This window comes from Rheinheimera sp. UJ51 (assembly GCF_020819615.1).
In the GTDB taxonomy this organism is placed as follows: Bacteria; Pseudomonadota; Gammaproteobacteria; order Enterobacterales; family Alteromonadaceae; genus Alishewanella; species Alishewanella maricola.
Genome location: NZ_JAJHOG010000013.1, coordinates 57,672 through 110,119, shown reverse-complemented (window position 1 = coordinate 110,119; position 52,448 = coordinate 57,672). Strand labels below are relative to the sequence as shown.

The 52,448-nt window shown below is 42.3% G+C and carries 36 protein-coding genes and 1 pseudogene (1 of these 37 only partly in view); 25 read left to right on the top strand and 12 right to left on the bottom strand.

Annotated features, from left to right (window positions below; all coding sequences use genetic code 11):
- A pseudogene (locus tag LMJ53_RS14465) lies at nucleotides 1-231 on the bottom strand (IS21 family transposase); the annotation flags it as partial.
- A 446-nt stretch (nucleotides 232-677) separates the two neighbouring features.
- A complete protein-coding gene (locus LMJ53_RS14460) occupies nucleotides 678-1,907 on the bottom strand; it encodes a tyrosine-type recombinase/integrase (RefSeq protein WP_229587826.1) in 1,230 nt (409 codons plus the stop codon).
- 359 nt (nucleotides 1,908-2,266) lie between these two features.
- On the opposite strand from LMJ53_RS14460, the gene LMJ53_RS14455 reads away from it, so the two are divergent.
- The 14 genes from LMJ53_RS14455 (at nucleotide 2,267) to LMJ53_RS14390 (ending at nucleotide 24,966) form a co-directional block, all read left to right on the top strand.
- Nucleotides 2,267-3,880, top strand: a complete 1,614-nt coding sequence (locus LMJ53_RS14455; protein WP_229587824.1) for an AAA family ATPase — start codon at nucleotides 2,267-2,269, stop codon at nucleotides 3,878-3,880.
- 5 nt (nucleotides 3,881-3,885) lie between these two features.
- Nucleotides 3,886-7,347, top strand: coding sequence for an AAA domain-containing protein (locus LMJ53_RS14450; protein ID WP_229587822.1), 3,462 nt, complete (start codon nucleotides 3,886-3,888; stop codon nucleotides 7,345-7,347).
- A gap of 5 nt (nucleotides 7,348-7,352) precedes the next feature.
- Entirely contained in the window at nucleotides 7,353-9,038 is a 1,686-nt protein-coding gene (locus LMJ53_RS14445) for a hypothetical protein (protein WP_229587820.1), read from the top strand.
- The gene (locus LMJ53_RS14440; RefSeq protein WP_229587818.1) at nucleotides 9,038-11,284 is read left to right on the top strand and encodes a hypothetical protein; all 2,247 of its coding nucleotides are present in this window, start codon (nucleotides 9,038-9,040) and stop codon (nucleotides 11,282-11,284) included. The genes LMJ53_RS14445 and LMJ53_RS14440 overlap by 1 nt, the downstream gene beginning before the upstream one ends.
- Nucleotides 11,277-11,486, top strand: coding sequence for a DUF2997 domain-containing protein (locus tag LMJ53_RS14435; protein ID WP_229587816.1), 210 nt, complete (start codon nucleotides 11,277-11,279; stop codon nucleotides 11,484-11,486). The genes LMJ53_RS14440 and LMJ53_RS14435 overlap by 8 nt, the downstream gene beginning before the upstream one ends.
- Nucleotides 11,486-11,992 carry a hypothetical protein gene (locus tag LMJ53_RS14430; RefSeq protein ID WP_229587815.1) on the top strand — a complete coding sequence of 169 codons (507 nt, stop codon included), beginning with the start codon at nucleotides 11,486-11,488 and terminating at the stop codon, nucleotides 11,990-11,992. Before LMJ53_RS14435 ends, LMJ53_RS14430 begins: the two co-directional genes overlap by 1 nt.
- A 6-nt stretch (nucleotides 11,993-11,998) precedes the next feature.
- Nucleotides 11,999-12,604: a 4Fe-4S single cluster domain-containing protein gene (locus tag LMJ53_RS14425; RefSeq protein ID WP_229587813.1), complete on the top strand. Its 606-nt coding sequence runs from the start codon at nucleotides 11,999-12,001 to the stop codon at nucleotides 12,602-12,604.
- Between the two features lie 468 nt (nucleotides 12,605-13,072).
- The gene (locus tag LMJ53_RS14420) at nucleotides 13,073-13,342 is read left to right on the top strand and encodes a hypothetical protein (RefSeq protein ID WP_229587811.1); all 270 of its coding nucleotides are present in this window, start codon (nucleotides 13,073-13,075) and stop codon (nucleotides 13,340-13,342) included.
- Nucleotides 13,343-13,769: 427 nt separating this feature from the next.
- Nucleotides 13,770-13,958, top strand: a complete 189-nt coding sequence (locus tag LMJ53_RS14415) for a hypothetical protein (RefSeq protein WP_229587809.1) — start codon at nucleotides 13,770-13,772, stop codon at nucleotides 13,956-13,958.
- A gap of 280 nt (nucleotides 13,959-14,238) precedes the next feature.
- Entirely contained in the window at nucleotides 14,239-17,826 is a 3,588-nt protein-coding gene (locus LMJ53_RS14410; RefSeq protein ID WP_229587807.1) for an AAA family ATPase, read from the top strand.
- 114 nt (nucleotides 17,827-17,940) lie between these two features.
- On the top strand, nucleotides 17,941-19,062 hold the full coding sequence (locus tag LMJ53_RS14405) for an ADP-ribosylglycohydrolase family protein (protein WP_229587805.1): 1,122 nt from the start codon (nucleotides 17,941-17,943) through the stop codon (nucleotides 19,060-19,062).
- A gap of 57 nt (nucleotides 19,063-19,119) precedes the next feature.
- The gene (locus tag LMJ53_RS14400) at nucleotides 19,120-20,802 is read left to right on the top strand and encodes a Calx-beta domain-containing protein (protein WP_229587804.1); all 1,683 of its coding nucleotides are present in this window, start codon (nucleotides 19,120-19,122) and stop codon (nucleotides 20,800-20,802) included.
- 115 nt (nucleotides 20,803-20,917) lie between these two features.
- Nucleotides 20,918-21,271, top strand: coding sequence for a hypothetical protein (locus LMJ53_RS14395; protein WP_229587802.1), 354 nt, complete (start codon nucleotides 20,918-20,920; stop codon nucleotides 21,269-21,271).
- A gap of 104 nt (nucleotides 21,272-21,375) precedes the next feature.
- The gene (locus LMJ53_RS14390) at nucleotides 21,376-24,966 is read left to right on the top strand and encodes an AAA family ATPase (RefSeq protein ID WP_229587800.1); all 3,591 of its coding nucleotides are present in this window, start codon (nucleotides 21,376-21,378) and stop codon (nucleotides 24,964-24,966) included.
- A gap of 247 nt (nucleotides 24,967-25,213) precedes the next feature.
- Here the strand turns inward: LMJ53_RS14390 and LMJ53_RS14385 are convergent, their stop codons facing one another.
- Together LMJ53_RS14385 and LMJ53_RS14380 are read right to left on the bottom strand one after the other, a co-directional pair.
- Nucleotides 25,214-25,390 carry a hypothetical protein gene (locus tag LMJ53_RS14385; RefSeq protein WP_229587798.1) on the bottom strand — a complete coding sequence of 59 codons (177 nt, stop codon included), beginning with the start codon at nucleotides 25,388-25,390 and terminating at the stop codon, nucleotides 25,214-25,216.
- 167 nt (nucleotides 25,391-25,557) lie between these two features.
- Nucleotides 25,558-25,764 carry a hypothetical protein gene (locus LMJ53_RS14380; RefSeq protein ID WP_229587796.1) on the bottom strand — a complete coding sequence of 69 codons (207 nt, stop codon included), beginning with the start codon at nucleotides 25,762-25,764 and terminating at the stop codon, nucleotides 25,558-25,560.
- A 170-nt stretch (nucleotides 25,765-25,934) separates the two neighbouring features.
- On the opposite strand from LMJ53_RS14380, the gene LMJ53_RS17160 reads away from it, so the two are divergent.
- A complete protein-coding gene (locus LMJ53_RS17160; protein WP_420778860.1) occupies nucleotides 25,935-26,126 on the top strand; it encodes a HipA N-terminal domain-containing protein in 192 nt (63 codons plus the stop codon).
- A 38-nt stretch (nucleotides 26,127-26,164) separates the two neighbouring features.
- Here the strand turns inward: LMJ53_RS17160 and LMJ53_RS14375 are convergent, their stop codons facing one another.
- The 6 genes from LMJ53_RS14375 to LMJ53_RS14350 form a co-directional block, all read right to left on the bottom strand.
- Nucleotides 26,165-27,028 carry a nucleotidyl transferase AbiEii/AbiGii toxin family protein gene (locus tag LMJ53_RS14375; RefSeq protein WP_324295615.1) on the bottom strand — a complete coding sequence of 288 codons (864 nt, stop codon included), beginning with the start codon at nucleotides 27,026-27,028 and terminating at the stop codon, nucleotides 26,165-26,167.
- 55 nt (nucleotides 27,029-27,083) lie between these two features.
- The gene (locus LMJ53_RS14370; protein ID WP_229587794.1) at nucleotides 27,084-27,854 is read right to left on the bottom strand and encodes a type IV toxin-antitoxin system AbiEi family antitoxin domain-containing protein; all 771 of its coding nucleotides are present in this window, start codon (nucleotides 27,852-27,854) and stop codon (nucleotides 27,084-27,086) included.
- Nucleotides 27,855-28,165: 311 nt separating this feature from the next.
- Entirely contained in the window at nucleotides 28,166-29,719 is a 1,554-nt protein-coding gene (locus tag LMJ53_RS14365; RefSeq protein WP_229587792.1) for a Fic family protein, read from the bottom strand.
- Nucleotides 29,720-30,304: 585 nt separating this feature from the next.
- A complete protein-coding gene (locus LMJ53_RS14360; protein WP_229587790.1) occupies nucleotides 30,305-32,689 on the bottom strand; it encodes a TonB-dependent receptor in 2,385 nt (794 codons plus the stop codon).
- Between the two features lie 297 nt (nucleotides 32,690-32,986).
- A complete protein-coding gene (locus tag LMJ53_RS14355; protein ID WP_229587788.1) occupies nucleotides 32,987-34,708 on the bottom strand; it encodes a solute:sodium symporter family transporter in 1,722 nt (573 codons plus the stop codon).
- A 7-nt stretch (nucleotides 34,709-34,715) separates the two neighbouring features.
- Nucleotides 34,716-36,812: an alpha-xylosidase gene (locus tag LMJ53_RS14350; protein WP_229587786.1), complete on the bottom strand. Its 2,097-nt coding sequence runs from the start codon at nucleotides 36,810-36,812 to the stop codon at nucleotides 34,716-34,718.
- 312 nt (nucleotides 36,813-37,124) lie between these two features.
- Here LMJ53_RS14350 and LMJ53_RS14345 point away from each other — a divergent pair, with 312 nt between their 5' ends.
- From LMJ53_RS14345 to LMJ53_RS14315, 7 genes are all read left to right on the top strand, one after another.
- A complete protein-coding gene (locus tag LMJ53_RS14345; protein ID WP_229587784.1) occupies nucleotides 37,125-37,874 on the top strand; it encodes a GntR family transcriptional regulator in 750 nt (249 codons plus the stop codon).
- A gap of 194 nt (nucleotides 37,875-38,068) precedes the next feature.
- Complete coding sequence (locus LMJ53_RS14340; RefSeq protein WP_229587783.1) at nucleotides 38,069-39,028, top strand: aldo/keto reductase; 960 nt, start codon at nucleotides 38,069-38,071, stop codon at nucleotides 39,026-39,028.
- Between the two features lie 10 nt (nucleotides 39,029-39,038).
- Nucleotides 39,039-40,028, top strand: coding sequence for a TauD/TfdA family dioxygenase (locus LMJ53_RS14335; RefSeq protein ID WP_229587781.1), 990 nt, complete (start codon nucleotides 39,039-39,041; stop codon nucleotides 40,026-40,028).
- A 47-nt stretch (nucleotides 40,029-40,075) separates the two neighbouring features.
- Entirely contained in the window at nucleotides 40,076-41,038 is a 963-nt protein-coding gene (locus LMJ53_RS14330) for a YeiH family protein (protein ID WP_324295614.1), read from the top strand.
- Between the two features lie 14 nt (nucleotides 41,039-41,052).
- Nucleotides 41,053-42,582 (top strand): glycerol-3-phosphate dehydrogenase, encoded by a 1,530-nt coding sequence (gene glpD, locus LMJ53_RS14325; RefSeq protein ID WP_229587777.1) that lies wholly within the window; start codon nucleotides 41,053-41,055, stop codon nucleotides 42,580-42,582.
- Complete coding sequence (gene glpK, locus LMJ53_RS14320; protein ID WP_229587775.1) at nucleotides 42,579-44,084, top strand: glycerol kinase GlpK; 1,506 nt, start codon at nucleotides 42,579-42,581, stop codon at nucleotides 44,082-44,084. Before glpD ends, glpK begins: the two co-directional genes overlap by 4 nt.
- 413 nt (nucleotides 44,085-44,497) lie before the next feature.
- Nucleotides 44,498-45,508, top strand: a complete 1,011-nt coding sequence (locus tag LMJ53_RS14315; protein ID WP_229587773.1) for a Gfo/Idh/MocA family protein — start codon at nucleotides 44,498-44,500, stop codon at nucleotides 45,506-45,508.
- Between the two features lie 74 nt (nucleotides 45,509-45,582).
- Here LMJ53_RS14315 and LMJ53_RS14310 read toward each other — a convergent pair whose 3' ends face one another.
- On the bottom strand, nucleotides 45,583-45,729 hold the full coding sequence (locus tag LMJ53_RS14310) for a hypothetical protein (protein ID WP_229587771.1): 147 nt from the start codon (nucleotides 45,727-45,729) through the stop codon (nucleotides 45,583-45,585).
- Between the two features lie 225 nt (nucleotides 45,730-45,954).
- Between LMJ53_RS14310 and LMJ53_RS14305 the strand changes: the two genes are divergently transcribed.
- The gene (locus tag LMJ53_RS14305; protein ID WP_229587770.1) at nucleotides 45,955-46,758 is read left to right on the top strand and encodes a DUF5694 domain-containing protein; all 804 of its coding nucleotides are present in this window, start codon (nucleotides 45,955-45,957) and stop codon (nucleotides 46,756-46,758) included.
- 486 nt (nucleotides 46,759-47,244) lie between these two features.
- On the opposite strand, the gene LMJ53_RS14300 is transcribed toward LMJ53_RS14305, so the two are convergent.
- The gene (locus LMJ53_RS14300; RefSeq protein WP_229587768.1) at nucleotides 47,245-47,613 is read right to left on the bottom strand and encodes a hypothetical protein; all 369 of its coding nucleotides are present in this window, start codon (nucleotides 47,611-47,613) and stop codon (nucleotides 47,245-47,247) included.
- 578 nt (nucleotides 47,614-48,191) lie between these two features.
- Here LMJ53_RS14300 and LMJ53_RS14295 point away from each other — a divergent pair.
- Nucleotides 48,192-50,981, top strand: coding sequence for a TonB-dependent receptor (locus LMJ53_RS14295; RefSeq protein WP_229587766.1), 2,790 nt, complete (start codon nucleotides 48,192-48,194; stop codon nucleotides 50,979-50,981).
- A gap of 66 nt (nucleotides 50,982-51,047) precedes the next feature.
- Nucleotides 51,048-52,448 carry the 5' portion of a metallophosphoesterase gene (locus LMJ53_RS14290; protein ID WP_229587765.1) on the top strand. It continues 651 nt past the right edge of the window, so the window shows 1,401 of its 2,052 coding nt (coding positions 1-1,401); the start codon lies at nucleotides 51,048-51,050; its stop codon lies off the right edge, out of view.

Here is a 52,448-nt window from a genome sequence, read left to right as displayed (position 1 = left end):
ATCACGGCCGGGGAATAACTGTTTGTCTAGGCTATCAAGCGGATAATCGGCAGCCAGCGGCCAGCTCAGGCCTAAATTGTTAAAGCGGATAACCAAATCACTGATGGTTGCCCGGCCAATATTCAATGCTTGGGAGATTTGCCTGTCGCTTAACTTAGCCTCGAATTTGAGGCGAAATATATCCAGATAAGTGTGCATATCTGTCCTTACCATTTTCTTTTTACGTGTCATGACTACTCCGGCGAACAGTTAAAAAACTGTTATGCCAAAGTCCGTAAAACGAAGGAAGAACAAACTGGCCGGACGTTACCGAAACAGGTGGCCGGATGAGGCCGAAATCAGTGGCCGGATGATACCGAAATGGGTGGCCGACTCATGCCGAAATCGCTGGCCGGATCATCCCGAAATACGCAATTTTCAAGTTTCACTGATTTAACAACGGTATTAACGCTAAGTAGGGAAGTAGATTACTCATACGAAATCACCTTCACAAAAAGATTTGTGTATGAAATGATATAAGTAAATTTTAAACGAAGATGCTTAAAAACGTTTGATAACGATTGATTGCGACATGTTTAATTTCAATTGTTAATTTGTACTTCCAAGACTGCATGGCTCATTATACTGAGTGTTATGAACGAGCCTTTATGTTTAATTGTTACTAGCAACCAAATTTTTTAATCTTCGTGCAAGTAGATCATTGTGGTACCAACGTCGCTGTGTCCTAACCGTTGCATAGTCGCCTTCAGGTTTTGCCCTGAGTATTTAATAAAATAAGTTGCGTGAGCGTGTCGTAACCAGTGGGCTGATGCTTTTTCCAGATAACTTGCTTCTCGTAATAACTGACCTTTTAAACTGATATTTGATATCGCCTCAGCTGCAGTTAGCTTTGCCCTACAAGCCAAATCGAAAGACTCACGAAGTATTTGATCGATACGACGGCCTGAAATGGCCTTGTTAATATTTTTCGACGGAATAAGCTTCATTGGGTCGTTGTACAATGGAGTAGGTGAGTTGGCCCCAACGGCTAGGCGAAACTCTTTTATAACAGAAATGACCTCTTCAAAAAGCTCTATGCTGCGCGGTTTGTCGCCTTTACCGACAATGTTAAGGAACCATCGGTCATCGCGAATTGTGATATCTGCGTAAGAGTGCTTGGCCGCTTCAGTTAATCTTAACCCCGTTGCCATGAACAGCTGGATTATGTATCGAGCCCTAAGAAAACGAAATACTTCACGCTCAGTAACCGCTTGTTTTTGCGCGTTATATAGGGTGTCTATTGTAAAATCGACTAGCTGATCTGATAGGGTGCGTTCAGTGACCGATTTTTTAGTCACACTGGACTTGTTTCGAGTTCGTGGAGACATCGCTGGATTAGCATTTAGGTGGCCGGCCACAACGAGAAAGGTATACATCGACTCAATGATACGTTTTGCTAGATCTTGGCTAGTTTTACTTAAACCGGTAACCAACTCAGGTTCATCTTGAATATCGATTGACTTTGTAGCTAAAGGCGCATGCACGGTGCGTATCTCAAATGGGCGCCAGCGAGAATTGAGCGTTACGCCGTCTGGTAAATACTTTCGCTGCTTGCCAGAACACCAGTTTGGGGGTGGTGATTGGATAAAATCCAAGTAGGACAACCAATCTGCGCGATTAACCGCTGAAATGGGTTTTTGTTTTTCATGGATCAACCAAAGTGCAAAGCGTTCGATTTCCTTAAGATAGCTAGCGAGCGTATTAGGTTGCTCCTGAAACTGCTGAAGGTATTCGATAATGACATGCCAATCGCCGTCGGATTCGAGCATTGACATCGAATCAGAACGATTAAAACCCGGCTCAAAGGCTGGTGGTTTGCTGATATAAACAGGTTTTTTATCGTGGATTGAGAGTAAAGGTTTAATCATGCCAGGCTAATCCTTAGGAGAATTATGCCAAGTATACAATTTTTAATTGCTACACATAATAAGAATAATGAGAAATTATTTAACCCCTTTTTAAGAAGCATGACTTTGGGATAACTCTTCGAGAAAATACAAAACGTTGATTGATTTTTCTCATTTAAAATTATCAGCATGTTAATTATACAATAGTTTTTTGAGGGTAAATCAGATTAGAGGCAGCAAAAAAGCTTTGTCTAATGAAATTTATGAGTTGAGTTGAGTGAAAGAGCGCCACCGATGCATCTAGTATCAACTGAAAATCGAAAAAATGTTCGTCAAACAATTATTAATCCGATAATATTTCATTTAAACATATACTCAGGATGAGTGAACATTTAGTGTCTTTTTTAAATAATTTCCAACTTAATATTCAAGCCTCTGCTGCCCTCGTTCAAATTATTAGCCATGAAACATTAAGAATTCACGCTTATTGTATTGATGTGGCAGAAACCTTGCAGAAAGACCTTCTTATATGGAGCAGCTCATTAGGTCTTAGAAAATATGAATTCGAAACAGGAGATTGGTTAGAGATCGATGACATTGGCCAACCACAAGAAGTGCTTGAATGGCTATTAGACACAAACAATCATGAAGAGGAATTCATCTTACTGTTGGAAGACTTCCATCACTATCTTCATGAGCACACATTAATTAGCCGTTTACGTAGCTTTGCCGTTGGCGTTGCCAGTCAAAAAATAAATGGTATTTGCGTCGTTATATCTCAGCCTGTTGCCTTACTGCCGCCCGAATTAGAAAAAGAAATTCAGGTAATGCATATGCCACTACCAGATTCTGATGATCTGAAAAAGCTTATGGAGCAAGCTCGCCAACGTTACGACATACATGAGCGTGACTTCCAAGAGTCGCCCGCGTTAATTGATGCCGCATTAGGTCTCTCCACCAGCGAAGCACAATTAGCGTTTGCCAAAGCAGCATGTCAGTTCAAACGTCTAACCGACACTGAAATTCCTTTTATCGTCAAAGAAAAAGAACAAGTCATCCGTAAAAATGGACATTTAGAGTATTTCCATCCCAAAGCGACACTTGACGATGTTGGTGGTCTAGACAATCTCAAATCGTGGTTAGAACGTCGGAAGCAATCTTTTGGGGCAAATGCGCGTGAGTTTGGCCTGGAAACGCCAAGAGGCGTATTACTATTAGGTATACCCGGGACCGGTAAAAGCCTTGCGGCAAAAGCCGTTGCAAATGCGTGGCAGCTTCCATTACTCAGGCTCGACATGGGCAAGATTTATGGTGGTATTGTCGGTCAATCTGAAGCAAACATCCGCTCTGCGTTGCAAACAGCGGAAGCTTTAGCTCCCAGCATTCTATGGGTGGACGAAATAGAAAAAGGCTTGTCTGGCATGCAAAGCTCTGGTGCTACAGATGGCGGCACAACCTCAAGGGTGCTTGGTACATTTTTAACCTGGCTGCAAGAAAAAGAAAAACCTGTCTTTGTTGTCGCAACCGCAAATCATATTGCCCAGCTACCACCGGAATTGCTGCGTAAAGGCCGTGTAGACGAAATATTTTTTGTTGATTTACCCACTCATCAAGATCGCAAAGATATCATTGCTATTCATCTTAAGCACCGTCAACGACTAGACGATTTTTTGCCAGAGGAGCTCGATGAATTGGCATCAGTCAGCAAAGGGTTTACCGGTGCTGAGTTGGAGGAAGCGGTTAAAGAAGGAATGTTTTTGGCATTTGATGCAGGGCATCAATTAACAAAAAACGATATTCTCGAGGCTATTCAAGCAACATCACCTCTGTCTCAAACCATGCATGAAATGATCAACGATACACGCGAATGGGCTAAAGGTAGAGCGGTAAGTGCGTCATCTCAACTTCCAGAGCTATTAACAGCACAAACCAAGGCTAAACCTCGCCTCAGACAAGAAGGTGAAAATCCTTTTATAAAAAATAAACAGGGATAGTTGTAATGGAAAACCCCTTTTTTGCGGCGCTCGAAAAGTCTGAAATTCAAACGTCATCGTTAGCAACACAAACCAACAGAGTTTTGATGCCATTCGTTCATTACCTGGAGAATAGCATCAATGCACTGAAAGAAAAGCAAGTAAGTTGCCACTGGCTGCCAGTGGCTAAAATACGCTATCAACTTAAGCCAGATAAGCGCATTTGGCAGGTATATCCCGAGTCAGAAATAGACATTATAGCAGACCAGGCGGGATGGTTTGAAATTGTTAGCGTTGATGGTAAAGCACCTGACGCAGAGTTTGAACCGGATAAAAAGGCACCTATTTTTTTTGGTAAAGGAAAAAGCTATCGCGAATTTCTAATCTCCCAAGACGAGGTCCGTTTATCACCTGACTATCAATTGTATCTGCCCGATTTGGAACACCACGGTGACGAAATAAACTGGTGTGGTTATAAATTGGAAATACGGTCACTTGCCACCTCGCTGGAAGGTGTGGCTTTTGTATATATAGACGGCCAAAAATGTAAGGTGGCAAGGCGAACTGGCAATTTATTGCTTGTAGCCGGACATGTTAGAGAGAGCAGTAAGTTATCTATTGATGGTCAGGATATCAGCTTTAATTTAACGAAAAGCATCGATGAAAAGCAACTTGCGCAGTGGCAGGGGCAGCCAAAAGGAAGCGGATGGTTGTTGTTTTCAAAAGAAAAACCAGTGTTAAGCGGGCAATCCGTTGAAGACGTTACACAAAAACAGCTCGCTGAACTGAGTTGCGAGCATTTTCATTATCGCAAGTATCCTCTTTCTTCTGATAAATGGGTCTTAAGTTACGGCGATAATAAAAATGAAACTGGACATCTTTTTTTGCAGGGCCAGTCGGGAGAGCAATTAGAAAAATCAGGAATTTTTTGTCCAACTTACCAAGCAATAACCTGGTCAGTTGAGCAAAAACTTGTTGAAGAGAAATGGATCCAACTGATAGAGAAAGATCAGAAAGATGACACTGGCAAATCAGATCTAGACTATTTTTTTACCGATGACCAAAACATTACTATTCTCGATCATACCCAGCGCAAAAATGATGGTGGATTTAGGGTATTAAAAGCACGACCGGAAGAACGGCAACTTTTGCTTGCAGCTAATATCCGGGGTAAAAAAAGCTGGAACAGCGTATACCCATCTCAGGACGGTAAATGCGAAATTCATGTCAGTGTCGACACCAGCCAGCTTATACGTCAGAGAGACGCAATTAAAAACCTGATGCACCGTCCCTTGGCCAGCCACTGGCCATTAATACAACTGCTGCAGCAGCGCGAGTTAACATCCTGGCCACATATAGAACCTCTGCCGCAACATGCACTGTCATGGCAAGTTTTGACTGATCCACATTTTGACGGCTGCGATCGCCAGCGCGAATTTGTTGCTAAAGCATTGGCAAGTCCCGATTTCAGTATACTTGATGGCCCTCCAGGAACCGGCAAGACCACAACCATTCTGGAACTAATCATGCAACTGGTTATGCAAGGCAAACGGGTGTTGTTGTCAGCTTCGACTCACGCAGCTATTAACAACGTGCTAGAGCGGATTAAAGAGAATACCAAACTTAACCAACACATTTTCCCGCTCAGAATTGGCGATGAAAGTAACGCCATCGGCGTAGAAGAGTTTCAGTTCGACAATGTGTTTAATGAGTTAAGCCGTGTAGATGGTGGCAGCGCTATAAGCAAACAGCTGATGGTAGATTCATCGAATCTGGTATGTGGCACCACGATCGGCATTCTTAAGTTATTCAGAGAACCCAGTCTTAATTTACAGGCCGGTGAACCACCTTTTGATGTAATGATAATCGACGAATGCAGTAAAACCACGTTCCAAGAATTTATGGTTCCGGCACGCTTTGCCAAACGCTGGGTGCTCGTAGGTGATGTGCGTCAGTTATCACCTTTTACTGACCGTGAACAAATCGTGGCCAACCTGGACAATCTGATGCTAAGCCCGCCCAGAGGAAAACAGCCAGGGCAGACTCTCGCCCCCGAAATACAAGAAGCCTGCTTCTTGTTGGAAGAGCTAAGGGGCAGCAAGGATCAACCCTATACACAACCGCTGTTAGTACCCGTTAGCAGAAGCGTCGCAAACGCGTTACAAGCGGAAATTCAGGCCAAACAAAAAATACCGCATTTAGCCAAAGGGCTAAGCAATATTCTTATTATCCAACCCCTAAATACACCCGGAGGTTATGCAAAACAGCTAGCTGACGTATTGCACAAACCGCAGTGTCTTTATGAACACCCATTGTGCTTTATTGAAGAAGGTTGCTTAAGTCAGCTAAGCCACTGCATCCCCAGTGACATGTTGGTATTGCATCCTGCATGGCAACGCACTGCGCAAGCGTCAACACACCAAGGAGATGTCAGTAGCGCTAAGACAGCAATAAAACCATTCCGAATCAATAAACGCGATTGCACCGATACAAGTCAACTTCATGCCAAGCTACTTGAAAGATTCAATACCAGCAAATGGTCAGAAGAAATCTGTTGGCGATTAGAGCGGGAATATTGGTTACGTTTATCTAAGGAGCCAAACAAAAAAATAGCCTATGTTGAGGAACCACTGGAGAGATTATTTCCCAAGTCAGTCTCCGCAGATGGCCGTATTCATATACTCAAAAACATCGCTTTCCCATCTATTTTGGAAGCGTTATCAGGCGATGGTTTGGTTAAACGCAAAAATGATATGCCCACCACCCTTAATCAGGGATTTAACAACAAGGAAAAGGTGCAGCGACATACTACCCTGACCTTTCAGCATCGAATGCATCCAGACATCTCCGCCTTTCCACGTGAACAATTCTACCCCAAAGGTGTCCTGACGGATGGCAGTAAGACCACTATTGACCGCGCTTGGGGCTACCCAGGCTACGCACGCCGCAGTATCTGGCAGCACGTATCCGGCACCACCCAAAAAGGCAACAGTAACAAAGAGGAAGTGCAGGTGTTGATCGCTGAATTAAAACGCTTTTGCGATTGGGCCGAGGGTAAAACAAAAAATAAAAGGGCAGAACCCTTCGAGGTTGCAGTTCTCACCTTTTATAAAGGCCAGGAAAAAGCACTACGCGAAGCATTACAAAAACTGCCCAATCATCGAAAGCCAAACACGAATTGCTACGCGCGTTTTAACTACAAGGCGGTGTCAATCAAGCTTGCCACCGTAGACTACTTTCAAGGCCAAGAGGCCGATGTAGTATTGCTGTCAATGGTCAATACCACACGAGATGGTTTTATGGACTCACCAAATCGTTTAAATGTTGCGATTACCCGGGCCCGTTATCAAATAGTGATTATCGGAGACCATCGTTATTTTTCATATTCAAATACAATTGAATTAAAAAATCTCGCTAAAACTTACACCCTGTCAGATCAAAGAAAAGCTGACCAGCTATCTGCTGTGCAAAGCGGTAAAAGGAATTAACACCGATGAATAATAACACCCTTAATAGAGAGGCAATTGCGGAACCTTGTGGTAAAAAAACTGCTAATAATAAAAAGCCAAACGCAAATAATATGGGTGTGGACAGGCTAAGCCTTACGTTAAAGCGACAGGTACAACTTAAGCGCTTCCCACTTATTGCTAAGGTAACGTTTTGCCGGCAGCGGTCAGATTTGGTTGCTTTGCTAAAAGCCATGACATCAAGCACGTCGGATATGCCAGCGCGTTTAAAAGCCTACTTAGTAAAAGAAAACCTGTGGGACGAAATGAACAATGCAATCACAAGTCATGGCCAACAAGTTGTCGAAACGGGCTTATTTAACACTTCAGAGCGTAACCTTTATCACATCTGGTTTACCGACAACGACCCACTATTAGGTACGCGCCCTATTTTAATGCAGCGCGATAGCAGCTCAGAGGCACCAAAATATCAGGTTTGGAAAAAAGGTCGCGATGCTGTCAATTCAGAATTTGTACAACAGACGCGATTGAAACTGGTGGTTATGGAGGAGGAATACAAAGACCGCAAAAACACTGAATTACAAAAAACACAATTAATCATGGCAGCAATGCAGCCCGAGGTAATTTGCTCACCCGATAAATCGGCAAACTTGGAGATGCAATGGACGATAACCCCTGAAATCTCTCAAATTCATTTAACCGGTGAATTGGATATCCGTCAATTTAGCGGAAAAAATCATAGTTCACAGCCAGAGTCTATTGACCTAACTTTGGTTGAGGATGAGCAGCACTTACCATCGCTTATGGACAGCGTTGCAACCGCACTGAGCGGAAATTGGAATAATTCAACAAAACGTCTATCGACCACACTGGAACAGGTGGAAGGTTTTGCCTCTGCAGTGTCAAACTTCCGCATCGGTAACTTTAACTGCAAAGCATTTGAAACAGACTATGGTAATTTCACCTCTGTTCAGGCGGCGCATATTCCCATTCAACCACAAGACCAGGATGATGCAGAGAACTGGCACCGCTTCTGGTTAGATAGTTTTTATCGAATGTCATATCGCAGTCCTTCTGATGCTAACAGGCAACAAGGTAAATGGTTGGATAGCCCTGCTCTAGCTAGTTTTGAGCTGCCATTGAAACAGCCACAAAGCCTGATAGCAGAAATCAACCGAGAGCAACAGCCAGAAGCTTATTGGCACATTGCAGCTGTGGCAGATTTATCACCCAATAACAGCAATAAACTGCATATGCCTTTTAGCCTTATTGGTGGTGATGAGTTTGATATCTATAAATTGGTAAGCAAGCTAACAGACAGGGATGTTATTGAACACGTTATTTACTCCGATCGATATGTTCACACCGCAAAACAATACCTTAACCTTTCAACATTGGCGCGAGCTTGTTCAGATGCAAACGGCTTGCTGTTGACGTTAAAACCTCAAAACGGGAAACCGACTCGGATACCCGAAAACTGGGAACGTAATTACATCGACAAAAACAGTGACAACCATGGCCGCTACTGGATTTTTATTGGCACAAGAGGAACCTATTGCTGGGAATGCACCAGTGGACTAGATTTTATCAAAAACGAAAACGGATGGGTGACAGTCGATGGCTTTCCAACGTTTACACCAAAAGCAAAACATGAACTTCCCGGTTATCTGCAACAACACCTTAATGATCTGACGACAGAGGAGAATTACTGATGACAAGGTTTACTCCCCGTCATGAAAAATTCGAAGTAGAATTTTACGATGTATCATTGCCGTCTTTTTTTTGTAAGGACACTACATCATCAGAGGGTGATTTTAGTCATGTACTCTCTATCAAAACGGCTATGGATTTAGGGATAGAGATAGCACAAACACGGGTTACCTTAATGCTTGCCTGTGAGCAGCTAAAAGAAGCTTCTCTGATCTCCAAGTTAAGAAATCTGGCAGACGCAGGTATTCGGGTATATTTATTACTGGGTGATGAGAAAGCAAACCAACGGGCTATCGACACGTTATCCGGACGCTGTTTAATTCGAACTGGCATCAAGCAGCAAGGAGCGTTGTTAATTAGAGATCATGCGACCTCTGATGCTCATGCAACATTACTTACGTCTTGTGCTCCGCTAAGGCAAACCGAGCAGTTAGCTTGGGCTACAACACTCGAGCCAGAGCAAATTGAAGACGCCTTTCGCAGTTTTTGTAAGCTTTTCTGGGAACATGCTTCTGGCGAATATCTACAACAAAACCGGAACAAAGCTTGCACCGCGCATCCCGATGGCCACGTCATAACCAACCACTCACATCACCTGAGCGGCGCCTTACATGACTGTGTAAGTGATACACTAGCAACATTAATTGCAGTTAGCGGCGATGATTTTGCTGCCCCAAGTGACGAATTCCAACTGCTCATGCAGTCTCAGTCAGCCGATATCAAAGCAAAAGCCCGCACCGGGGTTGCGCTAAGTGAATCAGCCATTCCCGTTTTAATGTTTTCTCAAAATGGCCATTGGCTTCTGCCAGATCAAACCGATTTATCGAATGCAAACTGGTGTTTAAATCTATCTGACTTGCAAAGTGCTCAGTTGTACAAGGCATTCAATGAGGTATTTGAACACGCCGCATGGCAGTTTAAAGATGACCTCACGCTGAGAGATTTATCACCCTGGCAACAGGTCCGCTTTATTGATAGCCCTGACACTATTCGTACAATTGAGTTCGCAAGAAAAATACAACTTACCGATATACACGCAGAGACCATTGATAGTTTTTTGAATGATGATGTTAGAGACTTAGCATCCCCATACACTTATTGGCAAAAGAATGCATTGGCTCATGTCATCGACTACGACGTAGTAATACATCCACCTTATTGCCCTGCTAATGCACAATTAGATGGAATATATCAAAAATGGGAAACCATTGAAAAAAATTGGCAACAGCAGATTGATTCGTTGGCAGCTCTCATGGCCAAGATAGAACGTCAACAAAATGGAGTAGCCGATAAATTAAAAGGATTTATTAAAGGCTTCTTGCTCGGCCAAGCCCAATCTGCAAAAGGATTACAACAAGAGTTGGCAACACTAAAAAACTGGGCAGCCAGCAAAGCCAGTCCTGCCGAGCGTGAACAGTATCGTCAGAACTTGCATGTACTCAGTCAAAAAATAAAAAATCGGGCCGTTGATACCAACCAAGAACTCGAAAAAGCACATCAGCAGCAACAGTGGGAACAAAAACGGACTGAATTGCAAACCGCCCATACTGACGCTTTCGTACTGTTAAAAAAAGCCAAAGACGACCTGACATCACTAGAAACTACTAGCAACCAAAGGCTTACCCAAATAGAGCAGCAATTTGCTCGCACCTGGTGTGAAGCGGTAAATGCCTTGTCAGACAAACAACTAAAAACCGTTTTATCTAACGATACTTTGGGAACTTCCAATGAAAGGTCAGCGTTAGCAAAGCCTACAACTGAGGCTGCTGAGTGCCGTCGCAGTGACCTAATTGGCATCGGCGTTGAACAAGCAAAGGCTTTAAAAGCAAACGTTAAAGAGCACATTTGGAAAAAGGATTTTAAAGCGCTTGATCGCGCACTTGCAAACCATCTGCAAGCCAAAAACAAGCTTAGTCGTGACCTGGACGATGCAAAAAAAACCGTTGAAAGAAGCCAATCGCAGTTATCTCACACAGAACAGAAACTGCGCGAACATGGTGAATCATTTGCCTATAAAGCTAAATCTCTGGCTTTGGATAAGCAGCTTGGACTAAACAACAATAACACAGATTTCATGCATTTTAATTGGCCGGCAGAGGACCTACCTGCAACAGGCACCGAATTAAGAGCATTACAGCAAAAGCGATATCTTGTGGTGTTTAATGAAGCGCAGTTGAGCCTTGCTCGTAAAGATGCTCAGCGACTCAATGCGTGCATCGTGTGTGATAAGGAGTCAATAAATGCCTGAGCAAAAAATAATACTCATTATTGATGAGCAAGGTGCGATTATGGCAAAAACTAGCGGCTTTAAAGGTGAAAGTTGTTTTGAGGCATTGGATGAACTCCTAGAGTTACAAGGAGTAGTCAGTAATGTAAAAAAAACCGATGAATATCACGAGCAACGCGTTTTACACTCCATTAATATACAAACACTGAAAGGTAAAAGCTAATGAGTGCCGTCATTAAAACGGTTACCCCGTTTACGAATGAAAGTCTGCTGATGAAGGCGCTCACAGATATTGGAGCTGAGCCCGAAAAAGTCACAGTAAATATTACCGATGATGGCCATAGCAGCATAATTCAGTATGGGGATATTGTTACTAATCGAAGCGATTATTATGGTTGCCAAATTTTCAGATTTATTAATGACCGATGGGTACTGATACATGACGAGGACGAAATAGATGCTAGAGTGAGTAGCAAACTTGCAGACAAAAAGTATATATCAGTATCTAAATTTCTTGCCCTCCTTGGGGATAATTATAACGTAGTATACCAGCAATATTTGGAACAGATCGCAGAGCAAGAACGCATAACGCTGGAAGCAGAACGTAAGATTCGTGTTGAAAAAACTAGGCAACAGGCAATCGCTAAAGCAAAAGCTCAAGGATATGCTGTCAAAGAATCAATTAATAGCCAAGGACAAATCCAACTTGTTCTAACACGAATGGTCTGAATTCTGATGAAACGCAATTATGGTGAATATTTTAATGTGGCTCATATTGAATTACAAAGTCGTATATACGGGCCTGGTACTCGATATGTTATTTGGTTACAAGGTTGCTCTCTTGCTTGCGAGGGGTGCTGGAATACGGAAATGTGGTCATTTAAAGCAAAGGATCTCATTCATAGAGAAACGCTGCTAAAGCAAATATTATCTGCAACCGATATCAAAGGTATCACTATTTTGGGTGGCGAACCGTTACATCAAGAAAGCAATCTTTTATGGTTACTTAAGAAAATTCGCCGACAAACCAATTTAACAATATTCGTTTTTACTGGTTTTGAAGAGCAAGAACTTCAATCGCAAGGTTTGCTTGGTCAACTGTTAGAGGTTTGTGACATGCTTGCAGTGGGTCGCTATATCTCAAGTCAGCGTAACACACAGCAGCAATGGATTGGTTCTAATAATCAATGTATTTTGTACTCAGCAAATTCAAGAGAAAAACAAAAACAACAGTCAGTGAATGAAGTCGAGATCTGCATTAATAAAGACAGTTCTGTAAGAATGCTGGGATTTCCAAATGAAGAGCTAATAAGATGGGTTAATGTAAATTCTAGTAAATGACGGTACTTTACTAAAAATGAACAGTAAAACGACTAAAATGTTTGTTAGTACAAAACACAACTTGAAGAATGACACACTCTGTAGAGCCCTTCAGCCATTAAGGACTTATTAGCAAATAAAGAATAAAAAAGATTAAAAGTAGATTCATTCGATAAAAATAGTTGACTTTGAGTTCATTTTATGATTTTTCAATTGACTTTTGATTGGTTTTGTGTATAATGCGTGGCCTAAGTTGATGAAAAATTCACTTCATTTACTTACGTTAAAAATTTTCTCATTACAATTTTAACCCTCTAATAAATAACCTCATATCACTTATGTTTGGCAATGCAAGATTGCCTTAGCCTTTCGGCTTGCTAAAAATTAATTAAGAGAACAAGAGTTTAAAACTAAACCATAGACAACCCATTTCAAACGTAAAATCCAGTATGAAAACACAATAATGTATAAAATTTTCGAGAGGTACATATGATTTTTATTTTTTACGGTCTTCTTTGGTGGATTTTAATTTATAATGTTAAGCATTCTTATTGGGCAGTCTTAGCTGAATTTTCTTATAATGTCTTTGATTTTGTGGGACTTTACCAGTTTGCTAGAACTTTAGATGGTTTCTTTTTGAGCCTGAGTAATGGAGGTGATTTTTTTGGATTAGCTTTTACTTTGGGTGTTATAACAGTGTTCTTTTTAGATAAAGACTTTGTTGATGAAATGAATGCTGCTGCTAATAAGCATATATAAGAAAAATCTGCAAAAAATAATTGTAACTAACCTTTTATTTCAGAGTGTTTTAGCCGTGGAGGTCTTATTGGCAAAAGCGAGTAATAAAAAGGTGTAAAAGTACACTTACACAATTCACTACATACAGCTTATATTTTTGGGCAATGCAAGATTGCCAAAGCTTTTCAGCTTGATAACACAAACTCAATGAACAAAACTTCATACTAGACGTTAAACAACCAGTTTTAAACGAAGGATTCAGTGATAAACAACTGAAATCAGCAAATAATGTTTTTTTACTCTTAATTACCGCATCCAATACGCGCTTAAAATCTATACACACGCTTGAGCTTCCAACGCTCAGGAAGGGTTATTTTTGTCAAAAATTACGGCGGGTGAATAAAGTATGGTCAATAAATATACATATCATCAACTTGACGAACAAGCTTTGAACATATTTATCGCTGTCTCGAATAGCTGGGTTTCTTTTATTGAAACACCCTACTTCTATGATGCTGAATCACAATTTACCTTTGCAGTGCGAGATGATGACGAATGTAAAATACCTAAATCATACTCCATCGATTTAGGGCGCCCGAATGGTATTACGCGTGATACCGTCGCACATTCTCAATGACAGACCGCTCTATCTTATGATTGTAGCAATGTTTTTCTGTTATTTTTAAAGGGCTTTCATAAATACTTTGCCAACCTACACGAAAACGCTTACCCCACATCAGTTATAGAAAATGAGAAATAAAATATTTATCTAAGCAAATGCTAAGAAGTGGATCTTCCCCCTTTTAATACCAAAATTTTTATACAAAAAGAAAGGCAGGTAACTTCTTTACATGCCCGAATCGTATTTTGCTGTTATGCATCAATTACTTCAAGAAATCATACTCATAGAGGTTTATATGAAAAATCACGATAAATTTTTTGAACAAGACAAAGCTCTTTGTACTGGAGTTGAGTTACGTGATGACGAAACATTACACGAAGAAGAGGATCTACAAGAGGAAGAAGTACCATATGAATCATCAGAAGATTTCTTTGCAGAATTAGACCTTTCAGAAGTAGAGGGGCCTGATATCACTGACAAAAAACAAGACGTCGACGCTGAAAATACAACAACAGCGTGCACTCACGACGCATGGCATGAAGAAGATTTTCGATTTTACAAAAAACGAACTACATCGGCTGATTCGAATTCTGTGATTCAGCAAAAACAGCGTAATCAGTTTCCTCATATGATCAGCCAAATGTTTAAGTTGGCAACCCACCCAGATATGGTGCGGTTCAAAGAACAACTTGCTTATATTGCGCTCAGTCAGAGTATTAATGCTGGCGATATAAAGCCATTAGAGGTTTCAACACCCTCTGAAAAAGAATATGAATTTGATATAACAATGTTGTTAGCGGCGATATTTGGCTTTCCAGCCATTCAGCAAAAAATTGCCGCAGAAGTTGGCATAGCCTCACAAGAAATTAAATTTACACAGGCTGTTTATCACTGCCGTGATGTACTTCAAGATAAAGTTCCACCAAGGACTTTCAGAACGAATAGCGATGGCTTCAATACCAACTGGTTTAAGATGGCTGCTGGGCAAAAAGAAAAACTCAAACCGACAAAAAGCGCTTTTAAATTGTTCCCCTTTATATTTAAGGCCACTGACGAAACCATGACTAGCCTTGAATTCGATGTCACAAACCTGGCTTTGCTGCTACAAAACAAGCTAGATTTTGAATCTGATGTCCTCTCAGAGTTAGGGCGTTTAAACCAAGAAAAACCATCGTTGTTTAAAAAACAGCGCAAAATTCAGCAACTCAAAAAGCTCTGTGAGCAGAAGATTAAAGGACAAATGCAAGCTATTTCAGCGGTTACGGAAATGGTGGGCGGCGCCTTTAACTCTAAGAAAACAGGCCCAAGAGGCATTGTGACTTTTATGGGAGCATCCGGTACAGGAAAAACGGCATTAGCAGAAACACTTGTTTATGGTGTAAATGAAGTGTATGGCGCGGGCTATAAAAAGCTAATCCTTAATATGGAAATGTACAGTGATGATCGTTCATCAATGAAACTCTTTGGTACGGGGTCTCAATATGTTGATTCAGCATTGGGCGAACTTACCACCCAAGTGCTGATCGCCCCCCGCACCGTTATTATCATTGATGAAATTGAAAAAGCGCATCGTACGGTTATCCAGTCATTACTCACCCTATTGGAAAAAGGTGAAATACCCGATCAAACCACCAACGAAGTCGTTGATTTTAGCCAATGTATTTTCGTGTTCACGACAAATCTCGGGCAAAAAGCCGCTAAAGAAAATCTGTCAAAAAATAAACCGCTCGATTTAAGTGCATTACTTGCTGAAAAACCGGGGAAAGTCGGTTTGTCGCCTGAACTGATCAGCCGCTTATCACGTGGTAGTGTAGCGCTATTCAGAGAGCTAGAGATTAAAGACTTACTCAATATGGCAGAGCACGCAGCAAATATTGCGCGCGAAGATAAGACGCTTTGCTGGTCTGAAGACTTACCTGAGATGCTCATTGAAACCTTGGGTGGGGACCTTTCACCAAGAACCATCCTAGCTCAAGCCTCGAAACTACAGGGCAAGATTGTAGAGTTTGTGTTATCAACAATCGAAGAAACCGCAAACGACCCACGTATCGAAGTTGAAATAGCAGAAGATATTGCGAACTTTCACTATGCTGTGGTGACTCAGGATCGCCTGTTAACGCGGCTGCTTAAAAAGTACTTTCCAAATTGCAAAGTATTAACGGATGTATCGCAAGTTCAGCAATTATCTAGCGAGCAAAATATCCAAGCGGTACTCATCGATCAACTGCAATGTTCGACCGAACTGGCTGCTGAACATAAAGGTAACTTACACTTTTACAGTTTTGGCTATCAACATCAGAGTGTTGACGAAGCAATAAAACCAACACAAATAGAACGGCACTTTAAGCTTGTTGATTTTACCGTTCCATCACTAACGGCATTTATTAAGCAGGTTGCTAAACGTTGTCGCCTATTAACCAGCGCTGAGCAACTACGTAAGCGTAAAATGATGGTTGAGTTTGATTATCAACTCACGCGCATTGATGATGGTTTCAAAGTCACCCTGCAACACCCTGTTTATGAGCAACGTTTTGATCCTAACGATTTTGAAGCACCCTACATGCAGGAACCTTGCATTCCCAAAATTAGCTTTCAAGATATTATTGGTCAAGATGAGCTAAAACAGAGTATGACATTCATTTTACAACGGCTACGTGGTGCAAATGACTTTGTACTGGATATGCCAAAAGGCTATCTTTTTGCAGGTTTACCTGGGACAGGTAAAAGTTATTTTGCAAAAGCCATTGCAGGCGAGTGTCAAGTACCCTTTATTCCGGTAAACGCAGCAGATTTGATGAATGGAGATGTGGTTATCAACATTAATCACTTATTTGAGGTGGCTGCACGTTATGCGCCATGTATTGTCTTTCTTGACGAAATTGACGCCATCGCGTTGAGCCGTGAACAAAACTCTATACATGGCCGTTTAGCGGTTAATACGCTGCTAACCCAGTTAGATGGCTTTAACAACAGTGATAATCCGGTTTTTGTGTTGGCCGCAACCAACTTTGCACATAAGCTTGACCCCGCTGTGATGCGTCATGGCCGTTTCGATAAAATCGTGACTATACCGCTACCGGATTTAGTTGCTCGTAAGCGATTCATAAAGCAATGCTGCGACAATTACCAATTTACGCTGACAGCCGACGCTTTAGACGCCTTTGCCAAACGTATTGGCGGTGCTACTTATGGTTTTATTGAGACGCTGTTTCGTGATGTACAGTTAACATTACTCACTAAGCAATGCCAGTTTAGTGTGAGTATGCTAGATGAGCAATTGTTAACGGCCACGATTGGAAATAAAAAAGCCGTTAGCTCCTATAATGATAAAGACCGCTTGGCCATTGCTTATCATGAAACAGGCCATTACCTCTTATACAAACATTGGTATCCAAAAGCGAAATGCATCAACTTATCTATACAAGAGCATGAAGGTGCAGGTGGTGTGACGGTGTTTGATTTAGATGGACAAGGCTTAGGTAACACAAAAGCGTCTTGCAAAGCCAAGTTGCAAATGCTTTTGGCTGGACGCGCAGCGGAGAAACTGCTCAGTGAACATGACGATGATATTTCATCTGGCGCCAGTCATGATATTCAGCAGGCCACACAACTCGCGAAACGTGCTATATCGGATCTGGGTTTCTCAGACAGCTTAGGTTTAGCTGATTTTAAGCAATTACCTATGCTACAGACTAAGGTAGAAAACGAGGTAGTAGAGTGGTTAAACGAGGCTTATCATAACAGTGAAACTTATCTTCGTAACAACTGGCACCTTGTAAAACAGATAGCAGAAATATTGTTTGAAAAGGGATCCCTCGATCAAGCTCAGCTTGATGACATAACCTTAAATTATCAAAGTACTGCAAAGCAGTATAGCCACTAACATTTATCACACAAAATTTTGATTCAATTAAAAAATTAAATTTTTCAAAAAAATTATTTTTAATTTGTAACGATATTCGTCAGATACATACCTAGACATTATTATTTAAGAATCATGAGTTACCCCAAGCTCATGATAGGTTTTTTTTGTCAAAAATTAGGTGGTCAAGAAATTATGGATAAAGCCCAACTTCGAGCAAAAACCAAAGCTAGCATGTTTAGTGCGGCTATTGGTGATGCATTTGGTTCGCCTTATGAGTTTAAAACCGTATCCCCAACGCATAATTGTGTATTACCGATAATTGATAGCCCTTTTTGTACAGAACATCGTAACTTCACGGACGATACTCAACTACTTATCTTTTCCGCCGAAGGATTAGCTGATTATGCTACCCAAAATCAAACAAGCCCCATTAAAAGTGATGTTTTGATTGAAGCGGTTTCTCATGCTTTTCAACGATGGCTTTTTACACAAGATATGTCGAGTATTTGCCAAGACCCTATTAGATTAAATGGTGGATTACTGGAATATCCGTTTGTTTATCAAACACGTTCTCCCGGCGCAACATGCATTGACGCGTTAAAAGACATGCAACGACTTTCACAACCAGCATGTAATTTTAGTGCCGGTGCGGGAGCATTACTAAGGCTGATACCTCATGCTGCTTTTTGTCTAAATACTCTATCAGATGATGATTATCTAACCGTATTCAAACTTGGATCAGAAATAGCGGGTATAACGCATGGCCATGGCCATGCGCTTGTCAGCGCAGGCATATTCAACTTACTGATGTTTTTATTATTTAAAGGGCTCGATCTCGACTCAAGTTTAAAAGTGTCACTTCATTTTCTACTCACAAATAAAAACATTCATAACTTATATATCGACAAAGCACATATCACTGACGTCACAATATTGCTTTTGAATGTCGTTGCCTTAGCTAAAAGTAACACGCCAACTAATGATGCCATAGCGGCTATAGGCGAAGGATGGGTTAGCCCTCAAGCTTTGGGATTAGCGATATACGCAAATCTAAAAGCTAAAACAGGTCATGAAATGTTACGCCTGTCAGCTTGGCACAACGGTGATTCAGATACAGTATGTGCACTAGCCGGAGGTATCTATGGCGCGATACACGGCACCGCTCATGAACTGATGCCTTATATTGAAAACATAAGCGGTAAACCTGAGCTAAATAAAATCATAAACCACTTAGTTCCTAAATTTATCCAGTAACCACGTAATAAACATTATTTTCGTTTTCTAAAATATCACTACACAAAGGGCTCCTTCATGATTAAAAATCTTGCATTTGCAACATTGCTTACAGCGACATCTTGCGCAGTTCTAGCCGAGTCTTTCCCATCAGACTTACCGCCAAGCGAACAACACAACATCAAGATCCAGGGAAACAACGGTTTTACCTACCCTGAAAAAACTCATCTAGAATCTGATGAGATCTTTCACGACGTCGTATTTTTCTATTCCAATGACATGCTTGATTACTTTGAAAATAATGTTGAAGCACTGACAAAATATGTGGAAGGCGCGATTGAAATTAATAATAAAGCGTTTAGCAGACAAGATATTCCTTTACGCCGAAAAATCATAGGTATTGTCAATATACCGGAGCCATTTGGATATGATGATAATATAGATGGCTCTGAACGTTTATCAAGCTTGCGTCGCCTGTATGCTGATTCAAGATATCGCTTTAATTTCTTTTTTGATGCGTCTTATGTTGTCGCATTAAACAGATATTATCCTGAAAAAACGTCGAGTATTGGCCTTGCCGAAGTAAGTGGGAAATATTCTTGGGTTTCACCCTATCGTGGTTTTAATGCAGACCCAACCTTGGCACATGAATTAGGCCACAACGATGGATTTATACATGATGTAGAGCATTACGAAGGTTACTCTTCGTCAAACCGTATATTCTTGGCCGCAAGCTATGCCGTTGGTGCAAGCTGCGGAACTTTTGACAGTATTATGCGAAGCAGTAGTGGTAATCGTTCCGAAGCATTTATCTCTTCACCATTAGTTAAAAACGCACAAAGTGAAGCGTGTGGTGTAGAAAATACTTCCGATGCGGCACGTGCCTACTTAGAAGCGTTACAAAATAAGATACCGCAACGATTATTACCGTTTGCGAATAATAAGCCATCAAGAGCAATAACAGGAACAGCCTCATTATCTGTGCTCAATCCAACTGTTAATGAAGGTCAAGACATCGAGGTCGAGGTCATTTTTACAGGCGCTGAACTTGGCGATACGGTCCAAGTCATTACGAGACAAGGCTCTGCAGACAATAGCGATTTTGTTTCAACGCTAAAAACAGTCTACTTCGATGAAACCAGTTCCGTAAAAAAACTGACTTTTAGCACTAAAGATGATGAAGACTTTGAAATGCCCGAGCAGTTTATCATTGAGTTAGTCTACCCAAATGGATTGGCACTAGATACGGCATCATCATCGCAAACCATAACAATGCTATCTGATGATATTGGCTATCCCGGCACAATTAACTTTGATGTTGCTAGCTTAACGTTGTCAGAAGGGCAAAACAGTACGTTAACCTTAACGAGAACAAATGGTACTGATGGCGATTATACGGTCAGAGTGTTTACTGAATACGGTACAGCAGATGCCAATGACTTTGTTGCCATTGACCAAGAAATTACATTCTTAAACGGTGAGACGACAAAGTCACTAAACTTGTCAATCAACAGCGATATCAGCGAAGAACCCGCCGAAACATTTACAGTGCGCTTCACGGGAAACAACCTTATTGTCGGTTCAATGAATACCGTTGCAGTCACTGTTTTAGCTTCAAGCGCGCCACCAGCGCCACCGAAGCCTGCATCAAGTAATGAAAGTAGTGGCGGTAGTTTTAACTTAACAGCGTTATTGCTACTGCTTGTTGCTGCAATCCGCCAAAGAACGCGGAAAATAATAAAGCAGTGCAACACCCTGTAATATTTTAGCGGCTGAGCTTCATAGATTTACTGAATAACCCCGCGACTTTGCTAGGCGTTGTTCACGGGGTTTTCTTAGAAAATCCTAATAAACTTTTATTAATTCGAGGTGCCATATGACTTTTCAAAAAACTAACAACAATATCACGCATCAGTTTGATCTTTTTGAGCAGGAGTGTATGGGGGTGCTAGTTGATGAGTCTTTTAGTGTGCATAACATTATTGAATGCAACACTTCGATTTCCGTAAAAAATTTCGACCCTGATAAATTTAATCAATCAAGAATCTTTAACCGTGCAGTAAAAACTATATGTAATAGAAGTGGTCTGCACGAATATGAGGTGGAATGCATATTAAAAGGCCTACAAGTCTTTCATAGTAATAATAAAAACCTCTCATTCGAGGACTTCATTGAGCAGTGGGATGCCTTTAATTGCTTTGCGGAAGTTAACAGCTACGCCACGGCTTAATCTTACATAATTCGTTTATTATTTTTCGTCTATGCGCCAGTTGCATTGCCCAGAAATATAATCACTCCCAGACACATCGCTAATAACGCATTCTTGGGAGTTGTATGAGTAAAATCGCAAAAAATTTACCAATGGTATTCTTTGCTAATGAAAAGTCATCAGCAGCCCTTGTTACGAATGTCGAAACCGACTTAATAGCGAATGCACGTAATTCAGGGTTGCACCAAGATCCTTTATATGACAAGGATTTACCAGCTGATGTTATTGATAGCCTTACCCATCAACGTCAAAATAACTTGGGGCGTCTAGGAAAACCCAACGCTTTAGAGACACAAAACAACTCCATTGATTCAGAGTCTAACGCCCCGATTCATAAGGACAGACATGAGGTTATAAACCTTGATAACTGTTTAGTAAAACACCCAAATGTTTTTTTTGATGATAGCAGCAAGTTGTTGCTTTCTGATGAAAATAACGACGCTGATATCGCATTATTTGTAGAGCAACTGGCTTATATCGTGGTAAGCCAAGCGTGTAAATCAGTTAACATCCGGAGGCTTTATACTTCTCATGACATTAAACTAAAATGTAATCAGACAATGTTGTTAGCTGCCCTTTTAGGCACATCGTCTGTGTTAAAGAAAGTTGCGGGCACTATAGGTAAGGTTAGCCAAGCGTTGCGTTTCCCCGAAGAGGTTTTAACGTGTAGGAAAGTCTTACAAGATAAATATGAGCGCCGTACTTTCGCATTGAATCCATCAACAGGGGATCTTAATTGGTTTGATTATGCCTTAGAGTTAAAATCAAAGATCACTTTTTCAACCCCTACAAAACAACTCATCGCTTTTCTGTTTAGACAACATCCAACCAATAAAGCCGCTGTCATTTTTGATTATCAAAATGTAGGGCTCATCTTTCAGGGTAAGTTAAATTTAGATATTGATTTTAGCGCAAGCGAAGCACCCGAGCCTGACATGATCAGCGAAGTCAGTAACTTAAATAAAGGTATCCCCTCACTCTTTGATACCTATCAAAAAGCTCAACAATTTAAACAGTATTTAAGCAAGAACCTTATCGGCCAGTCGTTAGCGATTGAAAGTGTGACTGAAATGGTGACAACCGCCTTTCAAACACAAAAAAATGGGCTGCTTGGTATTGCTACATTTATGGGAGCATCAGGCTCAGGAAAAACGGTATTAGCTGAAACCTTAGCCAGTGGTTTAAATGAGGTTTTTGCTGCTAATTTCGATACATTACTGCTGAATATGGAAATGTACAGCGATGAGAAATCAGGAGCAAAACTGTTTGGCGCAGGCTCGCAATACAACAATGCCGCTTTAGGTGACCTCACCTCAGCAGTCAGCGTTGCACCAAGAACTGTGATTATTTTTGATGAGATAGAAAAAGCGCATCCATCCGTTCAGCAAGCGCTACTCACGGTACTGGAAAAAGGAAAGTTGGTTGATCAGACAACAAATAAGACAGTGGATTTTAGCCAATGCTTTATTATTTTTACTACCAACTTAGGCTTGCGCGCAACAACAAAAAATACCATTAATAAACAACAGCTTGACTTGAAGTCATTATTAACAGAAAAATCAGGTCAGTGTGGACTTTCGCCAGAATTCATCAGTCGATTATCACGAGGCAGTATCGTTTTATTTGAGAATTTATCCGCAAAGAGTTTACTGACACTTGCCGAAGCTGCTGCCAATAAAGCTCGCGTCGATAAATCTGTGCAATGGCCAGCTAATTTTGCAGACATTATTCTAGAGAGTCTCGGTTGTGATGTGGAACCAAGAACAATTCAAACACAAGCAGCAAAACTGCAAAATAAAGTGCTCAGCCTAGTATGCTCATCTATAAATAGAACAAATACTACTCCGAGGATCGTTGTTGAATGCCCTGAAGACTTATCAAACTTCTTTTTTACCGTTGTCACAAAAAACCTCGACCTGCAGGCTTTCTTTTCACACCAATATACCCAATGTTCTGTTCTAAACAGATTAGAAGATCTGAATACTATCAATATTAAATCACAGGCAGTTCTGATTGATCGGTCTCTCTTAACGGTTAGCCAAGCTATTCCCGTTTCGACACAATATCACCTTTTCAGCTTTGGCTTAACTGCCCGCCCTGCCAATTATCCGCAACTTGAAAGACACTTTAAATTGCATAATTTTACGGTTGAGTCTTTGCATATTGCTGTGCAGCATGCGGCAAAAAGAACTCGTCTGTTAACCAGTTTAGATGAGACACGTCAACGTAAGAAAAGCGTAAAATTTGAATATCATCTAAGCAGTCTTAAACAGGGTTTTAAAGTGACATTAACGAGGCCAATATATGAACAACGCTTTGCCGTAGATGACTTTGAACCTATATTTATGAAAGCACCCTGCATACCCACTATCGCCTTCAAAGACGTGATGGGGTTGCATGAACTGAAAAAATCGATGTCATTAATCCTAAAACGATTACAAGATAAAAATGATTTTGTGCTGAACATGCCTAATGGCTATCTATTAGCAGGAGCACCTGGTACAGGCAAAAGCTACTTTGCCAAAGCAGTGGCCGGTGAATGCCAGGTCCCTTTTATCCCGGTTAATGCCGCAGATTTAATGGACGGTTGCCCTATTAAAAATATTAATCACTTATTTGATGTAGCAGAGCGATATGCGCCTTGTATCGTATTTCTGGATGAAATAGACGCAATTGCGATTAATCGTGAAGCAAGTCAAATGTTAAGTAGATTAGCAGTAAATACACTTCTGACTCGCCTAGATGGGTTTAATGATAGTCAGTATCCGGTCTTTGTACTTGCAGCAACTAACACGCCACAAGCACTTGATCCTGCTATAGTGCGTTACGGTCGCTTTGACAAGGTTGTCAATTTTTCACATCCAGATCAGGCTATTCTCAAACAATACATTCAGCAGTGTGCAATTAGCTATAACTTCGTACTATCAGACGAAGAGTTAACATATTTCTCTAATAAGATCAGCGGTGTATCCTTTGGTTTTATCGATACGTTATTTCGAGATCTTCAGCTAAATCGATTAATTGAGCAACGCCCATTTGATGCTTCTTTGCTTAATGACGAGATAAATAAGGCGACTAAAAAGCATAAACCAGAAATGAATTTGAGTAGTACTAAAACACGGTTACAAATTGCTTATCATGAAACCGGTCATTATTTATTGCATAAGCTTCATTTTCCGAAGGTAGCCTGTACCTGTTTATCGATACAAGCACATCAATCTAGCGGTGGCGTTGCTTTGTTTGACTTTGAAGATGAAGATTTAACCGACAGCCCAACTAATATTAGAGCGCGGTTACAAATATTATTAGCAGGACGAGCAGCAGAAAAGCTGTTTGTTAAGCATCATGATGCTATTTCTTCGGGTGCAAACCATGACATCAAGCAAGCTACGCAACTTGCAAAGTTTGCGATTACTGAGTGTGGTTTTTCTGAAAAGTTAGCTTTAGCAGATTATAGTCAACTGCCAATGTTACAAAAACAGGTCGATGATGAAATAGTGGAATGGCTTAATGCTGCTTATGACTACAGTGAGGCCTATCTGCAAAAAAACTGGTCCTTAGTTAAGTATGTTGCTGAAGCGCTATTTGAAAATGAAACGCTGAGCCAACAAACGTTAGACCTCATATTGAGTCAATATTGTCAAAGCTCAACATGAAGTGTCTCAATTAAGCATGGTTCAATTAAGCACTACACTTCTTCAGAGTCCCAATTTTCAGGCGTAGATTTAACTTTGATTGATCCAACGCCAATACTGATAAATTGAGCATCAGAGCGAATCTTACGACCCAAGGGTCTGTACATGAGCTTACAAGGCTACAAGCTTATTCTAATGCTTCGTATGGCTGACAGACCAGCAAATCCATTTACACTCATAACTATAAAGTTAAAAAATCTCAACATCATCACTCTTTAGCAATTTTCTTTTCCTTCTTGGTTTTGCATTGCATTAACTCCAACGCCCGGTTTTTCCGCTGCTCTTCCTTGTATAGCGCAGCATAATAGGTTGCAAGTAGCGTCATGCCGATTGCCATGCAAAAAGCAAAGAATACAATAATTATTGAGATGGTTGTCATGGTCATAAAGCCTCCAAATGTGTTTTGAATTTAACTGACGAATTGAGTTTTAAGCATGTTGCCATGCTTTAGCATTCACGCCACAAATCAGAATTGGCATTTGCGGCATGAATAAAGAGGGCTTTAAGCAATGTACCTGCGGAGCATTTAAGCCTGTTTCGCCAACTGAGAGCTCACTGGTCGGTAAGCTGCAGTGTCGGTGCCAAATAAGTTTCCGCTTTATAACCATAACGTGCACTTGGGCTACTGCATCTCCAGATATGGCGCAGTAAGATAGCTCCTGATGGGTCTTCTGCATCTAACCAGCGAAGCGCAGCGGCACAAATTTCCAGCGTCAGTTCATCATGGTCTACTAACTTACCCAGTGATGTACGCCGCATGGTCTGGGTTGCGGGTGGCGACAATCTCTGATTTTGAGAACAAGCCTGAATCCTGCAAGTTAGCCACATTTTTCAAAATCCTTGCATCGTTGCAGCTACAGCTGGATATCTCCCCCCGTGGCGATAAATCCGCAGACCCAGACCAAAGTACATGGCAGGAAGGCTGGTAAATGGACACGCTTGATATTCATATGAATGGGATCAGGGTTGGTGAATACCTGCGCGATAGACGGGGTGAGAATAGTTTCACTTACGATACTGATTGGCTGAGATCGCCAGGACGTCGAAGCTTATCGCTTCCCTTAACGCTTCGACCAGAAAGTTATATTGGGCCGCAAGTCTATAACTTTTTTGACCACTGACTGTCCGACTCTAGCGAAATTTGCGAGCATGACTGCATTTAAGCAAGACCCAAGTTGCTACTCAATCTATTACAGGCTTCCGCATGTTTAATGGCGGACATTTTCGATAAGTTATGCATTTTCCACCGAACGGCTGGCAATTGATCAATTCCTTCAATACCCAGCAGGCTCCAGTCAGGTTGCAGTCTTTTGGACGACAGCAAAAACTGTCTCTCCTGCAGCGTCAACAAGGAATGGTTGTTATCAACCAACTGAACACGGGCACTTTCCAATTCGGCTCGCGAAACCTCTTGTTCAGACATTGTTTTAAACTCACCGTCGTAAAGCCCGGAAATGTCCTTAAAATTAGGACGAAGTATTTCAGCAATCGGACGAGGATGGCTAATCATGTATACCAGCAGGGCTTTGCGAAGCGGCTCATCTATACCCTCGTTATCCAGCAACTGTTTCACATCAAATAGATCTCGGGGATGTTGGCGATCCAGCGCCGCGCAAATTTTTCCCGCGTATAAGTCAGCAAAACTGACAACCGCCATCTCTGCGTAACCAAATTCAGCTTCGACAGCTTCGCTAACAGAATGGATCTTCGGCTCATAGACCGTACCACGCAGTACAGGTGACAACTCAATTTTAATCTGGATACCATTGCGCTCAACCAACAAACGCAATGCATCTGCTTTTTCCTGAAAAGCACGTACAACTCGCACTGGGAGTGTGGTCTCAATGCTCGATGCCAAGGTATTCAAATTGGTTTTAATCGAGGTTAAGGCGTCATCTCTTTCCATCATGGGTAAGAACACCAAATCAATATCAACCGATAACCGTGGAAAATCACGGATAAATAAATTTAGAGCGGTACCGCCTTTTAACGCAAAACAGTCATACTTGGCGACATAAGGGATGATTTACAACAAAAGCTGGACTTGTCGGTAATAAATGCTTTGCCTATCCATAGTTTTACATCTCCTTAGGCACAGTTATCTGCCAAGTTGACTCGTACCTACCGCCTTTTGCAATCATGCGTTTGCCTGTACCTAGTGCATAATTATCACTACTAAGATGTTTCAGCCAAGCATGCTGGTGCCGGTGAGCAAGCCAAAAGAACAGTCGTTTTACTTTAACGTTTATACAAACCCTTAACAGCTTATCCAATTTACGCGGCGACAAATTGTGCATCCCCTGCATCAGTTGATCGACATGTTCAAAACTTATTACATCAGGTACCTGTAGTAATAACTCCAAAATGGCTTTTTCAGGACAAGAATAATAAAGAGCCGGTAAAGATGCTTGCCAGCTATGCTCTCTTATAAAATAGCTATCCGACATGACATTTTCAGCCCAAAGCCTGCGAGTACCCTGCCATTCAAATGCAGCTGATACTGCAATTCTATTCAGCCACCTTGGTAGTGCTTTTTCACTACATAACGATATACGAGGCGACGTTGAACCAGCCAAATAATGCGCTACGCCTTCCAGTTCAAGCGCTGACAAAGCACCGACATGGACGGGGGTGTCTGTCATTCGCTGCAAGGATGCCACAACGCCCTGCCAACTGACGATCCCTTCCCGCAAATAAACACCTGGAGTCAGCGGTGTTAAAGTACTACTGCGAACCGCATTATCCAGAAAATGTAGGTTAAAGCCCTGCGCTTCCAGCCAGGGTTTTGTGGCTAGCATTCCTACCGGCAATAATGCTTTCAGTTGCCTTCTCGCCTCTATATTTAGCATTAGCCACCCAGAGTTTATAAATAAGATGATATACGGCAACTATCACCGTATATTAAAGCATTAGCAAACCAAAATAGTTGGTGCAAGTTTACAAAATTGAAATTAACCGTCAATTATCAATGTATTTATGAAATTTTATAAACTTTAAAAGATAGTGAAGGTATAAGATTTGGAGTCTAAAACTAGCATGTAAAAATATCCGGATTTTCACCTAATCAGCATTTGATGAAATACCAACCTCAAAAATTTATTTACTTAATATATTGCGTATTTCGGGATGATCCGGCCAGTTTGTTCTTCGTTTTACAGACTTACTTTCGATTCATCAGCTCGGGGATATTTACAGAGAATTGAGACATAATTTTCTCAATGATACCTTTCGCGACAGTCTCAATTCCAGGTAAGTGTTTAAGCTCAATAAACTGCTGCACATAGCTCTGTTTGCTTTTAGATAACGTTCCACCATTGCTTAATAGCAACGAAATCAGCACATCGATATTTTTGTTCGATATATCGAAGGTGCTATTGATATGATCTTTCAGGGTATCAAAACAGATAATCAGGCAGACTTCTTCGATGAGCTCTGAAGAAACTGCGGTTTCCATCATGTCGTAGACAAATTTCACATGCTCGGTAAAGTCTGGGTAGCGATACATGTATTCGATGTCATTGTTAATTACGATCTTTGAGTCATCCGAAAAGGAATAATCAAGCATCGATAAAATTGGTCTGGAAATACTCTCCAGAACCTGATCATACTTTTCCGGATTTCTTAAAATTGACGCAGAAACAGGAATAATAAACTTATGTTTCGCTTCACGCTGTTTCATCACGTCATGGATCAGATATCGATGCAATCTGCCATTACCATCAATAAAAGGATGGATATAAACTTCACCAAACGAGATGATGCATGCATGGATCAGGGCAGGCATAGATCTGTCTAACATCAGATTCTCATGCGTAGCTAACAACCCAGCCATCATTCCAGGTACATGTTTAGCCAGTGGGCCTATGTAATGCACATCCTCATCAACGATATTATACCGTTGGATCGTGCTGCCAACATAGATTTCATCCGTTCTGTAATCGTTAGCTCTAACCCGCTCTTCGACAATCTGATTTTGGATATCGATCAGTTTGCCTTTGTTTAACTCAAACAGACCAACATTTTTGACCGCATTCAAAAACCGCTGCATTCTCTGTTTATCAGGGCGCTCATTCTCAATTTCAGTCGATGATTTGGTTTCTTTCGAGTAGAGATAATTTATAGAACGTCCCAAAATATCGGTTGATAATACATCCCCCAACGATTGCATTTTTGTATAGGCAGTTTCATAAACATCTATACCGGCAATTTTCTGAATTTGCTTTGTTTTTCTTACTGTTGGGCAGTAGTCTCTGTTCCCAATAGCATTGTTTATGACACGCATTCTTTTGTGCCGAATGCCGCCTTTTAAAGTATAGTAAAACGCATCATCAAACAGCGTGATGTAGTTCCCACTGGTCAATGCGGGTATGGGGAGTTCTGCATCAGTTAGCCATTCGAACAAAAACCACAACACTCTGTTATATTTTGATTGTGGTGATGCTCGAATGAAATCTGCAAATTCATTTACATCAATGACTTTGAATATTGCAGCAAAAAAATGAAGACGAATACCTTGGTATTTAATTGCAGCGCACATGTGCTCATAGGGTGAGTCGGTAATTTTTCTTGTGGCAGGTATCACTCTTCTTTTAGATGAACCAAAATCTACTATGCTGTCTGCTGACACTGATTTATCAGCAAAGACCTCGACATTCAGCTTCGGAAGCAGTAATTTGTAAAACTGGTTTAGGTAGGTGTACCCTATTGGAGTCATCTGTAAGAATGCCTTGCTAGTTATCATTAAAGATAAAATACTTATATATTTAGAGTAGCACTTACAAACTAACCATTCTACTTACAATCCACTCGTTTTACTTAAAAAACACAGTTTAACTTATACGCTTTCTACAGACAGTAATGCATGACATGATGGAGGAACAGCAGACTATCAAAGCATATTTTACAACCTGAACATACTGACACTACTGTCTATTACTTTACTACTCGAAATGAATGGTTTGTCATGTCGTTGGCCAGAGCTTGCGACCTGTCTGTGCCGGATGTACACCATATTTATCTACCAGCACCGGCTTATATTGTAAAAAATCACACTGAGTTATCACTGATTTCACCAAAAACTTACCACTAGATGCAATCTTTGTGCACCGGAACTTTCACACGAAAGTACCAACAATTAACTAACTTCAGCTATGTGCTGCTTTGAGCGAATTGCGGTCCAAGTCACCAGTTTAACCACCACAGTAAACTTGGTTGCGCTTCCGCGCAACGCTCAGTCCCCTGCGCACCAAAAAAACACCGCCGAAGCGGTGTTTAACAATAAATCCAGGGAAGGAATTAGTTAAAAATTAGCTCTAAACTGAACACCCAGCACACGATCCGCATCTCGTGGCACCTGATAGCGGAAATTGTCACCACTATAGGTGGTAAAGAAATTTTCATCCAATAAGTTTTTACCTATTAGTGTTATACGGTAGGCATCATCATTGAATGAAAAAGCAATACTGACATTTAACAAAGCGTAATCAGGCAACAAAGACGCAGGATTAAACTGACCACTATTATTCGGTAAGTCTGAATACTGCTCGTCGGTATAAACATAACTGGCATTCATGAGCACGTCGATGTCATTCCACTCTGTTATGTAGTCTGCGCTGAAACTGTATTTCAAATCAGGCGAAAACGGCACATCTAAGCCTGAACGATCGGTACATGCTTGCCCATCCGGACAGAAAAATTTATCAATCTCGGCAGCCGTTTTTGACAGTCCAGCTGAAAGCCTGAAGTCTCTCGTTGCCTGCCACGCTACATCTAATTCAAACCCTTCTGTACTCACTTTACCCGCATTTGTTAAACGCGTAATGGTAACACCGGTTGAGTTATCGAAGTTGTTCGCTTGAAAGCCATCGATTACAGAATGGAATAGCGCTGCATTTACCATCCAACTACCTACAGCATATTTATAGCCAATTTCATAGGCATCTGAGGTTTCTTCGTTAATTGGTAAGCGATCGTTGGCGCCCATATTATAAAACACGTTAAAACCTGGGCCTTTATAACCCTGAGTATAAGTACCATATACCATACCCATGTCACCTAGGTCATATTGCGCACCAAGCTTTACCGAGACATTACTAGTACTGGCTTTATTATCAAAGTCACTGTTATCGATAGCAGCTCTTACACCAATACCACGGCGCCCGTAAAAGTCATTACTATAACGGTTATGTGCAAAACTCACGTCGTCATCTGTGTAACGTACGCCAAACAACAATCTTAAATCTTCCGTAAGATGATAACGACCATCACCAAATACCGCCCAGTTATTAAATTCAGATCGCATAAATGCTGTTGCACTGACAATATCGTTTGAAGCACAGGTAATACCCTGCTGTGAAATAAAGTCAGCAACCTGCTGCGCAGTTGGATTAACAACACCTAACTGTGTAGACATATAATAACCAATGTCAGTTGATAATTGACCTGCATTATTCTGACAACTGGCTTCGCGCGTAAAACTGCTTTCTGAATCTTGGTTCCATAAGAAAGCGCCGACTTGCCACTCTAAAGCCTGACCTATTGGTGACGCTAAACGAAATTCTTGTGAAAACTGGTTCCAGTTTTGAATTCCAACATCGTGTAACTGGAAAGGTACACCTACCGTTTTAGACGTTTTACCACCAATAGAGGTAAAATCACCTTCACGGTATTCGGTATTGTCCCATGTACGATAAGCGGTAATGGACGTAAACGCATATTCACCTAGCTCATGCTCTAGCTGCACAGAGAAACCTGTTTGTTTGTCATCAGTGCGCGTAGCATAATCATGATCGACAAGGCGCTGTTTCAGGTCTAAATCAGCTTTGCCGTTTACAATCCCATTACTGCTAGGAGCAGCAGCTGAAGCTGGATTCCGGCCACTCGGTAAGCCTTCTACATCGGCACAGCAATCATCATTAGCTTCCGTATTTTCGAAGATGAATAACAAGTTGGTTTTATCCGACAATTCTGCATCTAACATCAGACGCATGCCTTGTTTGTCATAACCATTAACCCATTCATTGTTATACACATTAAAAATGTTGCCATCAAATTCTGATTTCGTTGCAACAAGACTGGCATTCACCCTATCGGTTAATGCACCTTGAACCTTACCCTTTAACCGATATTCATTATCCTGAAATAAGGTGGTTTCAACCATGGCTTCTGTTGCACCGGTAGGACGCTTAGTTGTAATATTAACTACGCCTGCCGACGCGTTTTTTCCGAACAACGTACCTTGAGGTCCACGTAATACTTCAATGCGCTCTAAATCATACAAATCTGTAAATGCCTGACCAGAGCGGCCAAGTACGACACCATCTACTACAGTTGATACACTCGGTTCAGACGCGACGCTAAAAGAAATGGTACCAATACCACGCACCGTAATCGCCGAATTCCCAGATGTTGAACCTTTCCGAAAGCTTACTGCTGGCACCATCATTTGCATGCCTTCCAAACCACCGGAAAAAGTATTATTTATTTGTTCGCTGTTTAATACAGATACGGCAACCGGTATTTCGGACAAACGCTCAGTACGTTTTTGAGATGTAACGGTAATAACCTCAATCTCCGTCTGCTCAACACTTTCTTTCTGTTCCGCCTGTTCCGCCAGCGCCGATTGATGCGCCAAAGTCAGTACCGCAGTTAAAGCCAGATACAACTTACTTTTATTTAAGTTCATTTGCTTCTACCTCGTTAAACTTCTCTATTTTTGTTTTTGTTTGCCACTCTTAGTTGGCTTTGCGCGAGAATAACGATAAACATAAGTTATCGGAAACTGCTTTCTTAACGCTTGCTGCCTGTTACGCTAGCTTTTGGTAGCTTAAAAAAAGCACGTAGCCAACGCAGAACTGAGTAGATTAAATTTGGAACACATACATCTTATATAAGATATAAAATAAAATGCCAGCTTTTTTTAACTTTTAATCACTCAAAATGACTTTTCAGCAAAAAATCAGCCTGCATTGAAGAAGGCACACTACCCCAATGCTACCGAAGAGAGGTGTTTACGATTCCAGCGTTGTATTGACAGATAGCACAGGCTGAGATTCAGCGTCATAACCACGGCACTTAGCCAATAAAAATGCGTTAAATCACCACTAACCACGCCGAAATCAGAGAAAAATAGGTAACTAATCACTATTAGCGCAACCATGTTAATAGATACTGGGTGCGCATAACGCCACGGCACCATGCTGACAGCATGTTTATCCTCGTAGCTGTAAGCGGTTTCCATTGGCTGGTAGTACCCAAATAGCAACATGATCGCAACCTCAACAACAAACAAAATGGCGTACATGTGAATAAAATGAATATCAACATCCAGTACAAATTTAAGCAGGCCATAAGTAACAACGTGAAACAGAATCACCGTTTTGGCCGCTATAGCCGGTACCCTTCGGGTGAATAAACCAATAATCACTATGGTAATAACAGGAATATTGTAAAAACCAGTGAACACCCGGATAATCTGCCACAAACCCTCTTGAGCAAACATGAGTAACGGCGCGACGAAAAAGGAGAACAGCGCAATAATAAGGCTGGCAATTTTAGCGACAAAAATAAGTTGCTTGTCACTGACTTTATCTTTTTTCAGCGGTGCATAAACATCTAAGCAAAATAATGTTGCAGCGCTGTTGAGTAATGAATTAAACGAACTGAAAACTGTGCCAAGCAACACTGCGAGGAAAAAGCCTGCCATATATATGGGCAGCACATCTTTGACTAAGCGGGGATATGCCGCGTCGATTGTCTCTAGGTGGCTCTGCTGGTAAAGGTGAAAAGCAATTACGCCAGGCATCATCATCATAAATGGCACCAACAGCTTAAAATAGCCAGATAACAGCACGCCTTTTTGACCCTCAGCCAGATTTTTAGCACCCAGCGAACGCTGGATAACATACTGATTTGTACACCAATAAAATAAGTTTGCGATAATCATGCCAGTAAATATGGTACCAAAGGGTACCGGATCAGACGCTGCCCCGATGGCGTTTAGCTTATCAGTGTGGGTAGTAAGCACAGTTGCTACACCGCGACTGAAACTGCCGTCACCTAGCATAACGAAGCCAAGCACAGGCACCGTGACACCGATGATCAACAAACCAACACCATTAATAGTATCGGAAACTGCAACGGCTTTAAGGCCACCAAAAATGGCGTAAATCGCGCCAATACTGCCAATTAAAACAATCGTTACTATCAGCGAGGCGGAGTAACTCAGCCCTAATAATTGCGGCACATCAAACAACTTCAGCACAGCTACCGAGCCGGAATACAGTACCGATGGTATGGTGATCAGACCATAACCTATCATAAAAAGTACAACCGTCATCCGGCGAACAGAATCATCAAAGCGCTGTTTTAAAAACTCGGGTAAGGTGGTAAAGGCTCCGGATAAATAGCGTGGTAAAAACACCAGAGCCATTAAAATGGTCGCAATACCTGCCGTAACCTCCCATGCCATAGCACTAAGGTTATAACCAAAGGCTGAACCATTTAAACCGATAAGCTGCTCGGCGGATAAGTTCGTCAACAACATCGAACCTGCAATAAAAGTTCCTGTCAGGCCGCGGCCTGCCAGGAAATATCCCTCTTTTGTCTCAGTTACACCTTTAGTTTTCTGGTACGAAATCCATGCCACCAGCACCATAAAAAAGATACAACTGAGCAGAGTAAATGTAATCTGTTGTGTAGTCATGATTATATTACTCCAGCGGCCAGTATCCACTTATGTCTGAAACCGTGTGACCGGCAGCTTTTAATGCTTCGGTGTGTTCAACATCAAATCCAACCGGTATCTGATCACCCTTACGAATAAATACCGCCTGCTCGTCCAGCGCCAGCGTTAACTGATAAACCTGTCCACCGCTAAATTGTTGTGTTTTTGTAGCCGCCAAATCAAAGCGCAACCACTCTCCTTTGGGTAAATAAAAACTGACGTGGCCACCAGGCTTGATACACGGCACCACTAACAACTTTTCACCAAACATAAACTGGTCTTCAAACGACCATGATTCACGCTGATCAGGAAACGCAAGCACCATCGCACGTTGCAACGGTAAGCCCGTTTGTACTGCTTGTTGCATTGACTGATGAATATAAGGCAGCAACTTATAACGTAAACTTAGCGCTTTACTTGCGGCAGCTGCAGCTTCGTCACCGTAACTCCAAGGTTCTCGCGGCCCTATTCCGTGCAGACGCATATGAGCGGAAAAAACCGCCGACTGATTCCAGCGAACAAACAATTCGGCATCCCGCGTATCTTTGTAAAAACCACCTACATCTGTTGCATAAAATGGTGCGCCAGTAAGCCCCCATGACATACCGCCACGCAAACTGCCAGCCAGACCTCCCCAATCAGCCTGTGGATCTCCACCCCATTGTGACGGATAACACTGCGAGCCTATCCAAGCGGAACGGCTAAATAAAAATGGGCCTGTTTTACAGTATTTTGCCGCAGCCTCGTAAACACAGCGGTTATAAAGCAACGTGTAAACATTATGAAGCGCCATACCACTTTCGCCGTTGGCAGCCAGCATATTGTTATCTTCAATTTGCTCACCGAAATCTGCCTTAATCATATCCACTCCCATGTCAAACAAAGGCTTGTGGCTATCGCGCCAGAATGCGTAAGCTTCAGGGTGAGTAAAATCCAAAATACCGGATTTAGGTAGCGGCGTCAGAACTTCACCAAAGGCACTCATGTCCCAATCGTAAAGGTAGGCTTCATTGGTACGCTTATCTTTAATTAGCCACCCTTTTTCAGCTAAGACATGAAACAAAGGGTTCTTGACTGAAATCAGCGGATATTCCCAAACACAAACTTTAAAATCCATGGCTTTCAACTGGTCAATCACGCCCTTTGGATCTTTATACCGCTTGCTATCCCACTCAAAAGCAAACCGGGTATCCGTATCCTGCCAGGCGCGACCATCGAGCGTGATCACATCACATGGCATTTTGTGCTGTCGAACCGCTTTGGCAGTAGCAAGTAATTCGTCAACGTCTTTGTAATATGCTTTAGATAGAATGACGCCCAAACTCCAATCAGGCGGCATAGGTGCTTTACCTGTTAATTCAGTGTATTGATTGATTTGAGCACTGCCACTCTGTGCTGTCGTGATAAAAATATCTAACGCACTGTCTTCAATAAAAATCCCATAACCACGTTGAGACCAAGGGGCATAGCCTACAGCGTGTGTTACTGGTGCCGGAGTGTGTACTATTACTCCCCAACCATCTGGACTCCAAGCGAACGGGGCATTTTTATACGAAATTTCAGCATTAACGCCTAAAGCATCATGATTAAAAGACCGCACCAACTGGCCACGCTTATCCAACTTGCCCCACTTTTCACCCAAACCGTATACGGGTTCTGAACTGCCAAGTTCAAGTGTAATAAACCAGCCATTGTCTACACGAGCCAGCGGTGGCATTCGATAACGTCTCACGAAATGTCCATCGGTCGCTGTTTGTTGCACAACCCTTTCCCCCTGCCGCATTACAAAGGCAAATGGCGATCGGCTAAACTCAACAATTATGTCCTTAGCGCTTACCACTATTTGCTCAGCGTTTTGTTCAACACTGAGCGCAAAATTCATTGGCTCCTGCTTTATCATCTGGTAATCGTAATTTAAGCGATGCCCCATTTTAATTCGCAGGCCAAACTGACTAACCGACAAAGCCATTTCACCTACACTGGTTGGAATGATCACTACATCAGCGATTAAACGCGCATCACCAGTAATATTTACTGCAGCAATATCGTTCCACTGCGGTACATTCACACTAAAATTTGACATCTTACCCCCAGAGATTGGCAACATTAATTGTTATTATTTTCATACTTTTACTACAATATCAGCAGTAATCTGAATGGTAGTAAACATTAAAGCCCAGGTCTTATATAAGATAACAAATTACATAAGTAAAAATATTTGTCAAATTTAATTTTTAACGTGATATCCGCACTCATCATTGAGTATGCCTAGCTGTTGTAATGGCAAAAGGGATGAAAAATTGAGCCTTTATTCGTTTTGGCTTTTGTTTATAATGGATTATGATACGCTTTGTCTTATATGAGATAGAGACATTCCTCTTTAACTGGGAGTACTATGGCTGGAACAGAGTTTGGCAGTAAACTGGGCACTTCAGGTTTAGCCTTTTTACCGTTGTATAAACAGGTTGAAAAGCATGTAACTCAGCTCATTGTTGAACAACGCTGGAAACCGGGTGATATGCTGCCGAGTGAATTTCAGCTGGCCAGCGAATTCGGCGTCAGTCAGGGCACAGTCCGAAAAGCTCTTAATACCCTTACCGACGCAAAAATTTTAACGCGCAAACAAGGCTTGGGGACTTTTGTCTCTAAACATACCGGCACACCTGCGCTATACCGTTTTTTTCCGTTAGTAGCAGATGGTGGTACGCCAGAATTGCCAATGTCGGAAGTGTTATCTCTAACCATCGAGCACTGCAGCAAGGCTGTCGCGCAAGAGCTCAATATAAAACCCAAAGCAAAAGTGGTATTACTGAAAAGACGTCGTAGTATTAATGGTGAATACTGTTTATTAGAAGATATTTACTTGCCATACAGTGCGTTTAAAGGGATAGAAAAAGAACCCGAGATACCGCACACGCTTTATCATTTTTATCAAACTAATTTTAATTTGACGGTTCATAAAACTGAAGACAAAATCAAAGCAGTCGTTGCCGACTCAAGCGATGCCAGCTTGTTACAGATAAAACAAGGTGAGCCACTCTTAAGTTTTACCCGTCTAACCCGCTCATTGACCGATGACATTATCGAATTTCGTATAACACGCTGCCGCTCTGACCATTATCACTATTTGGTGAATTCTGATTAATATCATTACTCACCAAACAAGTCATACCTATCTTATGAGCGCCAACCGGCGCTTTTTTATTACCTCAATACCTTTAAAAACCAGAAACTGAAACATTGCGTTTATTTATCATTAAGCCATTGACAAGTAATTTTATGCTCTGTAATCTTGGTCTTATATAAGATATAACACATCAAACTAATGAAGAGTAAATCATGTCGATATCTAACATGCCCCTAGTCGGTTTAGGTTTATGGAAAATTGCGAAAGAAGATTGTGCCAAAACGGTTTATGATGCGATTGCCGCTGGCTATCGCCACTTAGATAGTGCTTGCGATTACGGCAACGAAGTTCAAGTTGGCCTAGGGATCAAACAGGCAATAGACGATGGCCTTTGCCATCGTGAAGATCTGTGGATTACTTCCAAGTTATGGAATACTTATCATGCGCCGGAAAATGTGCAACCCGCACTGGAAAAATCGTTAAAAGATCTGGGATTAGACTACTTAGATTTATACCTAATCCACTTTCCAATCGCACAAGCCTTTGTCCCATTCGAGCTGCGTTACCCCCCAGAATGGTTCTTTGATCCTCAAGTTGAAAAGCCTACGATGAAACTGGCTAAGGTACCTTTGTACCAAACCTGGGCCGCTATGGAAAATTTGGTTGAACAAGGTTTGGTTAAACACATTGGTGTGTGTAATTACAATTCTGCGTTAATCCATGATTTGATGACTTATGCCATCATACCGCCAGCTGTACTGCAAATTGAATCGCATCCATACAATACACAAGAAAAACTGATCGCTACATGTAACGCTTACGGTATTAAAGTAACCGCGTTTTCTCCACTAGGAGCGCTGTCTTACCTTGAGTTAGACATGGCCAAGCAAGAAGACGCGGTGATCCATCAAGACGTTGTTCTAGCCGCAGCAAAACGTCTACAAAAAACACCTGCTCAGATTGTGCTGCGCTGGAACATTCAGCGTGGCTGCGCAATCATTCCTAAAAGCACCAAATTAGCTAGATTAAAAGAAAACATTGCGTTATTTGATTTCGAATTAAATCTTGAAGAAATGACCGCAATCAGTGCTCTTAATCGCAATAAAAGATTTAACGATCCAGGCGAGTTTTGCCAAGCCGCATTTAACACCTTTCACGCTATATATGACTAGGAGCGTAATCATGAATTTTTCTGAGTTATCAGGCCAATTTAATGCAGGGAAACAAGATGTATTCCCTGCGGTAGTGCTAAACAGCGACGGACTAACCACCATCGCAGAATCCCAAGCATGGGTGAAACAGCACCAAGCAGAACTTGAACAGCAATTAGCGCTGTCTGGTACCATTTTGTTCCGGGGCTTCCCGATTGCAAGTGCAGAAGACTTCGACCAATTTACCGCCAGTTTTGGCTACCCCAATTTTCTTTATAAAGATTCGTTATCAAACGCGGTGCGGATAAATTTCACCGAGCGCGTATTTACTGCAAACGAAGCACCAAAAGAAGTTGAAATATACCTTCATAATGAAATGGCACAAACGCCGATTTATCCAGATAAAATTTTCTTTTCATGTCTGGCACCAGCGGATAAAGGTGGTTACAGCCCGATTTTGCGAGGTGACTTATTATTTAATGCGCTAGCGAAAAGTAATTCTGAATCCGCATCAGCTTTTGCAGAAAAAGGTGTGAAATACACCACCATTATGCCAAGTGAGAACGACCCAGCATCCGGCCAGGGCCGCAGCTGGAAAAGTACACTAAACGTTACCAGTCTTGAGCAAGCCGAGCAAAAGCTTGCTCGTTTAGGTTATAGCTGGCAATGGCTTGAGGATGGTAGCTTAAAAGCTACAACAGCTGCCTTACCGGCCGTGCGCACCCTTGACTGTGGCCGTAAGGTTTTTTTCAATCAGCTTATTGCTGCTTATATGGGATGGCGAGGTGTAAGAGAACATCATCAAGATACGTTGTGTTTCGGAGACGATTCAGCCATTCCTAAACAATGGCTTGAAGAGATAGTCGCCTTATCGAATGACTATATCTTTGATGTGCCATGGCAGGCCGGTGATGTTGCGTTGGTCGATAATAACTTGGCGATGCATGGACGCCGTCCATATTCGGGCGATCGCAAACGTCAGGTACTGGTTGCACTGGGCGCTGCTAAGACGAATGCTTAACGTAGGGACAAGGTGTGACTACCAAGTATCAAAAAACAAAGCTTAATATGCCGGGTATCATGGTAGCAACTATCGTTGGTTTAGCCGCACTGTTTTTGTCTGAACATTATGGTGCTCCTGCGATGCTGTTTGCCCTGTTACTTGGTATAGCATTATCGTTTCTGCACCAGGAAACCAACTGTAAAAGTGGGATCGAGTTTACCGCCTCAACGGTACTGCGTATTGGCGTTGCATTACTTGGTTTTCGTATCGCTTTTAGCGATCTGGTTTCTCTGGGCTGGTCTACCGCTTTAATACTGATCAGCGCCATCCTTTCAACTATTTTGGTGGGCGTTATATTAAGCAAATTGCTTGGTTTAAACCAACGTTTTGGCGCACTTACCGGCGGCGCAGTTGCAATCTGCGGTGCTTCAGCTGCTATGGCAATTTCGTCGGTAATGCCAAACACCGAAGATAAAGAACGCGACACCTTGTTAACCATTATTGGCGTCACCTCGCTATCGACACTGGCGATGATTACTTATCCTATAATCGCAAACACCCTGTCACTGTCTGAGTATCAAACCAGTATTTTTCTTGGTGGAACTATTCATGATGTCGCACAAGTAGTAGGTGCAGGTTATTCAGTATCAGATCAAACCGGAGACTTAGCAACACTGGTTAAACTGGTTAGAGTAAGCTTTTTAATGCCGGTAGTACTCATGTTTTTAATGATTATTAACGCTAGATCCAAGTTGAATAACGCTGGTACTACCCCTCCAGGCTTCCCCATGTTTTTGATCGCTTTTATTGTGATTATGGCGCTTAACTCTTTGTTCACTTTACCAGAGACGATTACAGAAACCGCTACTACGGTAAGCCGCTTTGCATTATTGATCGCGATTGCCGCTATTGGCATGAAGTCTAATCTAGCTAAACTTGCCAACGTTGGTTTCAGACCTATAGTGCTAATGGTTCTGGAAACCTTATGGATTGCGCTGTTTATTTTAGTTGCACTGCTATTAATTTAAAAGGAAGCCAGAAAATGACATTATCTCTTAGCAGTCAGCATTACGATATAATCATAGTTGGTGGTGGCGTTAACGGCACAGGCATAGCTGCAGATGCAGCCAGCCGCGGACTAAAGGTATTGTTGTGTGAGCAGAATGATTTGGCTTCAGCAACATCATCAAAATCCAGTAAGCTAATCCACGGCGGCTTGCGCTATTTAGAACATTACGAATTTTCCTTAGTGCGCAAAGCGTTGTCTGAGCGTGAAGTGCTGCTTAAAAAGGCTCCACACATTATACATCCGCTAAAGTTTATCATGCCTCACCAGGCACATTTACGGCCGGCTTGGATAATTCGATTAGGCTTATTTTTGTATGATAATTTAGCCAAAAGAACAACTTTATCGGCATCTTCCGGTGTCCGCTTTGATCAGTTATCGCCACTAAAACCAGATATTACCAAAGGCTTTACTTACGCTGACTGCTGGGTTGATGACTCCCGGTTAACCATACTAAATGCTGTGGCGGCAAAACAAGACGGTGCCACTGTACTTAATTACTGTAAGTGTACCCATGTCTGCCAACAGCAGGATAAATGGCAGTTGACGCTTACACCTGTAACGGGTAAGAGCTTTACAGTAACAGCAAACGCTCTTGTTAATGCTGCTGGCCCATGGGTTAGTTCATTATTTAGTAGCATTGATAATTATCAGGCACCGCAACAAATTCGCTTGGTTAAAGGTAGCCATATCGTTGTACCTAAGATCCACGCTGGCGATGATGCATATATTTTACAAAATCCGGATGGACGCATCGTCTTTGTTTTACCCTACGAACAAAAGTACTCACTGATTGGTACCACTGATGTTGACTATTTCGGCGCACCAAACGATGCCAGTATCAGCCAACAGGAAATTGATTACTTAATCGCAATTAGTAATAGGTACTTTAAGCATCAAATCAGCGAAAATGATATTGTAAGTACCTATGCAGGTGTACGACCGTTGCTGAATGATGAGTCAGTCGACGCGCAAAAAGTAACAAGAGACTACACGCTTGAGCAAAATTGGCAGCATCCTACCTTACCGCTCATTTCAGCCTTCGGGGGCAAAATTACTACCTATCGCAAACTTGCTGAGGCGGTGGTAGATGCGTTGCAACCAAGATTTCCCGGCATGGGCGCCTGTGCGACAAAACACCAACCATTACCAGGGGGCGACTTTGTCAGCCGTGCTGACTTATTGAAGCAGCTGCAAATTAAATACAGTTTTGTTCAGCTGTCAGTGCTCAAACGATACGTTAGCACTTACGGCACATGTAGTTATCTGTTTTTAGCGGATTGCAACAAACTTGAAGACTTAGGGCAAGACTTCGGTCACGGGCTATATCAACGTGAAGTCGACTATTTATCGCAGCATGAATGGGCAACCAGTGCTGACGATATCCTGTGGCGCCGCACTAAGCTGGGTTTAACGCTTACCCCAACTCAGAAAAACGTTCTAGACAGCTATATGTCAGGCAATAACAAAATTGCAAAGGTAGCCGAAATGGTGGGTAGCCTATGAACAAGTTTTTACTGTCAATCGACCAAGGTACAACCAGCTCACGCGCTATTATTTTTAATCATCAAGGCGAGCATGTGCATTCAGTCATGCAGGAGTTCCCGCAGTTTTACCCCGAAAACGGCTGGGTAGAACATCAACCTCAGGACATTCTGCAATCAGTATTACATACTTGCCAGCAAGTGTTGAAAGACTCTGGTATTAGCGCAAGCCAAATCGCAGCAATAGGAATATGTAATCAGCGGGAAACTACCCTGATATGGGATAGGCAAACCGGTAAGCCCATCTACAATGCCATAGTCTGGCAAGATCGTCGCACCGCTGCGTATTGTCAGCAGTTAAAAGATCAGGGACTCGCCGAAAGTATTGCCGAAAAAACCGGTTTGCTGCTCGATCCCTACTTTTCCGCTACCAAAATTCGGTGGATCCTCGATAACGTTGATGGCGCCAGAAATGCAGCAGAAAAGGGCCAGCTTGCCTTTGGAACCGTTGATAGTTATTTGCTTTGGCATCTTACTGACGGCAAGTCACACTATACTGATGCCACCAACGCAAGCCGAACCCTAATCTATAATATTCATCAACACTGCTGGGATAAGGAGTTATTGGCACTATTTAATATTCCTGCCAGTATGCTACCCAGCGTTAAGAATAGCGCCGATGATTTTGGCTACTGTTCATTATTTGGAGCGACTATTGCTATTGGTGGTATTGCAGGCGATCAACAAGCCGCACTGATAGGTCAAGGTTGTTTCACACCGGGTATGGCAAAAAGCACTTATGGCACTGGCTGCTTTTTAATGGTGAATACTGGTGAAAATGCGTTACGTTCAAAAAATAAATTATTAACCACCATAGCATATCAGCTAAATGGAAAAGTGAGTTATGCACTAGAGGGCAGCATTTTTATAGCTGGCGCTGCTGTACAGTGGCTGCGCGATAATCTGCGCTTTTTTGATAAAGCCTCCGATACCGATGAATTGTTGGCGCATGTCGGGGTTGACCATGGCGTCTATTTTGTTCCAGCCTTTACGGGACTTGGAGCACCGTATTGGGATCCAAACGCGAGGGGAGCCATCATGGGCTTAACACGAGCCTCGGGTATAAATGAAATTGTCAGTGCAGGTATTCAATCTGTCGCTTATCAAACCAAAGATTTACTGCTGGCAATCTCTCAGGATGGCTTCGCCATTCATAGTATGCGTATCGATGGCGGGATGTCCGCTAATAATTGGTTTATGCAGTTTTTAGCCGATATTTTAGCAATAACTATAGAACGCCCGAGGGTAGTTGAGACATCAGCTTTGGGCGTGGCCTACCTTGCAGGGTTGCATTTAGGTATTTTCCGTTCACCAGAGCATATTCAAACGCTTTGGCAACATGAAAGTTTTGCTGCGGCCACTTTAGATCAAACTCAGAGTGAACATTTATATCAGGGTTGGACTCACGCAGTTAATAAGGTGTTACATTCTTCAAAACAAGATTTATTACCTTTAAACCCATGAAATTATAACTTTTATCATTAGAAACAGATGTTGCGCGGCGCACAGCGAACTTCGGACTCTACAAAAGTCGCCACTAGTATCGTCATACTGCGTAATCAATCAAGTGGCAAGTCAGCTATCTTTCGACTTTCCTGACTTTATTGCCGAATCTGTCTTCGAAGGAATATTAAAACATGTAAATTGGCTCCTGAGCTGATGTTTCTCAAACCTAACCATTTGTGAAACATAGGATGTTAAGCTTAGTTTAAAAGCGTGAGTGGGTTTATAGCCCTTAAATCTTGGATTTAACGTTGCTAAATTACTTACTTCCTCTTCATCAGCTCAATTGTTGCGATTGTGCAACAAGAGTAGACTATTTAGAATTTATTAGCTCCGCCCCCTTTTTCGTAAATAAATCAGAATAAGGAATTACTATGATCCGCATAGGCTTATTAGGTGCAGCCCGTATCAGTGATAACGCGATATTTCAGCCGCTTAAGCAACTTGAGGGTTTTGTGTTACAGGCGGTGGCCGCCTCAGACCAGGAGCGCGCCCGTCAGTATGCCGATCAACATAGTATCTTGCATATCGCCGATAGCTATCAGGCGCTGCTAGAGCGGGACGATATCGACCTAGTTTATAATGCTTTACCCGCCTCCGGGCATGCTCACTGGACCATATTGGCACTGCAACATGGCAAGCATGTGTTGTGCGAAAAGCCGTTTGCGATGGATGCAGCAGAAGCACAGGCGATGGTGCAGGCGGCAACTGCCTCCGGCAAGTTATTACTGGAGGCCTTTCATTACCTCTTTCATCCACTTTTTTTGGAAGTAATGCAATTGGTGCAGCACGGCACTATTGGCACTATTAAAAATTTGCGGGCGAATTTCTCGGTGAGGATCCCTTACTTTGCGGGTTCACTACGTCACGAGCCAGAACTGGGCGGCGGCGCCATGATGGACTTAGGCTGTTATCCGCTGCACTGGGTACGCACAGTGATGGGCTCTGAACCTGAAGTGGTAAGTGCTAATTGCATTACAGGCCAACAGACAACCGGAAAAGATCAAATTGATATAGCGATGCATGCCCGCCTTAAATTTGCGAATGGATGTATTGCCGATATAGGCACCAATATGGCAGAGCATCTAAGTAGGGTTGCAGATACCAGCCTGATAATGGAAGGCAGTTTGGGCACTATCGAAGTGAGAGGCCTTATTACACCAGACCAGGCAAACAGCATCAGAATAATCACCAGAGATTCTGAACACGAATACCGTATTCCAGGTTTTAGCACCTATTATTATCAACTACAGCATGTTAAAGACTGCATTCAAGGCAAAACAGCTCCGTTAACTGGTGGCGATGACGCAATACATAACATGCAGCTGATTGATCACATATACCAGCACGCTGGTTTACTTCGTCGAAGTGATTGCCGTACCTGAGTTTACAGTACGATAGTATGACATCTATTTTTCGTCGAAAGCTGCGACTAAGACCATTAAACTATCAATCAACTTTAAAAAGGAGAGCTCAATTTATCAAATGAGAAGGCTCCCTTATATCTACTATCTGCATGTTTCTCTTTGAAATTTTCAGGGGAAACGCGATACACGAAAATTAACTCGCCAACATTTTCATCGGCTTCCCGGTGAATCAACAGCACGTTTGGCTCCTAGTAATCTACTTTACGCATCAGACTGATGCTCAACAAAGCATTTCTTTTGTTAGCGCTAAACACTAAAAAATGGCCAAATCCACTCATTTCTTTAGGGCTGTAAAGCAGGATTTTGCATTTTTATTTTATAAATGCATACAGAACAATAATTTAATTTTTGGCATGCTTATCGCTAATTGATGATTGATTTCAAAAACTCATAAGGTTATTTCAATGAAAAAATTATCTGCTCTAGCCTTTCTGGCAACCATACTGTTAATGAGTGCTCAAACTGTTCGTGCTGGAGATCCGGCGAAAATTATGTTGCTGGGTACTTTTCACTTTGCTAACCCCGGTTTGGACACGGTAAAAACGTCAGTGCTGGATGTTTCCTCTGCTGACAGTCAGCAATATTTACAAGCCTTTAGCCAAAAAATTGCGAAGGATTTTGCACCGACAGATGTTTTACTGGAGTGTGCTGTAGGCTTTCAGGGTAAGCTAAATGAGCAGTATCAACAGTATTTAAAAGGCGAGTTTTCACTGCCAGTGAATGAGATTTATCAACTCGGATTCAGAGTGGCTAAAGCCGCAGGCGGTAGCGCCGTGCGCTGCTTCGACGAGCATGAAATACAATGGAATGCCGATCAATTGTTTGAACAGATGCCAGCAAAGGCCCCGGTTATTCAAGCGGCTTTTGAGACCTTGATTGCAGAGGTTACTGCCCAAAGTAACGAAATGCATCAGACATTGAGCCTGGCAGGTGTATTGCGTGTGATGAATTCAGAACAACAATATCGGCTGAATCAATCCATTTATTTACTCAGCAATGAAGTGGGTGCTGGGGATAACTTTGTTGGCGCAGATGCTGCGGCAAGTTGGTGGCACAGAAACTTTCGCATGTATGCAAACATTCAACAAGCGGCTAGCCCGGGCAAGCGAGTTTTGGTGATTGCTGGGCAAGGCCATATTGCTGTTATCAAAGATTTCCTAGCCAGTGACACTCAGCGCATAGCGGTGTTTGTTGACAGTTTCTTGTAATGTTTATTTTTTGCTCAAACAAGTTGCTGTGTTTTTGAACTGGATGGGCAATGCTGCGGCTCTTTAGTTGAGTATGTACCTTAGTAGACGAAGCAATATCACAATTAGCAACAACGTTGTCGCATCACGTTGCCCGCAAGCTATAGTATAAGGAGAATTTAAGCTGTTCACTCCCCTACGTTACAGCTGGTTTTTAGAATGACTAGATTTTTTAATGAAAGTCCAGTAATAGAAAAAATAGCGGCGGCCCTTGCTGCTGGAAAGGAAGTTAGTTCAATAAACCACAAACAGCCGCTTTTGGCACAAAGCCACGTTCTGAAGTGGTTTACCCACTTTGAGATTTTGACGGTTAAGGCACTGCTATCAGAGTAGAATTTTGATTCAAGTGTTAAGTTTGCTGCAACGAGTGGACCGATGGATTTGCAATGACTGGTAAGTTAGCTCTGCAATTGGATGGTAAATTAAATACAATTAACCAAAATGCCACTAATTGAAGCCGCCCAATTCTCGCTCTGTGATCCAATCATTCAATGCCTCAACACCTGTACCATGAAATTTTTTAATAATTTCTGATGGCGTTAATTGTTCAAAAGCTTCAATCGGCTCACCGATATACCATGCCCATGCAGCCTGATCCGAATTAAACCAGGGCCGCACCCGACGTAATAGTGCATGGATCTCGATTAACCTCGTTTGCACTTTCGATTGCTTTACGCGCTCTGGCCTTTTAAGAGACTGAGGAGGAAGAGCAACAAAGGCTGCTAGGTGATCAATCGTAGTAAAAAACGCCTCTGCCCACGCCTTAGGTTGCTCAATACCCTGCTCTAGTGCAGAACCTATCTTGAACGGCGTCAATTCGTATCCTCGCGGTTAATTACAAAACAAAATATAAAACTAGATTGTTCAACGGTAAAAAACAAGGCACTTTGTATTTTACAGACCCATTCTCATTTTTAATGAATACACACTAGAATCGGTTGTATTTTTCGTAATAAACATTGATCAGTATTACGCCACTTAAAATGGGCATCCCAGACTTGGCTAGGTAAAACATCACTTTGGATTTTGCAGCAGTACCACTAACCGCCTTCAATCATTGGCTCCTCTAGAGGTAAAAAATCGCCATAAATATTACATTTAACCGCTAAACCCCTTGTAACGAGGATCTATCCAAACAGCAAGGTGACGCAACTTAATACTAATGGTCCAGGAATAAAGTGGACATTTAAATCAGATCGCCAACCTCTGATCATCGAACTAATGAGAGCTTAAGAGACTGCTTCTCCATCAGCTCAACTTCGCAAAAGTATTGCGCCTTAAATACTTCACATTTCTGAAACAAAAGCATCGCAAACCCTCTATAGACTGCTGCAGCGTTATGAAGCACACAATCAACACTGCCACGGCAGCAGTTTTAGAGATGGAATCACATTATGACTTTTTTAGAGCAGCAAGATTTTCCTCGCTTTCAACCGCGAGTTTTAGCTCGTTTAATGAAGAGTATTTTAGTAGGCAGCGTTCTAAGCACTACACCCTTGGTTAGCTTGGCTCTTGCATCCGATGTCACAACAGCAGAAGCGGAGTCCCTAGAAGTTATCTCTGTTAAAGGTAGTTACAGCCGCAGCCTAGAGCGCGCCGTAGATTTAAAGAAGTCGAATACGGGCTTTTCTGATTCTATCGTAGCAACTGATGTTGCTGATTTCCCGGAGCAAAACTTGGCTGAAGCTTTACAGCGGATGCCGGGCGTGACCATTGAACGAAACAAAGGCTTAGGTAGCAAAGTAAACGTGCGCAGTTTACCTACTGAATTTACGCATGTTTCCATTAATAACCTTGCCACTGCATCGGGTAGTGGCGGTCGTGATGTTGAATTTGATATTTTTGCTTCAGAAATTATACAAAGCGTTACAGTGCAAAAGTCGCCTTCAGCGGCTTATGAAGAAGGCGGTATTGCCGGTTCTGTTTACATTAGTACGGCACGACCCTTTGATTATAGTGATAGTAAACTTATTTTATCTGCTGAAGGCGCACATAACTCCATTTCGAAAGAGAACGATCCTAAATTCTCTCTTCTTGCCAGTGATACCTTTGGTGACTGGGGGGCTCTGATGTCCTTTTCTACAAGCCAGCGCACTAATCGCACTGATTCAAACTCTGGTATTAACTTCAGACCTATGGGCCGTTTTCTGGAAGCGTCTGGCGTACGCTCTGCGCAAGCCATCACAGTGCTGGAACGTGATGCAGGCGTGATTGTTAACGACCGACTAGATAAAAATGAAACTAACCGTATTATATTTCAGGACAAGGTCGGCGACAGGGTTTACCTGAATGATCAAGATAAATGGGGAGCTACGGCCTCTTTACAATATAAACCGTCTAATACCTTTAGCCTGACTTTCGATGCTATGTTAGGAGGTTACAAAGCAGTTGAAGACGAGTATGACGCGGCCGCGTACACCGCCTCTAGCCGCAGTACGCTGGAAACGATTCACGACTATGATGACACCACTTTGGCGGAGTACGGTATCGTCGTGCTAACTGATGTGTCGTACACCGCAACTCAGCATGAGTTTTTAAGTAAAGAACGGATAAACGATACCGACTTCACGCAATATAGTCTGGCGCTAGACTGGCAGCTACAAGGCTGGGATATTAATGCTTTAGTCGGCTACTCTGGCGCTGATAAAACATTAGACTACGCCAACCTGAAACACGTGGCTTATGCGCCTTCGCGTAGCCGTTGGACAGCCAATGGTGGTGAAACGCTAGCCAGTGCCGGCTTTGATATGTACAGCTCACCTGAAAGCTACCTGTTCGAGGCCTATGAAACCGAATTGGAAAACGTCACTGATGATAAATACGCTGCGCAACTCGACTTTAAAAAAGAGTTAGAACTAGGGTTTTTACCCGCATTAAGCAGTGTGCAGTTTGGGGTACGTTACACCGACAAATCGAAAGAACGGCAGTTTGGTGCGACCAAAATACAAGGCCCTACAGCGGGCAGTAGCGAGTGGGTTAACGCCCGCACCATGGCAGATAGCCAACTACAACTTGTCACCGATATCGTACCGGGCGGCAATTATCAGCCAAAAGATCTGAACTGGATGCAAATATCTAACGATTACGCCCGTAATACGTTTCGCTATAGCGGTTTTACTGTGCCTTTTAATGCCAAGGATTACTATAGGGTAGATGAAGAAGTGCTTAGTCTGTATGCCATGACCAATATGGATTTTGACCTCGCTGGGAAACCGGTATTTTTAAATGCTGGCGTTAGAGCTGTAGATACCTCAGTGCTGTCTTTTGGCTATCACCAAATTCAGAACGCTGATGGCTCTACTGGATTTACCACCGAGCCCATTTCCAAAAAAGGAAGCTATAACGAACTTTTACCCAGCCTAAATATGACCATGGAAGTGCTCGATGACGTGTTAGTCCGGGCCGCCGCCTCGGAAACGCTGATGCGCCCCGCACTGACAAATATCGCCTACAAACGCTCTGTTAGCTGGAACTCGTTCCGCTTTACTGATGGTAATCCCGATCTGAAACCAACCTATGCCAAACAATGGGAACTCGGTGTGGAATGGTATCTGGAAAACGGCGGTTTACTAGCCGCATCGTATTTCTGGAAAGATATTGAAGGGGTGGTTCGTCAAGAATTAACCGGTAAAGTACCCAATGTAGAAAAGCTTAATGCCAATGGCTCGCTGGATGGATATTATGAGTTTGATGTCTATCAGCCAGTTAACGCAGATGGCTCTTATAAAGTCACTGGCCTAGAGTTAATAGCACAATTGCCGCTCAGCAGCTTACACTCGGCATTGGACGGCTTTGGTATTAATGCTAACTACACCATACTGGATAACACCCTAACAGGCTCATCTGATTTGGATATTCCCACTCCACCAGAAGGGTTAGCCGACACCACGTGGAACTTTACTTTTTATTATGAAAATGAAAGCTTTGACGCTCGTATCTCTTACAACTACAAAGACAAATATGTTGAAGTGATTGAACGCAGCTTGTATCCGGTATACCGCGATGCTTATGGTCAAACTGATATTGCGCTAGGTTATAAGCTTAACGACAATATTAAACTGAGCCTAAAAGCAATTAATGTCACGGATGAAGCAACCAAAGGCTACACGCTCACCCCAGCATTCCCGGTAATAAATGAATATTCTGGACGTCGTATAAGTTTAGGATTGCGCGCAGATTTCTAAAACGGCCTATCAATAACGCTAACTCGGCCACGGTCTACTGTGGCCAATTTTTTTGTGAGAGTTGCCATGCTCAATATGAAATCTTACCTAAGCACGATACTACTAGTACTCTTTATCAGCGCCTGCCAACCAAAGCATCAACATAAACACACAGTCTCGGCCTCGACCGCGCAGCAGCCAGTACAAATTGCCTTTTTACCCGATGTGCATTTTCATGATATTTACGCCGACTTTAGCGAGGCTGATTTTCCCGGCCCGGTTAATACCATAAGCGGCCATCAGGCCACCATTCGCACAATGGCAACTCAGCTAAGATCAACTCGATTATTTAACGAAAACTACTTTGCCTTATTGGCAGCGCTTGATGATTTGGCAGAGCGTAACGTTAAGCTAATCGTGCTACCGGGTGATTTTAGCGACGACGGCCAGCCTGCACATGTGAAAGGTTTAAGCAAAATATTACGTCAATACCAACAACAATACGGCATGCAATTTTTTTTAACTAACGGTAATCATGATCCGGTGAAACCTTTTAGCCGCCCAGCAGGCAAGCCTGATTACCTTAATGCTAATGGCCAACCGCACGCAGTATTCAGTCCCGGCAGCCCAGCTTGCCCATTAAACGCCCCTGCTCAAACTGATATCACCTGCACGGAGCAAGTTAAAGAGCTTGGTTATGAGGAGCTATTACAGCAACTGTCTGACTTTGGCTTTTACCCCAAGACCAATTACCTATATTGGGAAACGCCTTATAGTCACTATGTCACAGCAAATTATCAATTTAACGAGGCGCTTACTCAGGCTGATTTCGCCAAGCGGCAATACGAAATTTGCCTACAAGGTACTGGTGACGCTTACAAAGCGTCACACTACAGCCATTGTCAACAAGTGCCAGACAGCAGCTATTTAGTAGAGCCTGTGCTGGGTTTATGGCTGCTGGCTGTGGATGCGAATGTTTATCAGCTTGATCCTCAGCAACCAGAGGGCACAACCGGCCATCAGGCTTTTTTAGGATCCGGTAATGCGGGCTATAACGCCATGCTAAGCCATAAAAGACATGTCATTAAATGGATACAACAGGTCGCTAAGCGCGCAGCAGCAGAGGGGAAAACCTTGATCACCTTTAGTCATTACCCCATGACCGACTACTATCAAGGGCAAGCTGATGCTATGGCTAAACTTTTTGGTTCAACCCAAATGCAACTTAACCGCAATCCTGCTAATAATACGGCAAGCAAACTGGCTGCTACAGGTGTTGCTATTCATATTGGCGGTCATATGCATTTAAACAATACCGGCACCATCTATTTGGACGATGGCCGATATTTAGTTAACATTCAGGCTCCTTCTATTGCCGCCTACGTGCCGGCTTATAAGCTACTAACCTTATATCCACAACAAATTGAAGCGGAAACGATAGTGTTAACTGACGTCCCGCGATTTACTGAGCTATTTGCGCATTATCAG

Coding starts and splice junctions, on each gene's coding strand:
- LMJ53_RS17160 (WP_420778860.1), top strand. CDS start 25,935: ATGGACACGCTTGATATTCATATGAATGGGATCAGGGTTGGTGAATAC.
- LMJ53_RS14315 (WP_229587773.1), top strand. CDS start 44,498: ATGATCCGCATAGGCTTATTAGGTGCAGCCCGTATCAGTGATAACGCG.
- LMJ53_RS14295 (WP_229587766.1), top strand. CDS start 48,192: ATGACTTTTTTAGAGCAGCAAGATTTTCCTCGCTTTCAACCGCGAGTT.
- LMJ53_RS14420 (WP_229587811.1), top strand. CDS start 13,073: ATGATTTTTATTTTTTACGGTCTTCTTTGGTGGATTTTAATTTATAAT.
- LMJ53_RS14345 (WP_229587784.1), top strand. CDS start 37,125: ATGGCTGGAACAGAGTTTGGCAGTAAACTGGGCACTTCAGGTTTAGCC.
- LMJ53_RS14410 (WP_229587807.1), top strand. CDS start 14,239: ATGAAAAATCACGATAAATTTTTTGAACAAGACAAAGCTCTTTGTACT.
- LMJ53_RS14330 (WP_324295614.1), top strand. CDS start 40,076: ATGCCGGGTATCATGGTAGCAACTATCGTTGGTTTAGCCGCACTGTTT.
- LMJ53_RS14430 (WP_229587815.1), top strand. CDS start 11,486: ATGAGTGCCGTCATTAAAACGGTTACCCCGTTTACGAATGAAAGTCTG.
- LMJ53_RS14385 (WP_229587798.1), bottom strand. CDS start 25,390: ATGACCATGACAACCATCTCAATAATTATTGTATTCTTTGCTTTTTGC.
- LMJ53_RS14335 (WP_229587781.1), top strand. CDS start 39,039: ATGAATTTTTCTGAGTTATCAGGCCAATTTAATGCAGGGAAACAAGAT.
- LMJ53_RS14440 (WP_229587818.1), top strand. CDS start 9,038: ATGACAAGGTTTACTCCCCGTCATGAAAAATTCGAAGTAGAATTTTAC.
- LMJ53_RS14395 (WP_229587802.1), top strand. CDS start 20,918: ATGACTTTTCAAAAAACTAACAACAATATCACGCATCAGTTTGATCTT.
- LMJ53_RS14405 (WP_229587805.1), top strand. CDS start 17,941: ATGAGTTACCCCAAGCTCATGATAGGTTTTTTTTGTCAAAAATTAGGT.
- LMJ53_RS14435 (WP_229587816.1), top strand. CDS start 11,277: ATGCCTGAGCAAAAAATAATACTCATTATTGATGAGCAAGGTGCGATT.
- LMJ53_RS14355 (WP_229587788.1), bottom strand. CDS start 34,708: ATGACTACACAACAGATTACATTTACTCTGCTCAGTTGTATCTTTTTT.
- LMJ53_RS14425 (WP_229587813.1), top strand. CDS start 11,999: ATGAAACGCAATTATGGTGAATATTTTAATGTGGCTCATATTGAATTA.
- glpD (WP_229587777.1), top strand. CDS start 41,053: ATGACATTATCTCTTAGCAGTCAGCATTACGATATAATCATAGTTGGT.
- LMJ53_RS14350 (WP_229587786.1), bottom strand. CDS start 36,812: ATGTCAAATTTTAGTGTGAATGTACCGCAGTGGAACGATATTGCTGCA.
- LMJ53_RS14460 (WP_229587826.1), bottom strand. CDS start 1,907: ATGATTAAACCTTTACTCTCAATCCACGATAAAAAACCTGTTTATATC.
- LMJ53_RS14445 (WP_229587820.1), top strand. CDS start 7,353: ATGAATAATAACACCCTTAATAGAGAGGCAATTGCGGAACCTTGTGGT.
- LMJ53_RS14360 (WP_229587790.1), bottom strand. CDS start 32,689: ATGAACTTAAATAAAAGTAAGTTGTATCTGGCTTTAACTGCGGTACTG.
- LMJ53_RS14340 (WP_229587783.1), top strand. CDS start 38,069: ATGTCGATATCTAACATGCCCCTAGTCGGTTTAGGTTTATGGAAAATT.
- glpK (WP_229587775.1), top strand. CDS start 42,579: ATGAACAAGTTTTTACTGTCAATCGACCAAGGTACAACCAGCTCACGC.
- LMJ53_RS14450 (WP_229587822.1), top strand. CDS start 3,886: ATGGAAAACCCCTTTTTTGCGGCGCTCGAAAAGTCTGAAATTCAAACG.
- LMJ53_RS14455 (WP_229587824.1), top strand. CDS start 2,267: ATGAGTGAACATTTAGTGTCTTTTTTAAATAATTTCCAACTTAATATT.
- LMJ53_RS14365 (WP_229587792.1), bottom strand. CDS start 29,719: ATGACTCCAATAGGGTACACCTACCTAAACCAGTTTTACAAATTACTG.
- LMJ53_RS14380 (WP_229587796.1), bottom strand. CDS start 25,764: ATGCGGCGTACATCACTGGGTAAGTTAGTAGACCATGATGAACTGACG.
- LMJ53_RS14390 (WP_229587800.1), top strand. CDS start 21,376: ATGAGTAAAATCGCAAAAAATTTACCAATGGTATTCTTTGCTAATGAA.
- LMJ53_RS14400 (WP_229587804.1), top strand. CDS start 19,120: ATGATTAAAAATCTTGCATTTGCAACATTGCTTACAGCGACATCTTGC.
- LMJ53_RS14305 (WP_229587770.1), top strand. CDS start 45,955: ATGAAAAAATTATCTGCTCTAGCCTTTCTGGCAACCATACTGTTAATG.
- LMJ53_RS14370 (WP_229587794.1), bottom strand. CDS start 27,854: ATGCTAAATATAGAGGCGAGAAGGCAACTGAAAGCATTATTGCCGGTA.